A 57,671-nucleotide genomic window follows, 5' to 3' on the forward strand; every position below is an offset into this window, starting at 1 on the left:
GATCGGTATCCTCGATGCGCAGGATGAACTGGCCACCGTGCTGGCGGGCAAAACACAGGTTGAACAGCGCGATATAGGCAGTGCCTACATGGGGGTCACCGGTAGGTGACGGGGCAATACGCGTACGAACGGTAGTCATCGGGAATCTCGAAACGAAGGGAGCCGGCAAGGGGGCGAATGGTAGCAGGCCGCCTACTCAGGGCTCCAGCAGATCACGGCCGGTGGAAGGCAAACGCTGGATGACGAAATCCAGAAAGGCCCGGACTTTCATGGCCTGAAAGCGTCGCGACGGATATACCGCGTAGATTTCTCCGGCAGGCAAAACTGCTTCGGGCAACAACTCCACCAGCTGTCCACTCTCCACCGACTCACGGCAGATCATGCTCGGCAATCCGGCAATACCCGCTCCGGCAATCGCCGCTTCACGGGCAAAGGTGATGTTGTTGCACGACAGGCAGCGATTGCACAGGCGCTGCTCGCCGACCACCGGCCAGTACCGCGGATTATCCTGGGGTAGCAGAATAGCCCTGTGCCCGACCAGATCGGCGGTAGTCGCGGGTTGTCCATGGCGGTCCAGATAGTCCGGACTGGCATAAAAGCGCCGCGGACTTTCGAACAGCTTGCGTGCAATCAGCGTGGAGTCCTGGGGCTGGCCGACCGTGATGGCGATGTCCACGCCCTCCTCGACCGGGTCGACGCTGCGCGAAGTGATTTCCACCTCGGCGCTGATCTGCGGAAACTCGCGCAGGAACGCACCGACGGCCTGACCGAGAAACAACTGCCCGAATTCGATCGGCGCGGTAATCCGCAGCAAACCGGAAGGCGCCTGCTGCAATTGCATCACCGCCTGCTCGGCTTCGGCAAAGTCGAGCATGATCTGCCGGCAGCGCTCGTAATAGGCCTGACCAACCTCGGTCAGGCGCAATTTGCGCGTGGTGCGATTGAGCAGACGGACGCCCAGCCGCTCCTCCAGCAAGGCAATTCGCCGACTGACCGTGGACTTCTGCATGCCCAGACTATTGGCCGCCTGGGTAAAACTGTGCAGCTCGACCACACGGGTAAAGACCTGTGCATCATCCAGACTCATGATTGTTCCTCATAGGCAACAAAGCATGTGAATTCTAGCCTCTATATCCTTCAGGGGAACACTGTTAAATTGCCCGATTACATTGTCATGACTCCGAGCACCCCATGCCTGCCCAACTGAAAAATCGCATGCTCAAATTTGTGTTACTGCTTGGTCTGGTTGCTGCGGGTTTCTTCATCCACTGGCTTTTGATCGGTCGCTTCCATGAATCCACCGACAATGCCTACGTGCAGGCTGAAATCACGCGGATCTCCAGCCAGCTTGGCGCACGGGTCGCCGAAGTTCTGGTGGAAGACAATCAGCAGGTAGCACAAGGCGACCCGCTGGTTCGCCTGGAAAATGATGATTTTAAACTGGCGCTGGACCGCGCCAAAGCGGCACTGGCCACCCGCGAGGCGGAACTCAGTCAGGCCCGCAGCAAACTCAAGCAGCAGTCCAGCCTGATCGCCGCAAGCAAGGCCGATGTCAGCGCCACCCAGGCCACCCTGGGCCGCACGCAGATGGATCTGAACCGGGCACAAGCCTTGCGCAAGCCCGGGTATGTCTCCGAGGAACGGGTAACCACCCTCGCCGCCGACAGCCGTGTGGCCAGCTCGCGGGTCTCCAAGGCCGAAGCCGACCTGCAGGCGCAACGTCTGCAGGTGGATACCCTGCAGGCTGAAATCAAGCGCCTCGAGGCCCAGGTCGATACGGCCAAAACCGATATCGCCCAGGCTGAACTCAATCTGAGCCGTACGGAAATCCGCGCACCGGTCAGCGGCATGGTTGGCCAGCGGACTGTCCGTGCCGGGCAGATCGTGCAGCCCGGCGCCTTCCTGCTGGCAGTGGTGCCGGAAGACAGCATCTGGGTGCAGGCCAATTTCAAGGAAACCCAGATCGGCCGCATGCAACCCGGGCTGAAGGCCGAACTGAAGTTCGACAGCTTTCCCGACACACCGGTTGAAGGCACAGTGCAAAGCCTGTTTGCGGCTTCCGGGGCGCAATTCAGTCTGTTGCCACCAGACAATGCCACCGGCAACTTCACCAAGGTGGTGCAACGTATTCCCGTCAAGCTGACCCTGGCTGCCGACAACCCGCTGCAGGGCAAAATCCGCCCCGGCATGTCGGTCGAGGTCTCGGTAGACCTCAGGACAGAGTGACATGTCCGAAAAGGGGATGTTCCAGGCCACCGAGGATCCGACCCCGCGTGACTGGATAGCGCTTTACTGCGCCATGCTCGGCGCCTTCATGGCAATGCTGGACATCCAGATCACCAATGCCTCACTGAAGGAAATCCAGGGTGCCCTGTCCGCCACCCTTGAAGAAGGCTCGTGGATTTCCACCTCCTATCTGGTGGCCGAAATCATCATGATTCCGCTCACCGGCTGGCTGATCAATCTGCTCGGTCTGCGCCGTCTGGCACTGTGGGTCACCAGCGGCTTCCTGATTTCCTCGCTGCTCTGCTCCATGGCCTGGAGCCTGAACAGCATGATCGTGTTTCGCGCCATGCAGGGTTTCACCGGCGGCGCACTGATCCCCATGGCCTTCACCCTGTCGATCCTCAAAGTGCCGGCGCACATGCGTTCGAAAACCATGGCCATGTTCGCCCTGACCGCCACCTTCGCGCCCGCCATCGGCCCGACCCTGGGCGGCTGGCTGACGGAAAACTGGGGCTGGGAATACATCTTCTATATCAATATTCCGCCGGGCCTGATCATGCTCGCCGGCCTGATGTACAGCATCGACAAGGTGCCGCCGACCTGGAGTCTGCTCAAGCAGACCGACTATGCCGGGATTGTCTGTCTGGCCATCGGCCTGGGTTGCCTGCAGGTGTTTCTGGAAGAGGGTTATCGCAAGGACTGGCTGGAATCGGACTTCATCATCATCCTGGGCGTGATCTCCTTCATCAGCCTGGGCACCTTTGTGATTCGGCAGTTTTCGCTGGAGCATCCGCTGATCAACCTGCGCATCCTCGGCGATCGCAACTTCGGCCTGGGCAGCATCATCAGCTTCATGACCGGCATCGCCATCTATGGCACGGTGTTCCTGGTGCCGATCTACCTGTCGCAGATACACAACTACAACCCGATCGAGATCGGCAGCGTGATGATGTGGACCGGCCTGCCCCAGTTGCTGGTTATTCCGCTGATCCCGACCATAGTGAAATACGTGGCACCGCGGGTGATGTGCGCCTTTGGCCTGGGTCTAATTGCCCTTTCCTGTGTGGCCAATTCCTTCCTCAGTCCGGACTTTGCCGGCGAACAGCTAACCCATACGCTGGTCATCCGCTCCATCGGCCAGCCCTTCGTGATGGTTACCAGCTCGCTGATTGCCATGTGCTATCTGTTGCCCAGGGACGCCTCGTCGGCCTCCGGGCTGTACAACCTGCTGCGTAATCTGGGTGGCGCGATCGGCATCGCCCTGCTCACCACCCTGCTGGATAATCGCAGCAAGACCTATTTCGACTATCTGCGCGAAGCGATAGTACCGAGCAACCCCCAGGTCGCCGAGCGGCTGGCCCTGCTCACCGACAAGCTCGGCAACCAGAACGCGGCGCTCGGCAAGCTCAGTGAAACTGTCCACCAGCAGGCACAGATCATGGCCTACAACGATGCCTTCATGGCGGTAGGCATTGCCCTGTTCATTGCGCTGCTGGCGGCGCTACTGACCAAGCCGCTTCCGGCTGGCGCCACTGCCGCACCTGGACACTGAAGCCGGCCATACCGAGCCTGTGCGCAGGCTCTGGCTGGACGATACGGCAATGATGCAAACTGGACTCCGGTGACCGCTGGCTCGCGATTACTTCGTGCTGCTAGCGGACTGAACCGGGGAGGTTTGCCATGAGTGTTTTGCTGATCTACGGTGCCAACGGCTACACCGGTCGACAGATAGCTGCCGCTGCCCTTGCACGCGGGCTGCAGCCCATCGTTGCCGGGCGGAATCCTGCCCAGATTGCGGCCATAGGCCGGCAACTGGATCTGCCGCAGCGCAGCTTCGATCTGCATGATCCGCAGGCAGTCAGGCAAGGCCTGGCGGGTGTGAGCGTGGTGCTGCATTGCGCCGGACCCTTCTCGGCCACCGCGCAGCCGATGCTCGATGGCTGTATTGCCGCAGGCGCACACTACCTGGACATCACCGGCGAGTATCAGGTGATGGACGCTATCGCCGCACGCAATGCCGAACTGCAACAAGCCGGCATCATGGCCATGTCGGGTACCGGGATGGATGTGGTGCCCAGCGATTGCCTCGCCGCACACATGCAGCGACGGCTGCCCGATGCCACCAGTCTGGAGCTTTATATCCGCGCACTGGAACGACTCTCCCCCGGTACCGCCAGCACCTTTGTCGAGAACATGGGCCTGCCCAATCTGGTACGCGAGAACGGCGTACTGGTCGAACGACCCGCCGGCGCCGACCGTCGGCTGGTGGACTTCCAGGGCAAGCGCGTCAAGCTCGTCGGTCTGCCCTGGGGCGACATTTCCTCGGCCTGGCACACCACCGGCATTCCCGACATTGCGGTATACATGAGCCTGATGCCCGGTGCGGCACCGATGATGCGGCTGGGTGGTTTTTTCCCGGGCATGTTGCAACGCCCCGGGGTGCAGAGGTTCTTCATGGCGCAGGCGCGGCGCTGGATCAGCGGGCCCAGTGCGGCCTATCAGAGCGGCCAGACCGCCGAGTTCATTGCCGTTGCCAGCAATGCCCGGGGCCAGCAATGCCGCACTTACCTGCAGGTCAAGGAAGGCTATGCCTTCACCGTCGACTCGGCTGTTGAAATTGCCATGCGTGTGCTGGCTGGCAAACTGCAGCCAGGCTTCCGGACACCGGGGGGTCTTTTTGGCCCGGACTTCGTGCTGGAGCTTCAGGGATCGCGGCGCATTGATCTGGATTGAACGCCTGCAGCAGTGAGAAATCCGGCCAGCGAGCCAGCAACTGCGCAGGGTCGGCCGTTCCCATCGAGTAGCGATCCATAACAAAAATTCGCGCCCTTGCTGAAATACGCCGGGGCGGATTTTGCCGACAATGATCTTTGCTACGCTTACTAAGCCTTCGGGAAGAGCTCATTCGCATGAGCAAAATCATGCTTGCGCCGGGCCCATTACCGGCTAACACCAGGGTCTGCATCGCCAGCGCTGCCGAGGGCTGCACAGGCGACCAGGAGTAGCCGGCATTTAAACCAATATCTTATGCAAGGGGCGCCATGCCACCCCCTTTTACCCACTCGAACCGTTGTGGAGAAATGATGAAAACACTGACCAATCCCATTGGCCGCTGGCTGTTGTCCGGCTTGTTCATGGCCGCATCGCTGGCTGTTCAGGCGCAGACCGAAAGCGCTCCCGGCCCCGAAGCTGCGCGCATTCAGGCCACTGCCGAAGATGCCTACATCTACGGGCTGCCGCTGGTATCAACCTACGCGGTGCTGTATGCCTTCAGCGTCGACTCGGCATCGCCGCAGTTCAAGGCGCCCATCAATCAGCTGGGCTGCATGGCCAAGCCGGCGACTCCGGCAGACAAGGCCATACCCTTCGTCAACAATGACACCCTGTACTGCAACGCCTGGCTGGATCTGCGTGCCGAACCCATGGTGATCTCGGTGCCCGCGGTCGAGAAATCCCGTTATCACTCGGTGATGCTGACCGATCTGAGCTCGGTGAATTTCGGCCTGATCGGTACCAATACCACCGGCAATGCAGCAGGCGACTTTCTGGTGGTCGGGCCGGATTGGCAGGGCGAGACGCCTGCGGGCATAAAAGGCGTGTATCGCGCTACCAGCCTGTTCAGCAACGCCCTGTTCCGTACCCAGCTGAAAAATCTGCAGGACATTGATGGCGTGCGGGCCGTGCAAGCCGGCTACCACGTGCGCAGCCTGTCGAATTATCTGGGCACGGCAACCCCGCCTGCCGCAGCGCAAATCAACTTCCCCAAGATCGATCGCGAACTGGCCAAGAGCAACTTTTTTGGCTACCTGAATTTTGTCCTGGGCCTGGTTCCGGTGCGTCCGGAAGACCGCGAACTGCGTGAACGCATCGCCAGCATCGGTCTGGGCTCGGGCAACTTCGACACGTTCAAGACCCTCGCGGCCAAATACCGTCCGCAGCTGATGGCCGGCGTGCAGGCCGGTGATGCGAAAATCAATGCGCTGATTGCCAACGCCGGCCCCCGCGTCAATGGCTGGAACTGGAACTTCTCGCTCGACAGCGACCGTAACAACTACACCGGCGACTACCTCAAGCGCGCCGCACTGGCACGCGCTGCGCCTTTCGGCCTGAACGCCGATGAAGCGCGTTATCCGATCAGCAGCACGCTGGCCAATGGCGAGCCCCTGGATGCCAGCAAGCACAATTACAGCCTGACCTTCAAAGCCGGCGAGCTGCCACCGGTTGAGCAATTCTGGTCACTGACCATGTATGACGCCGCCAGCCGCAGCTTCGTCGAGAACCCGCTGCAGCGCTACAACATCAACTCCGGCAGCTTGCCGCAGATGCAGAAGAATGCCGACGGCTCGCTGACCATCTATCTGCAAAAGGATGCTCCCGCTGCCGACAAGCAGGCCAACTGGCTACCGGCGCCCGATGCTCCGTTCAGCGTGATACTGCGCCTGTACGGCATCGGCGAAACACTGAAAAACAATGCCTGGGTGATCCCGCCGGTGATGCTCGCCGACTAGTTCACCTGACCGGGCCAGGCATGCACTGCCTGGCCGGACGACTGGATTTCCAGCAGCCAACCCAACCTGAACAGCCACACCATTCAGAGGTTAACCACGGAGAAACACCAATGAGATCGACAACAATGAAAAAAACCCTGATGTATTTTTCAGCCAGTCTGGTTTGCACAGCCCTTGCTGCGCCCCTGGCCTACGCACAGACAGCACCGGCTTATGCCAACTCGCCGGGCTGCGCGATGGGCCAGCAGGACAAGAACTCGATGGTCATGATGAATCACACCAACCTGCGCAACGTGAGCTGGGGAGAGGTGATTCTGTGGTGCGGCAATGGCGATACCTACAACACCATGGGCCTCAATGAGCCGAAGGATTCGATGCCTCTGGCGCTCTATCAGGGTCTGGACAAAGCCAAACTGGCCAAACAGCTGGATGTTCCGTCTGTCAGCCTGAATCCGGATAGCGGCCGGCGCTTCTGGACCTGCGACGAATTTGAAATCGAGACATCACCCACCGTCCGCGAATTCAATGGCCTGAAGACCCGCTACGTGGGCTTCCTGCCAGCCAAGGCAGACGGCAGCCCACAGGATCTGTCACCTGCGGCCATCCCCAAGTACATGTACAAGCCGCTGGAATTCAAGCGCTCGTCTGTCCTGGTGTTCAAGAAAGACCGTCCGGTGTTTCTGCTGACCGACCCGCAGGGTATCTCCTGGGTCATCAAGACCTACCAGACCGGCGTGGATCCGACCCTGAACTTTGAAGCCTTGTCGACCATCGACAAGCGCTACAAGCATTTGCCCGAGGGCTGGAAGTTCCGCACCCTAACTCTCGACAAGGATCTGGTGCTCACCGCCAAGGGCTCCCAGCGCATCATGTGGGACGAGTTCGGCGGATCCTGGGATGCACTTGATCCGGGTACAGTCAATTACGTGCCCTGATCAGCAGCACCGGCAGCCGTTGCGCATGGCAGCAAGCGCGCGGCCTGCCCTGCTCTGATCCCTGCCAATCCGCCCAAATAAATATCGCGCCAATGGCGCGATATTTATTTGGGGGCCGTAGCGGAGCTGACTGGCCAGCGGCCCGGACCGCATATTTTCGCAATCCGCAAGCCGCTTGCTCGGCAAAGAAGACTTACTTGCTGAGGATGTGGATAGCCAGCGCGGCCTCCTCCACGCCCTGCATGCCGCCGCCATTTTCCTGAATGGCGTGACGGGCGCCCTCCACCTGACGGCGACCGGCCTCACCGCGCAACTGGGTGACCAGCTCATACAGCTGGCCAATACCTGTGGCGCCCAGCGGATGCCCCTTGGATTCCAGACCACCAGAAGGGTTGATCGGCAAACGACCGCCAATGGTGAACTCGCCACGCTCGGCCGCCGGGCCGCCTTCACCGAATTTCACAAAGCCGAGATTTTCAGCCTGGATGATTTCGCCCATGGCCGAGGCATCGTGCACCTCCGCCACATGCATATCCTCGGGACCCAGACCGGCAATCTCGTAAGCCTGCTTGGCCGCCAGATGACCAATGTGCAGTTCCGGCCGCTCCAGCGGACGGCTGGTGAAACTGCGCACCACGCTGGCCGAGACTTTGATACAGCGCTGCTTGTCAGCACCAATGCGCTTGAGCCCTGCCTCGGTGCACACAATCGCCGCCGCTGCGCCATCGGACAAGGGCGCGCACATCGGCAAAGTCAGCGGGTAGGTGATGGGCGGCGCAGCCAGCACTTCCTCAATGGTGAACGGCTGACGGAATTGCGAGTACGGGTTGTGTACCGAGTGAGTGTGGTTCTTCGCGCAGACCGCCGCGATTTGCCGCTGGGTGGTGCCGTAGGTCTTCATGTGATAGCGGCACATGGCGGCATAGATCGACATGAACTTGCTGTAAGGGCGCGAGGACTCAGAGCCCGGCGGCGGCACGACGCCATCGCCCATTTTGATCAGCACCTCATAGTTTTCCTCAGCACGCGAGACGTCCCAGCCGGCATCGAAGACCGCAAAGGCCTTGGCCTTGTCGGGGATATTCATCTTCTCGGCACCGATGGCCAGCGCCACATCGGTGGCACCGGCCCTGAGGCTTTGCAGTGCCAGATGAAAGGCACTGCTGCCCGAGGCGCAGGCATTCTCGACATTGAATACCGGGATGCCTTCAATGCCGATCTTGCTGAACACCACCTGGCCGGGAATACCCAGCTGGCCCTGCAGTGCGCCATTGGTCATGCTGCCGTAGTAGGCCGCGCCGATATCACTGATCTTGCAGCCGGCATCCTTGATGGCCCCCTGCAGGGCTTCGCCTGCAAGGTCGTGAAGACTGCGTTCGAGATGGCGACCGAATACGGTCATGGCGATGCCGGCGATATACAGAGTGCTCATGGCGATTCCTCAGTAGGGAGTGGCGGCAGGACAGCAGGCTTCAACGGGAAGCCGGGACAAGTCCCGCAGCAGCATTTTCATCATCATTGTTCGGATTTCAGCCTTCCGGCAGTTGCACGCAGGCGAACCTGGAAGTGCCCTTGTGCCCGGCCGGCAACGGCTAGTTGTCAAACGGCCCGAGATTGTTGCGGTAGAGCCAACCAACGGTCTTGTAGAAAGTATTCGGGGCAATGCGCTTGAAGGCCCAGGCGGCGCGATACAGCGGCATCGGCAACGAATACAGGGTGCCGCGCTCCATGTCCCTGATCGCATAGGCCGCGACAGATTCCGAAGTATGCTTGCCCTCGTCCATGTCCTTCTGGATGGTGCGCGCGACGCTGCTGCGGGCGGTCACGTCCTGACCATCCCTGGCGGCATTGACGAACAGGCTGGAGCGGAAGCCGGCCGGACACAATACGGTGACCCCGATATTGGCCCCGGACAATTCGGCACTCATGGTTTCCGACAGCGAAACCACGCCCGCCTTGCTGACGCTGTAGTTGGCCATTTCAGGCATCGACAGCAGACCGGCAACCGACGAGACATTGAGGATGTAGCCGGATTTTGCGGCGATGAAGTCGGGCACGTAGGTGCGGCAACCATTGATCACCCCGTCGAGATTTATCGACAGCAGCTTTTCCCAGTCGGCATCGGTCATGTCGACCAACTTGTTCGAGTCGGCAACGCCGGCGTTGTTGCACAGGATGTCGATACCGCCCCAGGCCTTCTGCAGTTTTTCCCGGGCCGCATCCCACTGCAGCTTGTCGCGCACTTCCAGCGCCAGACCCAGGCCCTTGCCGCCGCGTTGATTGACGTTTTTAACCGTGCGCTTGACCGCCGCCGGATCGCGCCCGGAAATAGCCACGTTCCAGCCGCGCTCAGCCAGTGCATAAGCCAGCGCCTCACCGAAGCCGCTGGTGGCACCGGTGATCAGGATGCGCTTTTTCGGAAAGCGTTTTTCGAGTCTGTTCATGTTGGCATTCTCTGAATAACGTTACACGGCTCCGGCACATCAGCCCGAGGGTCGGCACGCATCGACGTGCAGAACCCCGGGTGCGGCACCAGGGCAACCGCGCTGACTAGAGCCTCACCCGGATCATCAGATCTTGCGGTCGGCCGCCTGCCAGTACCTGGCGCGCAGATCCTTCTTGAGCACCTTGCCCACCGGACTGCGCGGCAGTGCATCGATAAAGTCGATGGTCTTGGGCGCCTTGACCGAGCCGAGCTTTTCCTTGCACAGGGCAATCAGTTCTTCCGCGCTGACACTCTGCCCCTGGTTCAGCTCAACCACGGCCTTGACTGCCTCGCCCCACTTGTCATCGGGCACGCCGATCACCGCGCAGTCCTGCACCGCCGGATGGCTCCAGAGCACCTGCTCGACTTCACTGGGGTACACATTGAAACCGCCGGAAATGATCATGTCTTTCTTGCGGTCGGTGATGTGCAGGTAGCCTTCATCGTCGATGTGACCCACATCACCGGTATGCAGCCAGCCATCGATGATGGTTTCGGCGGTCTTTTCCGGGGCATTGTAGTAGCCCTTCATGACCAGATCGCCCTTGACGCAGATCTCACCGGTCTCGCCCCGGGGCAGGATTTCATTGGCGTCGTTCATCATCTCGACGCGGATCAGCGCATTGGGCTGCCCGACCGAGGACAGTCGTGAATCAGGCGCCAGCTGGCCATCGATAAAATGCTCGCCCGGTGGCAGGAAGGCAATCGCTGCCGGGCATTCGGTCTGGCCGTAACCACCCATCATCACCGGACCGAGTACTTCCAGCGCCAGCTTGAGCTTCTCCACCGACATCGGTGCAGCACCGTAGAACAGATATTTCAGCGAACTGAAATCGACCTTCTTGTTCAGATCCGGGATATCCAGCAGGCGGTAGATTACCGTCGGCGGCAGGAAGAACTCGGTAACCTTGTGCTGCATGATCGAACCGAGCATCAACTGCGGATCGGGTTTGCTCAGCACCACCACGGTACCGCCACGCGCCGTGCAGGGCAGCGAGAGCACACCGGCGGTATGCGTCATCGGCGCCGCGGCCATGTTCACCGGTTTCTGGTTGTTGAGATAGGGCGTGCCAATCATGAAATGGGCGACGAAGGTCTGCACGCTGCGGTGGGTGTTCATCACCCCCTTGGGCTTGCCGGTGGTGCCGCCGGTAGAACCAAGCCAGATCACATCGTCGGGATCGACGTTGACCCGCGGATCCGTGCTGGGCTGAACGCCTGCCCACGAAGCCAGCGAGGGCGCATCCGGCAGATCGTCGTCAATGCAGATCCAGCGCTTGATCTTCGGCAGTTGCGGACGCAAGGCGGCAATCGCGTCGGCGTAGTACTTCTGGAAGAACATGATCTCGCAGTCGCACATATCGAGAATGTACAGATTCTCTTCCGGCGCATTGCGCGCGCCGACCGGAATCCAGGTCATGTTGGCGCGCCACAGGCCGAGCGTGCACAGCCAGGCGGTGATGTCGTTGTTGGACCAGACGGCACCCTTGGTGCCGGCCGGATAACCGGCGGCGAGGATGGCGTTGGCTATGCGGCAGGACATTTCGCCAGCTTCCTGAAACGTGACCCGGGTGTCGTCCTGAATGTAGGCGACGCCCTGGGGATTGATGCGCCAGCCGCGGTCGAAATAATCAATGATCGCCATTTAAGTCTCCTTGAAATTTCTGATCAAAGTTGTGTGACTGTGGCCCGTGCCAGACCGCGCTGCTCGAGGAAGCCGAGCAGATAACGATGATCGAAGGCTTTGCAGGCCGAAGTGAAGCCCACCGTCTTGTGCTCACCGTCGAGCAACTTCATCACCGCAGCAACCTGCAGCGCGCCGGTGGCGATGTATGGCGTAAGACCATGCACGGTGGCGCGTACGGCATTCAGCTGGCCGCGGGCAATGGCGAAATCGACAGTGCGGGTAGTTGTGGTGCGCTCACGGGGCGGCATGCTCGGGGTGGTGGAATCGACCACGCCCTTGAGAATGGCATCCTGTTGCTCGCCGGGAAGATCCTTGTATTCGGCATCCCATTTCTGGAAGAAACCATGGGCCAGTCTCATCACTTCGTTGTCATAGAAGCCAACGCTGGAGATGCAGCTGCGTACCCGTGAGTCGTTCTGGTAGAACACCGGAATCGAGGTACCGCTCCAGGGCAGGGAGAACACCGGCTGCATGAAGCTGGGGTCGGTCACGTTGAAACAGGCGGTAACCGGGTGCTCTACCAGCTGGTTTTCCCACAGGTATTTCTGCTTCACCCGTGCCATGCCGAAAATCGAGGCTGTGGAGCCCACGGTGACACCGGCCGCGCCGCCGCGGGTACCGCGGCAGATGGCAGCGGTTTCCAGACAGTCCAGCCCGGGGGTTTCCAGAGCCAGTTCGGCAGCGATCTCGGTGAAGGAATACATATAGGAAGTGGATGGGGCGAGCACCAGCCCGGACTGGCGGTACAGTTCGCCAAAGCGCTCGCGCATGTCCAGCACATAGGCCTGCTCGCCAGTGGTGTCGAGGTGGTGGCAGCCGGCCTTGAGTGCGGCTTCGACGGCGATGGCGCCAAAACTGCTGAACGGGCCGACGGTGTTGCACACCACCTTGGCGCCCTTGAACACTTTGACCAGCGCCTCGACGTTGTGCTCGGCCTCGACAATTTCGTAAGTGGCGGACTCCAGACGCACGACGCGCTGGGCCATCATTTCCTGGGTACGCTTGGCGCTGCGCGCGATGGCAGTGAACGGGATCTGCTGGTCGATCAACCAATCCATGATGAGCATGCCGGTGTAGCCGGAAGCGCCATAAACCACTACTGGGTACTGTGCCATTTCTGTCTCCTTGGGGTTGGGGATAGCAAACAGGTATTTTGAAGTAAGTAGAGTGAAGCGTATTTCAGCAAAAGCGTGTACTTTTGTTATGGATCGCTACTTTTGTGAGTGCATGAATGTGAAAGTGAAAATGCCCCACGACCAGCTGCTCAGCGTCAGAAAGGAGCTGGGCAAGGAGCCCATACTCGAGGCTGAAATCGGCGGGGCCATCCCCCTGTTCGTCGAGCGTTACATGTACCAGAGCAGGGACCTGACCGCGCCGGGCAGGCCCTGTGTCGGGCTGGTCACCTTTTTCGGCGGCAGCATGGCCATAGAGGGAGAATCGAAGCAGTTGCACTCCACCTTCCTGCCGACTCAGGCCATGCTCATTCCGCCCGGAACCGAAACGCACTGGCATTACACGGGAACGGTCGATTACGCGGTGTTCTATATGCTCGACACCAGCAAGCGTCTGGCCAATGCGGTGCAGTTGCTGGCCGAATCGCGCAATGAGCCAATGCTGTTTGCCGATCCGCTGGTGAGTTCAACCAGCCGTCAATTGCTCGATGAATTGCAGAAAGGTCCGGGGGCAGATACCCACTATATGCACCTGCTGGTACAGGTCATGTTCGAGCAGACTTTCCGCACCCTGACCACGCCCGCCGGTGGCTCGATCAATCCGCGCAATACGCACTTCTCCCGCCTGCAGGCGGTGCTCAATTTCATCCGCAACAATCTCGCCAGCGACGTCACGGTAGCCACTCTGGCCAGGATCGCCGGGATCAATGTTTCTTATTTCCGGCGCATCTTTCTCGAAGCGACCGGCATGGCACCCCATGCTTACGTATTCGCTGCGCGACTGGAGCAGGCGCGCAAACTGCTGATCCAGTCAGAGCTGCCGATCGCCCAGATTGCCACGGATTGCGGCTTTTCCAACCAGAGCCATCTGACCTCAAGGTTTCGCGCGGCCCATGCGGTTACCCCGGCGCAGTTTCGCAAGATGGCCGGCAAGCATCCGTAAAATCGGCACTGGCGGCGCGGCGCCGGCCGGCTCACACCGCACCTATTCCTAGCCCTCTCCCAAAGTGGCGAGGGGCAAGACTGCTACAACAGTGGACGCAACGGCTACACCTGCAGCAGACGCTCGCGCAGCTGATGGATTTCATCGCGTAGCTGCGCTGCCGCCTCGAACTCCAGATCACGCGCCAGCTTGTACATCTTCTCTTCCAGTACGCGGATACGCTTGCTGATTTCACTCGGCGAGCGCAGCTGCTCTTCATACAGCCCGCTCTCCTCGGCCACCTTGGCAATACTGCGGCGCTTGCCTTTGGAGCCGGGCACCACGGCGCCTTCCATGATGTCCTTGATGTCGGTCTTGATCCCGCGCGGCTCGATGCCATGTTCGAGGTTGAAGGCAATCTGCTTGTTGCGCCGCCGTTCGGTTTCGCCCATGGCCCGCTCCATCGAGCCGGTGATGCGGTCGGCATAGAGAATCGCCTTGCCGTTGAGGTTGCGCGCGGCACGCCCGATGGTCTGGATCAGCGAGCGCTCGCTGCGCAGGAAGCCTTCCTTGTCGGCATCCAGAATCGCCACCAGCGACACTTCCGGCATGTCCAGCCCTTCACGCAACAGGTTGATGCCGACCAGCACATCGAACACCCCGGCACGCAGGTCGCGGATGATTTCCACCCGCTCCACGGTATCGATATCCGAATGCAGGTAACGTACGCGTACCCCGTGATCGGCCAGATAATCGGTGAGGTCTTCAGCCATGCGCTTGGTCAGCGTGGTTACCAGTACCCGCTCGCCCACGGCCACCCGCAGACCGATTTCCGACAGCAGGTCATCGACCTGGGTGCGTGCCGGGCGCACCTCGATCATCGGATCGACCAGCCCGGTCGGCCGTACCACCTGCTCGATGATCCGCCCGGCATGCTCGGCCTCGTAGGTACTGGGCGTGGCCGAAACGAAAATCGTCTGCGGGCTGATGGCTTCCCACTCCTCGAAGCGCAGCGGCCGGTTATCCAGCGCCGAAGGCAGGCGAAAGCCGTATTCGACCAGGGTTTCCTTGCGCGAACGGTCGCCCTTGTACATCGCGCCGACCTGCGGCACCGAGACATGGGACTCGTCGATCACCAGCAGCGCATTGTCCGGCAGATAGTCATACAGCGTCGGCGGCGCTTCGCCGGTATCGCGCCCGGACAGATAGCGTGAGTAGTTCTCGATACCGCTGCAGTAGCCCAGCTCGAGGATCATCTCCAGATCGAAACGGGTGCGCTGTTCCAGACGCTCGGCGGCCACCAGCTTGTTCACGCTGCGCAGGTACTCGACACGCTCCTTGAGCTCGACCTTGATCTTCTCCACCGCCTCCAGCAGCACCTCGCGCGGGGTGACGTAGTGGCTCTTGGGGTAGAAGGTAAAGCGCGGCAGTTTCTTGATCACTTCACCGGTCAACGGATCGAAAGCCGCCAGGCTTTCCACCTCGTCGTCGAACAGCTCGATACGAATCGCTTCCAGTTCGGATTCCGCCGGAAAGATATCGATCACATCGCCACGCACGCGGAAGGTGGCGCGGGAAAAGTCCACGTCATTGCGCGTGTATTGCAGGCCGGTCAGCCGGCGCAGCAATTCGCGCTGGTCGAGTTTGTCGCCGCGATCGACGTGCAGCACCATTTTCAGATACGAGGTCGGATCACCCAGGCCGTAGATCGACGACACGGTACAGACGATGATGGTGTCGCTGCGTTCGAGCAAGGCCTTGGTCGCCGACAGGCGCATCTGCTCGATATGGTCATTGATCGAGGAATCCTTGTCGATGAAGGTATCCGACGATGGCACGTAGGCTTCGGGCTGGTAGTAGTCGTAGTAGGAAACGAAGTACTCCACCGCATTGTGCGGAAAGAAGCTCTTGAACTCGCCATACAGCTGCGCCGCCAGCGTCTTGTTCGGCGCCAGCACCAGGGTCGGGCGCTGCACTTGGGCGATCACGTTGGCAATGCTGAAGGTCTTGCCCGAGCCGGTAACGCCGAGCAGAGTCTGGTGCGACAGGCCCGCCTGCAGGCCCTCGACCATCTGACGGATCGCCTCCGGCTGGTCGCCGGCAGGCTGAAAACGGGTAACAAGCTGGAACTCGGACATCTGTAATTCGAACCGGCTGACAATGGACGCTGTTTATACCATGCCGTAGTACTGGCTCATGTTACTTGCAGTTCTCCGCCAGGACTTATTAACTCACGGCATGCAGTAATCGCCTTCCAGCCCTGACGCGTCCCGGCAAGCAACCAACCGGCTGAATCACCTTGAAAAAATCCACCCTGTAGTGGAACACAACAAAGAGGTAATGCCTGTGCAACTGCCCCAGCAAGCCGCGAACGCCTGGCGCGTTCTGTTTCTGCTGTTTCTGGCCAATCTGTTCAATTTTTTCGACCGTGCCATCCCCTCGATCATCATCGAACCCATACGCATGGAGTGGAGCCTGAGCGACCTTCAGGTCGGTCTGATTGCCACCGTGTTCACCATTGTCTATGCAATAGCAGGGATACCCCTAGGGCGCATGGCCGATACCGGCTCACGGCGCAAGATCATGGGCTGGGGCCTGATTGTCTGGAGCGGCCTGACCGGCCTGAGCGGGATTGCCTGGAACTACCTGAGTTTTCTGCTGATCCGCATGGGTGTCGGAGTCGGCGAAGCCAGCTATGCGCCAGCCGCCAACTCGCTGCTGGGCGACCTGTTTCCGGCGCACAAACGCGCACGGGCCATGGGTATTTTCATGCTTGGCCTGCCGCTGGGCCTGTTACTCGCCTATTTCACCGTAGGTGCCATGGTCAACGCCTTCGGCAGCTGGCGCGCGCCCTTCTTCATTGCCGCCGTGCCCGGCATCGTGCTGGCGCTGCTGATCTTCATGATCAGGGAACCACAGCGCGGTGCTGCCGAGGCGGTGAAAACATCCGCTGCAGCGGTGCAGCAACCGGTACGCAAGATCCTGGCGATCCGTACCTTTTTCTGGCTGGTACTGGCAGGGCTGGCGTTCAACTTCGCTTCCTATGCCTGCAATACCTTCATGGTGCCGCTGCTGCAACGCTACTTTCTGTTGTCGCTGGAGCAGGCGGCCGTCGCCACCGGGGTGATTGTCGGCGCCACCGGCTTGCTGGGGCTGACCCTGGGTGGCTGGATCGCGGACCGGGTGCACCAGAAGTGGCCCACCGGCCGACTGCTGTTCGCGGCCCTGAGCATGCTGATCTCGGCGGTCACCACGGCCTATGCGCTGCTCGCCGGGCATATCGAAATCAGCCTGTTTGTTGCCGTGTTCAGCGTCGGCTGGCTGTTTTCCTACAACTACTACACCTGCGTTTATACGGCGATTCAGGATGTCATCGAGCCACGCCTGCGCGCCACCGCCATGGCGTTGTTTTTCGCCGGGCTGTATTTGCTGGGTGGCGGTATCGGGCCTATCGCTGTCGGTGTGGTGTCGGATCACTACGCCCAGGCCGCCATGCTCGCGGCCGGTGCCAGTGAAATGAGTGAAGCCTTCAAAGCCGAAGGCCTGCATGCAGCCATGCTGATGATCCCGGTGGCTTTTCTGCTGACCATGCTGGCGTTGCTGCAGGCTTCGCGCTGTTTCCTCAGTGATGCGGCACGCATGAAAAGCCAGATGCTCGATGATGTGCCGGCCTGAGCCGGCACGCTCAAGATGTAGCGGCCATTCCAACAACACAGCTCGCATGGCAAGCCAGCAGGTAAACTGCCGACTCATACTCGACCAAGGGCAACCCTTTTGTGACCAAAGTTCTGCCTCTCCTCTTGCTGCTCAGCCTGACACTGCTCAGTGCCTGCGCCACTACACCGCCCAGACAGCCGGAAGATATCTGCGAAATATTTCGCGAGAAGTCGGATTGGTATGACGATGCCGAAGACGCTACCGAGCGCTGGGGAACCCCCATGCACGTCAGCATGGCGATGATGTATCAGGAATCGAGCTTCCGCGAGGACGCGCGTCCGCCCATGCAGTACTTCCTCTGGATCATCCCGATTGGCCGCGCCAGTACGGCCTATGGCTACGCCCAGGTCAAGGATGAAACCTGGGAGGACTACCAGAACGAAACAGACAACGGCTGGGCCGATCGCGATGACTTTGCCGACGCCATCGATTTCATGGGCTGGTACACCAACAAGAGCCAGCAGCTCAATGGCGTGTCGAAATGGGATGCCTACAACCAGTACCTGAATTACCACGAAGGCTGGGGCGGTTTCCGTCGTGGCACCTATCTGCAGAAGAGCTGGTTGCCGCCGGTGGCACGCAAGGTCGAGGCGCGCTCCAAACGCTATGCCATGCAATTGCATGGCTGCAAGGATGAGCTGTCTTCCAGCTGGTTCTAGGTCGGTCTAGTGACCGCTGGATCTGCTCGCCAGGCGCCAGAGCCGCGCCAGATCGCAACTGCGCGCTTCCAGCTCGGCAGCCGCACTGGCCATCGCCTGCTGCAGGCTGAGCGGGCCCGGCACCAGGCTGAAGGCGGCATCGATACCGACCCCGTACAACGCCTGATAGCCATCGCCCAGGCTGCCGGCGATGGCCAGCACCGGCACCCCGGCCTGCTGCGCTATTTCGGCCACGCCTGCCGGCGTCTTGCCATGCAGGGTTTGCGAGTCCAGCCGGCCTTCGCCGGTAATCACCAGATCGGCGCCAATCACCGCTTCAGCAAGGCCGGCAATCTGCGCCACCAGCTGGATACCGGGACAGAAGCTGGCGCCCAGATAGGCTTTTAAGGCGAAGCCCAGACCTCCGGCCGCACCGACGCCGGGCTCCTGCTGCCAGTCCTGGCCCAGCGCCTGCGCGGTGCACCGGGCGAAGTGCCCCAGCGCCGCGTCGAGCAGGTCCACATCGTCGGGACTGGCGCCCTTCTGCGGACCGAATACCGCCGAAGCCCCACGCGGCCCGCACAAGGGGTTATCGACATCGGCGGCCACCAGTATTTCCACCTGTTGCAGCCGCGGGTCGAGCGCGCTGATATCAACCCGGGCCAGCTGCTGCAGCGCTGCCCCGCCAGGCGCAAGTTGTTGCCCCCGGGCATCCAGCAAGCGCACACCCAGCGCCTGCAACAGGCCAGCGCCGCCATCATTGGTCGCGCTGCCACCCAGGCCGAGCACGATGCGTTTGGCGCCGCTATCCAGGGCGGCCAGCACCAGCTCGCCGGAACCGCGGCTACTGGCCCGGCACACATCCCGTTGCGCGGGCTGCAGCAGATGCAGGCCACTGGCGGCGGCCACCTCGATGGCCGCACTGCCATCGGCCAGCAAACCCCAGTGCGCCGTCACCGGCACACCCAGCGGGCCGGGTGCTTGCTGTTCCATGCGCTGACCGCCGAGCGAGGCCAGCAGAGCATCCACCGTGCCCTCGCCACCGTCAGCCATCGGCAACAGCAGCAATTCGGCATCGGGGAAAACCTTGCTCCAGCCGCGCGCAATCGCCGCAGCCACCTCAGCGGCAGAAAGACTTTCCTTGAACGAATCGGGGGCGATGACGACTTTCATAAAACTCCTGGACGAAAAGTTGCAGCAGCCGGTGCCAAAAGGCAGGTCAGAGCAGGATCAGGCTCAGCAACCAGACGCTGATCATGCCGGTGATGCCTTGCACCAGCGTGGCCATGGTCTGCGCACGATAGGCGGTGGTTACTTTCATGCGACTGAACTGCGCCACCACCCAGAAGAAGCTGTCGTTGGCATGCGACACGGTCATGGCGCCGGCACCGATGGCCATTACCGTGAGCACCCGGCCCATTTCGCTGTCCAGCCCCAGCGGTGCCAGCAGCGGCGCCACCAGCGCCGAGGTGGTGACCAGCGCCACGGTGGAGGAGCCCTGGGCGGTCTTCAGCGCGGCCGAGACCAGGAACGGCATGAACAGCCCGATGCCCAGGCTGGACAGGCTCTGCCCCAGATAGTCGCCCAGCGGAGTGGCCTTGAGTACCGCACCAAAGGCGCCGCCGGCGCCGGTAATCAGCAGGATCGGTGCCGCCGAAGCAATGCCGCTGACCACCTGGTCGTGAAAATGCTGACGCTTGTCGGCGCCCTTGAGCAGGGTGCAGGCAATCGCCAGCCCGACCAGCAGGGCCGCTACCGGCTGGCCAAGGAAGTTCAACGTCAGATAGAGCAGCCCATCGCCCAACGGCTTGCCCGGGAAGGCCGCGACCGAACCCATGCAGATCAGCAGGATCGGTACAAAAATCGGCGCAAAGGCCTGGGTAGCGCTGGGCAGCTGGCCGTAACGGGCCTTGAGTTCGGCAAAATCCACCCCGTCGGCGAGCAATTCACTGGGCGCTTCCTCCAGCAGCTGATGGTCGTCCTGTTTCAGGAAGCGGTTGGCCCACAGCCAGCCAGCCAAAGCCGTGATGCTGCCGACCAGCATGCCCACGGCGATCACCAGCCCGAGCTGGCTTTCCAGCCCCAGATTACCGGCAGCGGCAATCGGCCCGGGCGTCGGTGGCACGAAGGTGTGGGTGGCATACAGACCGGTAGCCAGGGCCACGCTCATGGCCACCACCGAGACCTGCATGCGCGCGGCCAGGGCATTCTTCAGCGAATTGAGGATGACGAAACCGGAATCGCAGAACACCGGGATCGACACCAGGTAGCCGATGATCGACATGGTCAGCGTGGGGAAGCGCTCCCCAAGCACACGGATCACCGTTTCGGCCATGGTGATGGCGGCACCACTACGCTCGAGAATCACTCCGATGATGGTGCCGAGCACAATGACGATACCGATGTAGCCGAGGATGCCGCCAAAACCGCTGTTGATGGTTTTGACGATTTCCAGCAGCGGCATCTGGTAGGCAAAGCCACCCAGCAGTGCCGCACCGAGCAGGGCCAGAAACGGATGCAGCTTGAGTTTGGTCGTGGAGAAAACTATGCAGGCAACCAGCAACAGCAGTATCAGGACAAGCGCCATGTTCAGCCCCTTGCGGACGGCTCCCCCGGAGCCCTTCAGGAAGCAAGGGTAGTCCAAACCAGCGACGGTGCAGGCGGACGGGCTACCGGTTGCTGCAGACAAACGTGCCTTGCGAGGGTGTAGCGACGAACCGGCCCGGCGAAAAAATCCGCGCCGGGACCGCTTCGCTATTACTCATTGCCATCTCCGGTTGCTTTAAAGCGACATCATTGCACCCAGAGTAACGCAAACAACTGCTGCCGGATGCCAAGCTGAATCGCCACTTCATCGCCCGCTGATTTGCCGCGCAGGGCTTGGCCCAGCGGGGTCAGTGGGCTGATCACCTGCACCAGCTGACCTTCGCCGGACAATTGCATGCTGGCCCCTTCCGGGCCGATGAAGAACAGCAGCTGGCGCTGGGCAGCATCCTCCAGACAAACCAGTGCGCCGAGTTGGACACCCTCGAGCGGATCGAATGGCCTGGGCCGCAACTGGCGCCAGATGGCCAGGGTCTGGCGAATCGCCTCGACCCGCCGCGCCTGGCCGGTGGCCAGATAGGCCGCCTCCAGACCGAGGGTGTCGTACTTGTTCTCGGCGATATTTTCTTCGTGGGTCGCCGTTTCATGGGCAACCCGTGCCGCCTGTTCGGCCTGCAGCAGATCCGCCTGCAGGCGCTCAAGCACCTGCTGTTGCAGCAAGCTTTTATCCATGACGAATTTCCCGCCGGGCTTGGGGAGAGTGCCGGAACGCTTCAGAGCGTGGCCGGCACCACGAGAATGCCGGCACGCAGGCCGTTCTTTACCTTGGGATTGGGAAAGATGATGCGGGCGCCCTGTTCTTCGACGATCCAGCGCGTACCGGCAACGTCCTCGGCCAGCAGATAGCCTTCTGCCAGCTCGCTGAAGTTTTCCACGCTATCGGGCAGATGCAGCTTGAACTCGGCGCTGTGCTTGATGATTTCCCGCGCCACGCTGAACAGCTGCATGCCGTCCAGCACAGGTTCGTCAGCAACCTTCGAGAGGCCCTCGACCAGGTCACGCAGGCAGGCTTCAAGGCGGTCGAGATTGACCTCCTGGTTTTCACCAAATGGCCGCGCCTTGCCCAGTTCGAGGGTGAAGGCCTCGGCCCCCAGATGGGCGTAGGTGAAGGAGCTGAAGGTGATACCCGGCTTGTTCTGCAGCAGCACCGCCTCGATACCGGCAGCCTGCAGCCTGACCAGTTCCTGCAGCGAGTGCTCGCGCCCCGGGCTGAACGGATACAGCGCGAACTGTTCGATCTTCGAGCCGCGAATCGCCGTATGCAGGTCATAGTGCAGACGCTGCCGGTCGGGCTTGCTGAAAAAGCTGCTGGCGAGAATTTCCAGCTCGTTGGCACGCAGGGCTTCGCTGCCACTGCTCTGCTCGTGACGGCCGCTGAACAGCCGGTTGATGTCCTGGTCTACATAGCGCACACCGCGGCGCATGGCCGCCGGATTACCGAGCAGAAACAGGATGCGTGCGCGCGGCAACAGCGCGCCGCTGGCGATCGCTTGCAACAGGCGGTCGAGCAACTCGATCGGCGCCGTCTCGTTGCCATGGATGCCGGCTGACAGCAGCAGGTCGAGCTTGCAGTCTTCGGCTGCCGCCGGCATGACTTCCAGCGCACCCTCGGCCAGCCAGTGCAGGCGGGTGCCTGCCGTGGTCAACTGGATTTTCTCGGTCGGTTCACGACCGGCAAGCGTCAGTTCCAGCAGTTTTCCCAGAGCCAGCATGGGTTGTCCTCAGTGGTTGCAATCAGGACCGTGGACGTGGCCGTCGTCCGGCGCATCGACGGGTTCCATTTCCAGTTGCAGACTGACCAGGTTGGTCGCCATGGGCCGCAACAGCAGGTTGGCGTACTCGGTATCGCCTTCCTCTACGTCCACACCGATCAGCAACTGGCCATTGCCGGCCTGCTGGATCCACAGCTCTTTACCCTGCCAGACCACGGCGAAACGGCTACAGGAAGTTTCCAGCTGGGTGCCGTCGTTGTCTTCAAGAATCAGTTGCAGGGCGTCGCTCATCGGTAAACTCCAGGCTTTCGATGCAGGCCTTGAGTAGGGACAAGGCTGCATCAGTTCAGTTGAAAAGGATAGACCGCGCCCAGTTTAAGGATTCGGGTCAATTCATCCAATGCCGTTCTGCACTCGATGAGCAATTGCGGATCAGCCAGGTCTTCATCACGCAGACGGTCACGGTAATGCCTGCCGACCCAGTCGGTCAGGGTTTCGTAGAGCGCGGGGGTCATGATCACCCCCGGATTGACTGCTGCCAGCTCGCTTTCATTCAGCGCCACGCGCAGGCGCAGACAAGCCGGGCCACCACCATTCTGCATGCTCTGCTTGAGGTCGAAGACCCGTACCTCGCGAATCGGCCCACCGTCGCTGGTCAGCTGCTGCAGATAGTTCCAGACCCGCGCATTGTTGCGACACTCTTCCGGCACGATGAGCAACATCTTGCCATCGGCACCGGTCAACAGCTGGCTGTTGAACAGGTACGAGGTAACGGCATCCTCAACTGTTACGGCCTCACGAGGCACACAGACCGCCCGCAAGTTGCCGCCCCGCCGCGCAAGTTTTCCCTGCAGCTCGGCGAGCACCTTGTCGCTGTCGAGGAAGGCATCCTGATGATGGAACAGCACCTCGCCATTGCCCACCGCGATCACGTCGTTGTGGAACACACCCTGATCGATGACTGCGGGAGTCTGCTGGGCATAGACCACGCCGGCATCGCTTAGCCCGTGCAAGCGGGCGATGGCCTGGCTGGCCTCCAGTGTCTGCCGCGCCGGGTAGCGCTGCGGTGCCGGCAGACGGCTGTCGAAGGCACTGCGGCCGAACACAAAGAACTCCACACCCGGCTCGCCGTAGCTTTTGCAGAAGCGCGTATGGTTGGCTGCGCCCTCGTCACCAAACTGGCTGACTGCCGGCAACGCCGGGTGATGGGCAAAGTGCTGCGTGTCGGCGAACATGGCGCCGAGCACACGACTGGTGGTCGGATGTTCGATGCTACGGTGAAACTTGCAGTTGAGATTGGCTGCGGTGAAGTGCACACGGCCGTCGGCGGTATCCGCACTCGGGCTGACCGTGCAGGAGTTCGCCGTCCACATGCTGGAGGCCGACATGCAGGCAGCCAGCAACGGCATGGCCTCTTTGGCGGCGCGGCTGATCACCTCGGCGTCACTGCCGGCAAAGCCGATGCTGCGCAACGCCGCCACATCCGGGCGTTCCTGAGGGGCCAGCACGCCCTGCCGGAAACCCATCTCCATCAGCGCTTTCATCTTGGCCAGCCCCTGCAGAGCTGCCTCGCGCGGATTCGAGCAGGCCTGGCTGTTGCTCTGCGAGGCCACGTTGCCGTAGGACAGGCCGCCGTAGTTGTGGGTCGGTCCGACCAGACCGTCAAAATTCACTTCAAAAGCATTCACAGGCTGACTCCCGGGGTCAGGGTTGCCGGCAGGCTGAGTTTTTCCGTTTCCAGCGAAGCCACCGGATACGCGCAGTAATCTGCAGCGTAGTAGGCGCTGGCGCGGTGATTGCCGGAAGCACCGATACCGCCGAAGGGTGCGCTGCTGGCGGCACCGGTAAGCTGCTTGTTCCAGTTGACGATGCCGGCGCGGCTTTCCAGCAGGAACTGCTGGTAGCGCTCGGGCGAATCCGAGAGCAGGCCGGCAGCCAGACCGAAACGAGTGTTGTTGGCCTCGGCCATGCCAGCGGCGAAGTCGGCATAGCGAATCACCTGCAGCAAGGGGCCGAAAAATTCTTCGTCATTGCGCCCGGCAACAGCCGTTACATCGATGATGCCGGGCGTGAGCAAGGCAGCGCTGGCAAGTGGCTGGGTCATTTCCAGCAGCACGCTGGCGCCGCTGGCCTGCAACTGTTGCTGGGCCTTGAGCAGCTGCCGGACAGCCGGCAGCGAGATCAGCGTACCCATGAACGGTGCCGGCTGTGCATCGTAGGCACCAACCTTGATCGCAGAGGCCACGGCAACCAGCCGCACCAGCAAGGCATCGCCCCAGGCGCCTTGCGGCACCAGCAAACGGCGGGCGCAGGTACAGCGCTGCCCGGCAGAAATAAACGCCGACTGGATGATGGTGTAGACCGCCGCCTCGACGTCCTCGACCTGCTCGACCAGCAGCGGGTTGTTGCCACCCATTTCCAGCGCAAGAATCTTCTCCGGACGACCGCCGAACTGCTGGTGCAACTGATTGCCGGTGCCACTGGAGCCGGTAAAGAACAGGCCATCAATCCCCGCATTGGCGGCCAGCGCCACGCCGGTTTCGCGGGCACCCTGCAACAGGTTGAGCACGCCGGCCGGCAGCCCCGCCTCGATCCAGCACTTCACGGTGAACTCGGCCACTTTCGGCGTCAGCTCGCTGGGCTTGAACAACACGCAGTTGCCCGCCAGCAGCGCCGGCACGATATGCCCGTTGGGCAGGTGACCGGGGAAATTGTAGGGCCCGAACACCGCCACCACGCCATGCGGCTTGTGCCGCAGCACAGCGGTGGCATCTGCCAGCGGCGCGGACTTCACGCCAGTGCGTTCGTGATAACTCTGGACCGCTATGGCCACCTTGTTGACCATGCTGGTGACTTCGGTAGCCGACTCCCACAGCGGCTTGCCGGTCTCTTCGCCGATCAGCCCGGCCAGTTCATCGGCACGACTCTTGAGGGTTGCGGCAAAACGCTCGAGGATGCTGATGCGCTGCTCCAGCGATTGCCTGGCCCAGTCCGGGAAGGCCTTGCGTGCAGCCTGCACCGCACTGTCGACCTGCGCAGCAGTCGCCGCGCAACCGCTCCAGATCACCTCTTGCGAAAAAGGGTTGAGCGACTGCAACGGTTCGCCCTGACCGGCCAGCCACTGGCCGGCAATGTAATGGGTAGTCATCAGTGGGTATTCCTCGCAGAGAGCGGCACCGCCCGGACCTGGGCTCCCGCAGTCATTTGCAGGCGTCTGGCAGTCGGTGCATCGACCACCAGTGTGCCGCTGGCAATGCGCGCCGCAGCAGCGGTGATGCGGCAGTCTTCGCGCTTGCGGTTGTGGATCAGATAGGGCGAGGCATGCTCGCCGGGTGTGCCAATCGCCAGCACCAGGATTTCGCTATTCTGGATAGCCCGTATGCGGTCGGTTTCGGCTTCGATCGCCGGCCCGGCATCGAAAATATCCACGTAGCCCTGATAGCTGAAACCCTCGCCCTTGAGCATGGCCAGCGCCGGTTCGGTATTGGGGTGCACACGGCCGATGGTGGCGCGCGCCTGCTCGGTAAGAAAACAGGTATAGAGCGGGAACTTCGGCATCAGCTCGGCAATGAAGGCCTTGTTGCCGACCCCGGTAAGGTAATCCGCCTGACTGAACTCCATCCGGAAGAAGTGCCGCCCGAGACTTTCCCAGAACGGTGAATGGCCCTGCTCGTCCGACATGCCGCGCATCTCGGCAATCACCTTGTCGCCGAACAGGCTGCGGAACTCGGCCATGAACAGGAAACGCGCCTTGGACAACAGGCGGCCGTTCATGCCGCTGCGGCTGTCCGCCTGCAGGAACAACGAACAGAGTTCGGAGTGCCCGGTGAGATCATTGGCGAGGAACAGCGTGGGAATTTCGCGATGAATTTTCAGCTCCTGCGAGGCACTCACGGTCAGCCCGACACGGAAGTTGTACCAGGGCTCGCGCTTGCCCACCGCAGCAGCGATGGCGGAGATACCGACGACCCTGCCGTCATCATCTTCCAGTACGAACAGGTAGTCCGCATCGGCGCGATCAGCCTCGCCACGGAAGGTTTTTTCCGCCCAGCTGACCCGGTGCGCCAGCCGCTCATGGTTGGCGGGCAAGGTGGTCAGGCCGGCGCCGGTGCTGCTGGCCAGGTCGAACAGGGCCTGCTGGTCACTGCTGCGTACGGGACGAACAATCATGGGGTTTCCCTTTGAATGAACTGTTGACAGGCCGTGGCAATGACCTGCGTTGCCGATACGGCGCTAAACCGCAACCAGACGCACACTGGCGCCCTCACCCACACCCAGTGCTTCGGCCACTTCGGCGGTGATGCCCACCGGCTTGCCGGGTACCCAGTCCAGCTCGGCCAGCACCGCACGAAAATCCTGCAGCTGGCCATTGCTCAGCAGATAAGGGCGGCCACCTCTGGCGGGTTCGGTAATCCGCACCGGCGCCAGACGGCTCTGGGCAATCGAGCGAATACCGGAAGTGCGCGCGTACAGACTGGGACCTCCATCGAAAATATCGATGTAGTTATCGGTCTCGAAGCCTTCACGCATGAGGATATCGAAGGTCACCTGCACACTGGGGTGTACCTGACCCATTGCCTCCTGCGCCGAATCCGGTAGCAGCGGCACATAGATCGGATAGTGCGGCATCAGCTCGGCCAGAAAGGTGCGACTCTTCAGCCCGGAAATACGCTCCGCCTCGACATAGCTCATATCAAAAAAATTGCGCCCCACGGCATCCCAGAAAGGCGATTCGGAGTGCTCGTCGCTGTAGCCGACAATCTCGACCACCACCGCATCGGCAAAGCGCTCCGGATGGCTGGCCATGAACAGCAAACGCGAGCGCGAATTCAGCTCGGCACAATCACTGTCCTGCAACTCGTGGTCGATGTAGAAGCTGGTCAGCAGACTCTTGCCGGTCAGGTCGTGACACAGCGACAGCACATGGATCTTGTTGTGAATGCCCAGGGCGCGCGAGGCATGCACGAAGGTTTCATTGCGAAAACTGTAAAAGGGCTCGGAGTAACCGGCCGAAGCGGCGATACCCGAGCAGCCGAGCAGCTTGCCCGTAGTGCTGTCCTCCAGCACGAAGAAGTAGCTTTCTTCACCGTTGAAGCTGACTTCTGCGGAAAACGAGGATTCCGAAGCGCTTATCTTGTCGCGCAGGCTTTCGATATCATCCGGCAGCGAAGTCACACCAACCGGACTGTTCATCGCCAGCCGTTGCACTTCAGGCAGATCGGATAGTTGCGCAGGGCGCATCACCAGCATGCTGTCACTCCTTCTGAATAAAGGCTCCGGCAGCCCTTTGGCATACCGGAGAAAACCGGATCTTCCGGCTCACGCATGAACCCTGGAGGCACACCGCAGGACGGCATGCCGTCAGGCCTGGGCCAGACGCGCCACAGCGCGCTCGAAGCGGTCCAGACCTTCATTGATATCCAGCTCTTCGACCACCAGGCTGGGCGCGAAACGCACCACGTCCGGACTGGCCTGCAGCACCATGACACCCTCCTCTGCAGCGGCATCCAGCACGGCCTTGGCCTTGCCTTTCCAGGCATCAGCCAGCACGGCACCGATCAGCAGACCGAGCCCGCGCACTTCACTGAACAAGCCATACTGCTGACCGATCGCCTGCAGCCGGGTTTTGAACCGGGCATGCTTGTCCTGCACTCCGGCACGCACCTCGGGGGTATTGATGGTATCCAGCACGGCTTCGCCTACCGCACAGGCCAGCGGGTTGCCGCCGTAAGTAGTGCCGTGGGTTCCGACCGCCAGATGCTTGGCCAGGTCGCTGGTGGTGAGCATGGCGCCAATCGGAAAACCGCCGCCGAGGCTCTTGGCGCTGGAGAGGATGTCCGGCGTCACCCCGTAATGCATGTAGGCAAACAGTTCGCCGCTGCGGCCCATGCCGCATTGCACTTCGTCAAACACCAGCAAGGCATTGTGCGCATCGCACAACTTGCGGGCGCCTTCCAGATACGCCTGGTCGGCCGGCACGACACCACTTTCGCCCTGCACCGGCTCAAGCACCACGGCACAGGTCTTGTCGGAAATAGCTGCCTGCAGCGCGGCCAGATCGTTGTAGGGCACATGGCTGATGCCTTGAATCTTCGGCCCGAAACCATCGGAGTACTTGGCCTGACCACCGACGCTCACAGTAAACAGGGTGCGTCCGTGAAAGCTGTTTACCGCCGCGATGATTTCGCACTTCTCCGGGCCGAAACGGTCATGGGCGACACGCCGCGCCAGCTTGAAGGCTGCCTCGTTGGCCTCGGCACCGGAGTTGCAGAAAAATACCCGCTCGGCAAAGGTCGCATCGACCAGCTTCTTCGCCAGGCGCAGTGCCGGTTCATTGGTGAACACGTTGGAGATATGCCACAGGGTATTGGCCTGTTCGGTCAGTGCGGCCACCAGTGCCGGATGACAATGACCCAGCACATTCACCGCGATGCCACCGGCAAAGTCGATCAACTCCCTGCCGCTTTGATCCCACACCCGTGAGCCTTTGCCGCGCACCGGGACAAAACCTGCGGGGGCATAATTGGGCACCATGTACTGATCGAAATCGGCGCGTTGAACCGGATCGTGCTGAACGGACATCGAATTACTCCTGCCTTGTAGGGCTAGTGATGGATTGATTGTAGGGATTGCCGGGGAGTTGGCATTGTCACTATGCGACAACTTCTTATAGCGCCAACCCATGCATACCCCGGGCTTATACGGATGCGACAGAAACGAACACGGATACCCGGCAGTATTGAAACCGGGCCCTGGCTGATCTTCAGCAAGCAGGTCAGGCGTGATTAATTGTCAGGCAGGTTGGCGGATGCCTGTTCCAGTTTTTGCTGCGAACGTTTGAGCTGGGATGTCGTGCGTGCCACCTTCAGGTGCAGGCGCATGCGCAAGACCTGACCGGCGAGCAGACCCAGCAGTCCACCGGCAATGAAAGCCAGAGTCAGGTAAGCCGCAACGGGCCATTGCGGTGAAAGGCTGCCGGCAAAACCGAGCTGCACCGGTGTCTGGTTTTCCAGCACGAAGACGACACTGACGACTGCCACCACCAGCAGAATGAGCAAGAGCAACAGGCGCTTGAGCCAAAGCATCATCAGTTCCTTTTCAGCATTATCCAGGGCAGGGTCGCTTAGTCGTCGTTGACGCGGTCGCGCAACTCTTTGCCCGGTTTGAAATGCGGTACGTACTTGCCTTCGAGACGGACAGACTCGCCGGTCTTGGGGTTGCGACCTACGCGTGGCGCACGAAAATGCAGGGAAAAGCTGCCAAAGCCGCGTATCTCGATGCGATCGCCGGTTGATAAGGCTTGAGACATCTGTTCGAGCATGGTTTTGATGGCGAGCTCCACATCCTTGGATGAAAGCTGTACCTGACTCTCGACAATGCGCTCGATCAGTTCCGACTTGGTCATGGTTTTCCCTTTTTATTCAAGCGGCTAGATCTTTTCTTTATGTTTTTAGCACGGCAAAAACACTTTGAACAGTCCAACCACAATAAAATCAAGGAGATAAGAACCAAAGTCGTAGAGCGAAAGCCTGACGCAACTTTCACTGGCGGATTAATTCCGGGCAAAAAAAAGAGGCGACCGAAGTCGCCCCTTTCCAGTACGGCTACAGAACTCAGTTGTTCTGGTTGCCCATCTGGGCACGGATCAGATCACCAATGGTGGTCGGACCGGCGCTTTCGGTTTCCTGCTTGCGCAGTTCCTTCATCGCATCTTTCTCGTCGTCCACGTCTTTCGACTTGACCGAGAGGCTGATAACGCGGCTCTTGCGATCGACGCTGATGATCTTGGCTTCGATCTCTTCGCCTTCTTTCAGCACGTTGCGCGCGTCTTCGACACGGTCACGGCTGATTTCGGAAGCCTTGAGTACAGCCTCGATGCCTTCGGCCAGGGTAATTACCGCACCCTTGGCGTCAACTTCCTTGACGATACCGCGGATGATGGTGCCCTTGTCGTTGACAGCTACGTAGTTGGAGAACGGATCGTCTTCCATCTGCTTGATGCCGAGGGAGATGCGCTCACGCTCCGGATCTACGGAGAGAATGACGGTTTCCAGCTCGTCGCCTTTCTTGAAGCGGCGCACGGCCTCTTCACCGACTTCGTGCCAGGAGATGTCGGACAGGTGAACCAGTCCGTCGATGCCGCCTTCCAGACCAATGAAGATACCGAAATCGGTGATCGACTTGATGGTGCCGGAGATCTTGTCGCCCTTGTTGAAGCTGCCGGAGAAGTCTTCCCACGGGTTGGACTTGCACTGCTTGATACCCAGGGAGATGCGGCGGCGCTCTTCGTCGATGTCGAGAACCTGAACGTCCACTTCGTCGCCAACCTGAACCACTTTCGACGGGTGAATGTTCTTGTTGGTCCAGTCCATTTCGGAAACGTGTACCAGACCTTCAACACCCTCTTCCAGCTCGGCAAAGCAGCCGTAGTCGGTGAGGTTGGTGACTTTGGCGGTAACACGGGTGCCTTCTGGGTAACGCGCCTTGATAGCAACCCATGGATCTTCGCCCAGCTGCTTGAGGCCGAGGGAAACGCGGTTGCGCTCGCGATCGTACTTCAGAACCTTGACGTCGATCTCGTCGCCAACATTGACGATCTCGGACGGATGCTTGATGCGCTTCCAGGCCATATCGGTGATGTGCAGCAGACCATCAACGCCGCCCAGGTCAACAAACGCACCGTAGTCGGTGAGGTTCTTGACGATACCTTTGATTTGCTGGCCTTCCTGCAGATTTTCCAGCAGAGCATCGCGCTCGGCGCTGTTTTCCGCTTCCAGGACACTGCGACGGGAAACCACAACGTTGTTGCGCTTCTGGTCGAGCTTGATGACCTTGAATTCGAGTTCTTTACCTTCCAGGTGAGTGGTATCACGCACCGGACGGACATCGACCAGAGAACCTGGCAGGAACGCACGGATGCCGTTAACGTCGACTGTAAAGCCGCCCTTAACCTTACCGTTGATAACGCCCGTAACCACTTCCTCTGCGGCGAAAGCTGCTTCCAGAACAATCCAGCACTCGGCACGCTTGGCCTTCTCGCGGGACAGTTTGGTTTCACCAAAGCCATCATCTACCGCATCCATCGCAACGTGGACTTCGTCACCGACCTTGATGGTCAGTTCGCCAGCGTCGTTATAGAACTGCTCGAGCGGGATAACGCCTTCGGATTTCAGTCCGGCATGCACGGTGACCCAGTCACCGTCGATGTCGACGATGATGCCGGTGATGATTGCACCGGGCTGCATGTCAAGGGACTTCAGGCTTTCTTCAAATAGTTCGGCAAAGCTTTCGCTCATGTTGATTCCTGTTGATCAAGGGCAGTCAATCTGCCCAAACCACATTCCAGACAACGTGGGTTCGTTTATATAAAAAGAGGCTTGCGGGACTATGACTGGTGTCCCCGCATGCCTCCTTGTGTCATCCGGTGATATCGCGTCGGGCGACTTCACTCAGGATGCGTTCCAGCACCTGCTCGATGGAAAGCTCGGTGGAGTCCAGCACTATCGCATCAGCCGCCGGTTTCAGCGGTGAAACTGCGCGCTGGGTATCGCGCTCATCGCGCGTCCGAATCTCATCAAGCAGACTCGCAAGGGTAACATCCTCACCCTTGTCTTTCAACTGCTGGAAGCGCCGGCGCGCGCGCTCTTCAGCACCTGCGGTAAGGAAAACCTTGAGCGGGGCCCGGGGAAACACCACGGTGCCCATGTCCCGGCCATCCGCCACCAATCCCTGCTCATCGAGAAAGTCCCGCTGGCGCTGCAACAGCGCCTCTCGCACGCAAGGCAAGGCGGCTACCTGGGATGCGCCATCGCCAACCTGCTCGGTGCGAATCAGGTCGGTAACCTCCTCGCCCTCGAGCACAATGCGCTGACCGCCGTCTTCGGCAAAGAACTGCACGTCCAGGTGTGCGGCCAGAGTCTTGAGCGCTTCTTCGTTGTTCAAACTAATGCCGTGATTGCGCGCAGCAAACGCCAGCAAGCGATACAAAGCCCCCGAGTCGAGCAACTTCCAGCCCAGCTGGCGGGCCAGCAGGCCGGCAATCGTGCCCTTGCCGGAACCGCTCGGGCCGTCAATCGCTATCACTTTCGGGCTCATGCCCGGGCCTCTTCGTCTACGCGAATACCGACCTGCCCGGCCAGACCGAGGAAGTTCGGGAAGGAGGTCGCGACGTTGGCGCAATCATGGATACGGATTGGCGCCGAAGCACGCAGGGAAGCGACACTGAAAGCCATGGCTATGCGGTGATCGCCATGACTGTTCACTTCACCACCACCATAAGCGCCACCGTCGATGATGATGCCGTCAGGCGTCGGCTCAACCTTGACGCCAAGGGCGAGCAAACCATCGGCCATGACCTGGATACGATCGGATTCCTTGACCCGCAGCTCTTCGGCACCGCGCAGTACGGTGCGCCCTTCGGCACAGGCCGCAGCAATGAACAGCACCGGAAACTCGTCGATAGCCAGCGGCACCAGATCTTCCGGTATGTCGATACCCTTGAGCTGCGCGGCACGCACACGAATATCCGCTACCGGCTCACCACCGACTTCGCGCTGGTTTTCCAGCGTCAGGTCAGCGCCCATCAGGCGCAGAATGTCGATCACCCCGGTACGCGTCGGATTGATGCCGACGTGTTCCAGCACCAGATCAGAGCCCGGCGCAATACTGGCCGCGACCAGGAAGAATGCCGCCGAAGAAATGTCTGCCGGCACTTCGATGCGGGTTGCCGTGAGTTTATGTCCGGACTCGACGGTAGCGCTCTTGCCTTCGCTCGTCACCGGATAACCGAAACCGCGCAGCATGCGCTCGGTATGGTCACGGGTCGGCGCCGGCTCGATAACCGTGGTGCTTCCGGCCGCATACAGACCCGCCAGCAGCAGGCAGGATTTGACCTGGGCACTGGCCACCGGCATCTCGTAGGTCATCCCGCCCAGGCGACGACCGCCATGGATCAGCAACGGCGGCCGACCATCCGCAGCGGTTTCGATCAGTGCCCCCATCTGCCGCAACGGCTTGGCCACACGATTCATCGGGCGCTTGCTCAGGGAAGCATCGCCGGTCAGCGTGGTATCGAAGGCCTGACCCGCGAGCAGGCCGGACAACAGGCGCATGGAGGTGCCTGAATTGCCCAGATAAAGCGGCCCAGGTGGCGGCTTGAGGCCATGCAGGCCGACGCCGTGAATGGTCACCCGGCCATGCTGCGGGCCTTCGATGACCACGCCCATGTCGCGAAACGCCTGCAGGGTTGCCAGCGCATCTTCACCTTCGAGAAAACCTTCCACTTCGGTCACGCCCTCGGCCAGCGAGCCGAGCATGATCGAACGATGGGAAATGGATTTGTCACCCGGCACGCGGATACGTCCGGACAGGCTGCCGCCCGGGTTGGCGAGATAAATCAGGTCAGTCGAATGCATGGTACCTACATAGGCCCGCTGGGCCAGAATGGTGCTGAAATGTTCACGGGCCACCCGGGCGCGGGTAAATACGCCCAGCAGGTGCAGCCCGTCCTGTGCATCAACCGCGTTGCGCAAGGCATCGAGATCGCTGCGAAAGTCGTCCAGGACACGCAATACCGCCTGGCGATTGGCCAGGAAGATGTCGTGCCACATCAACGGATCGCTGCCGGCAATCCGGGTAAAATCGCGGAAGCCGCCGGCCGCGTAACGGAAAATCTCCAGATTTTCACTGCGCTTGGCCAGCGAATCGACCAGACCAAATGCCAGCAAGTGCGGCAGATGGCTGGTGGCTGCCAGCACTTCATCATGGTGCTCGATGTCCATCTGCTCGACATTCGCGCCGAGCGTGCGCCAGGCCTGTCCGACCAGTGCCAGCGCGGCAGCATCGGTTGCCGCACCGGGGGTAAGGATGACCCGGTGGTGGCGAAACAGGTTGCCATCGCAGGCCTCCACACCGCTCTGCTCGGAGCCGGCGATCGGATGCCCGGGGACAAATTGCCCCAGATACTGTGGCAGACAGCGCTCGGCCGCGCGCAGGATACTGCCTTTGGCGCTGCCCACATCGGTCAGCACTGCCTGCCCCAGATCCAGCTTGCCCAGCTGCTGCAGCAGCTTTTCCATGGCCAGGATCGGCACTGCCAGAACGATCAGCGTGGCACCGGCACAAGCTGCCGCCAGATCCTCTTCACAGCGATCGACCACCCCCAGCTCAACGGCCCGGCGACAGGATTCCGCATCCAGATCGACACCAATCACTTCGCCACACTGGCCACGATCACGCAGTCCCTTGGCAAAGGAACCACCGATCAGGCCAAGCCCGACCACCACCAGACGCGCCAGACGCAACTCGCCCACCACCGCCGGCACACCGACCTCAGCCATGTTTCAGCACCTCGGCCAGCGCACTGAGGAAACGGCTGTTTTCAGCCCCGGTGCCGATGGAAACCCGCAAAAAGCTTGGCATGCCGTAGCCGGCAACCGGTCGCACAATGACGCCGGCGCGCAGCAAGGCCTGATTGATCGGCGCTGCATCCCTGGCGAAATCCACTGCAATGAAGTTGCCCTTGCTCGGAATCCAGCGCAGCCCCAGTGCCCGCAAGCCCGTCTCCAGCTGCAGCATGCCGGCATCGTTGAGCTGACGGCTGGCAGCCAGATAATCATCATCCTGCAGCGCTGCGATGGCCGCAGTCAGGGCCAGGCTGTTGACGTTGAACGGCTGGCGCACGCGGTTGAGCACATCGGCAATCTGCGGCGAAGACAGTGCATAGCCAACCCGCAGCGCCGCCAGGCCATAAGCCTTGGAAAAGGTTCGCGAGACGATCAGATTCGGGAAACGCGGCAGGAAGTCCAGGCCGTCCGGCAGATCGCCGCCTTGAGCATATTCGATGTAGGCCTCGTCCAGCACCACCAGCACCCGCTCGGGCACGGCGGCGAGAAAACGCTGCAGCGCGGCGGCATCGAACCAGGTGCCGGTCGGATTGTTCGGATTGGCCAGAAACACCACGCGGGTGTTCTCGTCGATCGCCGCCAGCATGGCGTCCAGATCGTGGCCGTGTTCACGCGCCGGCACGGCACGCCCTTCGGCACCTACGGCCTGGGTGGCGATCGGGTACACGGCAAAGGCGAACTGGCTGAACACCGCATTCAGGCCCGGCGCCAGCCAGGCGCGCGCCACCAGATCGAGGATATCGTTGGAGCCATTGCCCAGCGTAACCTGCGCCGCACTGACCTGATAGCGACTGGCCAGCGCCTGCTTGAGGGCGAAGCCGTTGCCATCGGGGTAGCGTGTCAGTTCGGGCAGCGCCGCCTGAATCGCCGCCAGCACTTTGCTGCCAGGGCCCAGCGGGTTTTCATTGCTGGCCAGCTTGACGATGCCGGCAGGGTCGAGATTCAGCTCGCGCGCCAGCTCTTCCACCGGCTTACCCGGCACATAGGGCGAGAGTTTTTGCACGCCGGGCAGCGCCAGGGCGAGAAAGTCACAACTCATGAAAGTTCCTGTTGCGTTGAGCGACCGCTGAAGGTCGGCAATGTTAAGGCAGGAATGCGCTGTCAGCGACCCCATTGGTTATTTTTCCGGCGATTTCAGCTGATCGCGGTGTAGCGACCGGCCTTGTGGTTGAACGCCAGCACCAGATTGAGCACCACGGCGCCCAATACCGAAAGCACAATGGCCGGCACATCGACCACAGCCAGCGCCGCCAGCAGAATCAGGCAATCGATCAGCATCTGCACCTTGCCGGCACGCCAGCCGAAGCGGTCCTGCAGGTACAGCACCAGCAGATTCACCCCGCCGAGGCTGGCCCGATGGCGAAACAGCATCAGCATGCCCACGCCCATCAGGATGCCGCCCAGCACCGCCGCATAGACCGGCTGCAGCAGGGAAAACTGCAGCCAGTGGCCGGTCAATTCGACCAGCAGCGCAACCAGACTCACCGCGCACAGGGTGCGCAGGGTAAATGCCCAGCCCATGCGCCGGAACGCCAGTACATAGAACGGCAGATTGATCAGAAAATAACCGACCCCGAAGGATATGGGCGTGGCGTAGGACATCAGAAAGCCCAATCCAGCCGTACCACCCGTCAACAGACCGGCCGTTTTGTACAGATTGATCGCCAGGGCGATCATCAGCGTTGCGCTGAACAGCGCCTGCAGATCCTCCAGCAGGCTGTGCTGTTGCGCCGGCGCTAGCGTATCGAGGCTCATCAGCGCTTCACCGCCATGTGACGCAGACTCAAAGCACGGCTTTCGGGTAGGAACCCAGCACTTTCAGGGCCACGGCCTCCTGCTGGATCCTGTCCAGCACATCCCTGATCAGCGGATCGCGGTGGTGGCCAACGAAGTCGATGAAGAACACATAGGTCCACTTGCCGCTGCGCGAAGGGCGCGTCTCGATGCGTGTCAGGTCGATACCGTTGCTGTGGAACGGCACCAGCAATTCGTGCAGTGCACCGGGCTTGTTGCGCATCGAGGCGATGATCGAGGTCTTGTCGTCACCGGTCGGCGGCACTTCCTGGCTGCCGATGATCAGGAAGCGCGTGGAGTTGTCCGGGCGGTCCTCGATCTTCTCCGCCAGCTTGCTCAGGCCATACAGCTCGGCAGCCATGTCGCCGGCAATCGCCGCCGAATTCCACTCGCTTTTCACCCGCCTGGCCGCGTCGGCATTGCTGGAAACCGCCACCCGCTCGACATTCGGATAATTCGCATCGAGCCACTTGCGGCACTGCGCCAGCGACTGGGCGTGGGAATAGATACGGCTGATCTTGTCGGTCTTGGTGGTATCGCCGACCAGCAGATGATGGTGAATGCGCAGCTCGACCTCGCCACAGATGACCATGTCATGTTCGAGGAAGCTGTCGAGGGTGTGATTGACCGCGCCCTCGGTGGAGTTTTCCACCGGCACCACGCCGAAGTTGACCGCACCGGCGGCCACTTCACGGAATACTTCATCGATCGCCGCCATCGGCCGGCTGATCACCGCGTGACCGAAGTGCTTGAGCGCCGCCGCCTGGGTAAAGGTCCCTTCCGGGCCGAGGTAGGCAATCTTCAGCGGTTGCTCCAGGGCCAGACAGGAAGACATGATTTCGCGGAACAGCCGCGCCATTTCCTCGTTGTCCAGCGGACCCTGATTCAGCTCCATGATGTGCTTGAGCACCCAGGCTTCGCGCTCGGGACGATAGAACACCGGCGTTTCACCGGCCGCCAGGGAGCGCATCTTGACCCGTGCCACTTCCTGGGCACAGCTGGCGCGCTCGCTGATCAGCTCGAGGATCTTCTCATCGAGACTGTCAATCCGTACGCGTAACGCCTTGAGCTGATCAGCTTCGGACATCAGCCGTGCTCCTTCTCGAACTCCGCCATGTAGGCCACCAGTGCTTCAACCGCATCCATGCCGACGGCGTTGTAGATCGACGCACGCATGCCACCGACCGAGCGATGGCCCTTGAGATTGAGCAGACCGCGGGCATCGGCACCGGCCAGGAAGGCCTTGTCGAGTTTTTCATCGGCCAGACGGAACGGCACGTTCATCCACGAGCGCGCGTTGTGCGCAATCGGGTTGCTGTAGAACGCACTGTCATCAATGGTTTTGTACAGCAGATCCTTCTTGGCACGGTTGACCCGTTCCATCGCCTCGACACCGCCCTGCTCCTTGAGCCACTCGAACACCAGCCCGGAGAGGTACCAGGAGAAGGTTGCCGGGGTGTTGTACATCGAGCCGTTGTCGGCGGCGATCTGGTAATTGAGCATGGTCGGGCAGATCGAGCGGGCACGCCCGAGCAGGTCTTCGCGGACGATCACCAGCACCAGACCACTGGGGCCGATGTTTTTCTGCGCGCCGGCATAGATCAGGCCGAATTTCGACACATCCAGCGTACGCGAGAGGATGTCCGAGGACATATCCACCACCAGCGGCACGTCGCCGACTTCGGGAATCCAGTCGAACTCGACGCCGCCGATGGTCTCGTTGCTGGCGTAATGCAGGTAAGCCGCGTTCTCCGACAACTGCCACTCGTTCTGCCCGGGGATGGCGAAGTAGTCATAGGCCTTGGCGCTGGCGGCGACATTGACGTGGCCAAAGCGCTGGGCCTCGTCGATGGCCTTCCGCGACCAGATACCGGTATCTATATAGTCGGCAACACCGTCTTCGGGCAGCATGTTCAGCGGAATTTCGGCAAACTGCTGGCTGGCGCCACCCTGCAGGAACAGCACCTTGTAGTCATTCGGCACGCTGAGCAGATCACGCAGATCCTGCTCGGCTTTCTCCGCGATGGCCACGTACTCGTCACTGCGGTGACTCATCTCCATCACCGACAGACCACGGCCCTGCCAGTCGAGGAGTTCGGCCTGGGCACGCAACAGGACAGTTTCGGGAAGGGCCGCCGGACCGGCGCAGAAGTTATGGGCTCGTTTGCTCACGTCAATCTCTCTCAGTTCAGCAACACCGCCGCGCGAACGATGCTGCGTTTCGTCTGGGGCCTACCCGGCGCAGACAGTACGCCGAATAGCCCTTCACCGCCTGCGGCGTACTGCCAAGCAAGTACGCCCTGCAGAATCACTCTTCGCTGCCTGGCGCCTCGTCAGCGTTGCCCTCGGCGGTGTCCGCAGCCAGCACTTCAGCCGCTGCAGCATCGCCTTCCAGCAGCACTTCATCGTCCAGCCCGGAAGGCTCCTGTACGCGCTCCAGACCAACCAGGGTTTCATCCTTGGCCAGCTTGATCAGGGTTACCCCCTGGGTGTTGCGTGACAACGAGGAGACTTCATCGACACGGGTGCGCACCAGCGTGCCCAGATCGGAAATCAGCATGATCTCTTCACCATCCAGCACCTGTACCGCACCGACCAGCTTGCCATTGCGCTCGTTGCTGACCATGGCGATCACGCCCTGGCCGCCGCGACCACGCTGCGGGTACTCGTCGATCGGCGTGCGCTTGCCATAACCGCGCTCGGAAGCACTGAGAATCTGCGCACCCTCTTCGGGTATCAGCATGGAAATGATGTGCTGTCCCTCCGGCAGGCGCATGCCGCGTACACCACGGGCAGTACGGCCCATGGCGCGCACCTTGCTCTCGCGGAAGCGGATCACCTTGCCACCGTCGGAGAACATCATCACCTCGCGCGCACCGTCGGTAACGGCGGCCGCAATCAGGGTGTCACCTTCTTCCAGACGCAGGGCAATCAGACCGGCCGTACGCGGACGGCTGAACTGGATCAGCGGGGTTTTCTTCACCGTACCGTTGGCGGTAGCCATGAAGATGTAATCGCCGGTCGGCTCGTCCTGCTCATCGCCAGCCTCATCATCAGCGGCGTCTTCAGCGTCTTCCGGCTCGACCACTTCGCCTTCCAGCACGTCGTCGTTTTCGTCCAGCTGTTCGTCTTCGGCCGACTGCTCGCGGAACTTCTTCAGGTCGATCGGCAGCATGGCGGTGATCAGCTCACCCTCGTCCAGCGGCAGCAGATTGACCAGCGGCCGGCCGCGGGAGGCACGCGAGGCCTCCGGAATCTCGAAGGTGCGCAACCAGTAGACCTTGCCCTTGCTGGAGAACAGCAACAGGGTGTCGTGACTGCTGGCAACCAGCAGGTGCTCGATGTAGTCCTCATCTTTCATGCCGGTGGCCGACTTGCCCTTGCCACCACGGCGTTGCGCCTGATATTCGGCCAGCGACTGGGTCTTGGCATAGCCACCGTGGGAGATGGTTACCACACGGCTCTCACGGGTGATCATGTCCTCGTGCTTGAGGTCGATCTGCGAAGCGATGATTTCGGTGCGACGGGCATCGCCGAAATCGTCACGCACCTTCTGCAGCTCCTCGCAAATCACTTCCATCAGGCGCGTGGCGCTGGTGAGGATACGAATCAGCTCGCCGATCTGGAGAAGAATTTCCTGATACTCGGCGAGCAGCTTCTCGTGCTCCAGACCGGTCAGGCGGTGCAGACGCAACTCGAGGATGGCCTGGGCCTGTTCCGGCGACAGGTAGTACTTGCCGTCGCGCAGACCGTATTGCGGGTCCAGCTCGTCAGGACGGCAGACATCGGCACCGGCGCGCTCGACCATGGTTTCCACCGCACTGGATTCCCAGGCCGTGGCAATCAGGCGCTCCTTGGCATCGGCCGGGGTTGGCGAGGCCTTGATCAGCGCAATAACCGGGTCGATGTTGGACAGTGCAACCGCCTGGCCTTCCAGAATGTGCCCGCGCTCGCGCGCCTTGCGCAGCTCGAACACGGTACGCCGGGTGACCACTTCGCGACGATGGCGGATGAATACCTCAAGCATGTCCTTGAGGTTGAGGATGCGTGGCTGGCCATCGACCAGCGCCACCACGTTGATGCCGAACACGCCCTGCATCTGGGTTTGCGCATAGAGGTTGTTCAGCACCACTTCGCCGGATTCGCCACGGCGCAGCTCGATGACCACGCGCATGCCGTCCTTGTCGGACTCGTCGCGCAGCTCGCTGATGCCCTCGATTTTCTTTTCCTTGACCAGCTCGGCGATCTTCTCGATCAGGCGTGCCTTGTTCAGCTGATACGGCAGCTCGGTAACGATGATCTGCTGGCGGCTGCCGGACTTGTCCATGTCCTCGACGGTGGCGCGGGCACGCATGTAGATGCGTCCGCGACCGGTGCGGTAGGCCTCGATGATCCCGGCGCGGCCGTTGATGATGCCGGCAGTGGGAAAGTCCGGGCCGGGGATGTACTGCATCAGCTCATCGACTGTCAGCTCGGGATTCTCGATCAGCGCCAGGCAGCCGTTGATCACTTCGGTCAGGTTGTGTGGCGGGATGTTGGTGGCCATGCCCACGGCGATACCGCTGGAACCATTGACCAGCAGATTGGGGATCTTGGTCGGCATCACCGCCGGAATCATCTCGGTGCCGTCGTAGTTGGGCACCCAGTCCACGGTCTCCTTGTCCAGATCGGCCAGCAGCTCATGGGCCAGCTTGGCCATGCGCACTTCGGTGTAACGCATGGCGGCGGCGTTATCGCCATCCACCGAACCGAAGTTGCCCTGCCCGTCGACCAGCATGTAGCGCAGCGAGAACGGCTGGGCCATACGCACGATGGTGTCGTACACCGCCGTATCACCATGCGGGTGATACTTACCGATGACGTCACCGACGACCCGCGCCGATTTCTTGTAGGCCTTGTTCCAGTCGTTGCCCAGCTCGCTCATGGCGAACAGCACGCGGCGGTGAACCGGCTTGAGGCCGTCACGCGCATCCGGCAGTGCACGCCCGACGATCACGCTCATCGCGTAATCGAGGTAGGACTGCTTCATCTCGTCTTCGATATTGACCGGGATGATTTCTTTGGCCAGTTCACCCATGAGAAACCTGTTTCCTTATTCTGGTTGGACGTCGCCGGACATGCCGCAACGGAGCCGTCTGCCATTCCCCACAAGGAAAATGACTCATTAAAAATCAAAGAGTTACGCGGGGTTAAACCACTGCAAAACAGGTGTTTACGGGCACCCCGGAAAACCGTCGGAGCTTACCACAAGCGGCGCCGTGAACCTACCCCGCCGACCCGCGCGCAGGAGAAAACGCCGGCGACCCTCCGGCAAGGCTTCAGTGCAGGTGCCGCCGACTCATCAATTGCGCCATTTTTTCGCCATCCGGCCGCTCGATCACCCCTGTTTCGGTGACAATCGCGTCCACCAGGTCCGCCGGGGTGACATCGAATACCGGATTGAACACCTCCACCCGGGCGCCCACCCGCTGTCCGGCAAAATCCAGCAATTCAGTGGCATCACGCTCCTCGAGCACCACGTCCTCGCCGACTTCACACGTCATGTCGATGGTCGAACTGGGCGCCACGACCATGAATCGCACGCCGTGATGCATGGCATTGATCGCCAGCTGATAGGTGCCGATCTTGTTGATTACATCGCCATTGGCGGTAATCCGGTCCGCACCGACTATCACCCAGCTGATGCCGTGTCCGCGCATCAGGTGTGCCGCCGTTGAGTCGGCGATCAGCGTGGTCGGCACGCCATCCTCGGCCAGCTCCCAGGCCGTCAGCCGCGAGCCCTGCAGCCAGGGACGGGTTTCACCGGCGTACACCCGCTCCACCAGACCCTGCAGATGGGCGGCGCGGATTACCCCAAGCGCCGTGCCGAAGCCGCCGGTAGCCAGCGCACCGGCATTGCAGTGGGTCAGAAAGCTCTGCGCACTGTCCTGATGCTTTCGAATCAGCTCGAGGCCGGACTGGGCCATGGTCAGATTGGCTTCACGATCACTCAGGTGAATGGCAATCGCTTCTGCCTCCAGCAGTGCCACTACATCCTCGTCCGGATTGCGGCGCTGCAGCCGATCGAGCATACGGTTCAGCGCCCATAGCAGATTGGCGGCTGTCGGCCGTGCCGCCGCCAGTTGCTGGTAATCGGCCTGCAAACCGGCCTGCCAGTCGCCACCGGCCTGCAGGCGCGCACGCGCCGACAGCACCAGGCCATAGGCAGCCGCCACACCGATGGCCGGCGCACCACGCACCAGCATCTGGCTGATGGCCGCGGCCACCGCACCAGACGATTCACAGCGCACCCACAGCTGTTCCAGCGGCAACAGGCGCTGGTCGAGCAGATACAGCGCACCGTCACGCCAGGCTATCGCAGTGATTCTTTCTGCTGCCAGCAACTGCTCACGCATGACCTGCACGCCCCACCGAAATAGACAAAAGGTCGCGGATTATAGCGAGCCCGGCAAACAATCGCTCGGGTATACTTCGGCCACTTCTGATTGCCCCGGACAGCCCCATGCCCGACCACCAAGCCCCGCTCGACCTGCTCCTGCTGCCCACCTGGCTGGTACCGGTCGAACCGGCCGGTGTCGTGCTGAAAGAACACGCCCTGGGCATTCGCGATGGCCGCATCGCCCTGATTGCACCGCGCGAGCAAGCACTGCGCCTGGCGGCGCAGGAAATCCGCGAACTGCCTGGCTGCCTGCTCACGCCGGGGCTGGTGAATGCCCACGGCCACGCGGCGATGAGCCTGTTTCGCGGTCTGGCTGACGACCTGCCGCTGAACAGCTGGCTGCACGAACACATCTGGCCGGCCGAAGCGCGCTGGGTCGATGAAGCCTTTGTCCGCGACGGCACTGAACTGGCGATTGCCGAACAGATACTCGGCGGCATCACCTGCGTGGCCGACATGTACTTCTACCCCGAGGTCGCCAGTCAGGTGGTGCACCGCAGCGGTATTCGTGCGCAACTGTCGATTCCGGTACTGGACTTCCCGATTCCCGGCGCCCGCGATGCCGCTGAAGCCCTGCGCAAGGGCCTGCACCTGTTCGACGACTTGCGCCAGCACCCGCGTATCAGCGTGGCGTTCGGCCCCCATGCACCCTACAGCGTGAGTGACGACAAGCTGGAAAACCTGCGCATGCTGGCCGAAGAAGTCGACGCCGGCATCCACATGCACGTGCATGAAACCGCCGGCGAGATCCAGCAGTCGCTGCAGCAGTATGGCGAGCGCCCACTGGCCCGCCTGCAGCGTCTGGGCCTGCTCGGCCCGCGCTTCCAGGCGGTGCACATGACCCAGGTCAGTGATGCCGACATCAGCCTGCTGATGGAGAACAACTGCAGCGTCATCCACTGCCCGGAATCCAACCTCAAACTGGCCAGCGGCTTCTGCCCGGTGGAACGCCTGTGGCAGGCCGGGGTGAATGTCGCCATCGGTACCGACGGTGCCGCCAGCAACAACAACCTCGACCTGCTCGGCGAACTGCACACCGCGACCCTGCTGGCCAAGGCGGTGGCCGGCAACGCCAGCGCTCTGGACGCCCACCGTGCCCTGCGCATGGCCACCCTGAATGGCGCCCGCGCGCTCGGCCTGGATGGCGAGATCGGCTCACTGGAACCCGGCAAGCTGGCCGATCTGGTAGCCTTCGACCTCTCCGGCCTGTGCCAGCAACCGCTCTACGATCCGGTTTCGCAACTGATCTACACCAGCAACCGCAGCTGTGTGCGGCACGTATGGGTCGGCGGCAAGGCGTTGCTGGATGAACGTCAGCTGACCCGTCAGGATGCACAACAGCTGGCGGCCACGGCGCGCCAGTGGGGTGAAAAAATAGCCCAGCGTCACCACGCTTGATCAAGACACTCAATCAGGAACCTTCATGAGCAACGTCGACCACGCCGAAATCGCCAAATTCGAAGCCCTCGCCCACCGCTGGTGGGATCGCCAAAGCGAATTCAAGCCGCTGCATGACATCAACCCGTTGCGCGTCAACTGGATCGATGAACGCATCAGCCTGGCCGGCAAGCAGGTGCTCGACATCGGTTGTGGTGGCGGCATCCTCAGCGAAGCCATGGCCCAGCGCGGCGCCACGGTAACCGGCATCGACATGGGTGAAGCCCCGCTGGCGGTGGCCCGCCTGCACCAGCTGGAGTCCGGCGTAGAGGTCGATTACCGGCAGATTACGGCCGAAGCGCTGGCCGCAGAGATGCCCGATCAGTTCGACGTGGTCACCTGCCTGGAAATGCTCGAACACGTACCGGACCCGGCCTCGGTCATCCGCGCTTGCCAGCAGCTGGTCAAGCCCGGCGGCCAGGTATTTTTCTCCACCATCAACCGCAACCCCAAGTCCTACCTGTTCGCCATCGTCGGTGCCGAGTACGTGCTGCGCCTGATGCCGCGCGGCACCCACGACTTCAAGAAGTTCATCCGCCCGTCCGAGCTCGGCGCCTGGAGCCGCGAAGCCGGCCTGCAGGTACAGGACATCATCGGCCTGACCTACAACCCGCTGAGCCGCCAGTACAAGCTGGAAGCGGATGTGGACGTCAATTACATGATCCAGACGCTGAAGGAAATCTGATGATGCGTCTGCGCGCAGTTCTCTTCGACATGGACGGTACGCTGCTCGACAGCGCACCCGATTTCATCGCCATCAGCCAGGCCATGCGCCAGGCTCATGGCTTGCCCGCGATGGACCCGCAACGGATTGCCGACGTGGTTTCCGGCGGCGCGCGCGCCATGGTCGCCGCAGCCTTCGACTGCCCGGTCGAATCGAGCGAATTCGAGGCCCTACGCCTGGAGTTTCTCGAACGCTACCAGCAGCACTGTGCGGTACTTACCCGCCCCTACGACGGCATCGCCGAACTGCTGACGGACATCGAAAAATCGAAACTGATCTGGGGCGTGGTGACCAACAAACCGCTGCGCTTTGCCGAGCCGATCATGCAGCAGCTGGGGCTGGCCGGGCGCTCGGCATTACTCATCTGCCCGGATCACGTCACCCACACCAAACCGGACCCGGAGCCGATGCTGCTGGCCTGCAGCAAACTGGGCCTGCAACCGGCAGAAATCCTGTTTGTCGGTGACGATCTGCGCGACATCGAATCCGGCCGCGCCGCCGGCACGCGCACGGCAGCGGTCAGCTGGGGCTATATTCACCCTGAGGACAATCCCGCGCACTGGGGCGCCGATGTCGTAGTTGATCACCCGGACGAGCTGCGCAGGATCCTCGATAACGCCCTGTGCGGCTGCTGACAGCAACGTCCTGACCGGCACCCGCGCTCCGGTTCGCTCCATTGGTTCATGTTTTCCGCAAATTAGTGGCATTATTAGTGCCATATTAATCCGGAGGCTTTCCGCCATGGCCAGATTGCAGTCATCCCTCACCATTCTTGCGCTTGGCGCCTTGCTCGCGGCCTGCGGCAACGATGAACAAACGGCTGTGCGGGCTGGCACTGCAGCCAGCAGCAGTACCGCCGTCGCCAATGCCGAAGTCGGCAAGTCCCTGCCGCTGGCCGACATGCAGGACTTCGAGGATGCCCAAAAAAGGGGACAGATTTATTTTTACAGCAAACTGAATGAAATTGTCCAAGGACGGAGGATACGTTATGCCAAGGATTGGCCGTGTTGTATTACCAAACTATCCGCACCATGTGGTGCAAAGAGGCCACAACCGCCAGGTTGTGTTCGCTGCTGATGAGGATTACCGCCGCTATCTGGCTGACCTTCGCGAGCTCAAGGATGCATTTGGCGTGAAGGTCTACGCCTACTGCCTGATGACCAATCACGTTCATCTGTTACTGGCACCGGGTGACTCCGTCGCCGGGCTCGGTCAGCTGATGAAAGCCTTGGCAGCGCGTGCCACGCGTTATCGCAACAGACTGGAAGGCCGCTCGGGTACGTTGTGGGAAAGCCGCTACAAATCCAGTGTCGTGCAAACGGACACCTATCTGCTCGCCTGCTCGCGTTACATCGAACTGAATCCCGTTCGTGCTCGTATGACCAGCGAAGCTGGGGACTACCCTTGGTCAAGTTACCGTGAGCGCATCAATACCGCGGGCAGCAACTGGCTTGATGTCGACCCCGGCTTTTTGGCGCTAGGTCAAGATCCAATCGAGCGGAGTGCGCGATACGAGGCTTTCATGAAGCAGGCTACGACTGCTGACGAGTTACGTCTGATTCGGGAAGCACTGCAGCGCGGACAATTGACCGGCAATAGCCGCTTCGTGGATGAAATCGCACACATCACCGGCATCCGGATTGAACAGCGAGGCCAGGGCAGACCACGAACCTGTAGGGAAAAATAAATCTGACCCCTTTTTGTACACTCAGGGTTGCAGCACCAGTTCATGTTTGCTGCAATTAGTGACACTATAAATGCCATATTAATCCGGAGGCTTTCCGCCATGGCCAGATTGCAGTCATCCCTCACCATTCTTGCGCTTGGCGCCTTGCTCGCGGCCTGCGGCAACGATGAACAAACGGCTGCGCGGGCTGGCACTGCAGCCAGCAGCAGTACCGCCGTCGCCAATGCCGAAGTCGGCAAGTCCCTGCCGCTGGCCGACATGCAGGACTTCGAGGATGCCGCGCGCGGCCTGATTGCCAGCCAGCAACCTCTGCAGGTCACCGGCAACGACGGCAAGATCCTGTGGAACATGCAGGATTACGCCTTCATCAAGGACGAGGCGCCGGCCAGCGTCAACCCCAGCCTGTGGCGCCAGGCCAAGCTGAACAACATCAACGGCCTGTTCGAAGTCACACCGGGTATCTATCAACTGCGCGGTTTCGACCTGGCCAACATCAGCCTGATCCAGGGCAAGACCGGCTGGATCCTGGTCGACCCGCTGACCACTGCACCCACCGCCCGCAATGCACTGGCCTTTGCCCGCGAGAAACTGGGCCAGCAGAAGATTTCCGCCATCATTTTTACCCACAGCCACATCGATCACTTTGGCGGGATTGATGGCGTACTTGACGAAGCCGAACGTCAGTCCGTGCAAGTTATTGCCCCGCAAGGCTTCCTGGAAGAAGCCTCCAGCGAAAACATCCTCGCCGGCCCGGCCATGCAGCGCCGCGCCCAGTACATGTATGGCAGCCGGCTACCGCGCTCGACCACCGGCCATGTGGATACCGGCCTGGGCAAGCAACCGCCGCTCGGCGGTGAAATCGGCATTCGCCGGCCGACGGAAATCATCAACCAGACCGGACAAACACTGGATATCGACGGCGTAGAGATGATCTTCCAGTACACCCCGGTCTCCGAAGCGCCGGCCGAGATGACCTTCTACATCCCGCAATACAAGGCCTTCTGCGGTGCTGAAGTGGTCTCCCATACCATGCACAACCTCTACACCCTGCGCGGCGCCAAGGTGCGCGATGCGCTGAAGTGGAGCGATTACATCGACGAGGCCATCGGCCTGTTTGGCCAGGACGCCGAGGTCTATTTCGGCAGTCACCACTGGCCGGTCTGGGGCAAGCAGCGCATCAACAGCTTCCTCAAGAGCCAGCGTGACACCTACAAGTTCATCCATGACCAGACCCTGCGCATGGCCAACAGCGGCGCCACACCAAAGGAAATCGCTGCAGAATTGAAGCTGCCCTCGACGCTGGAGAAGAACTTCTCCAATCGCGGTTACTACGGCACCCTCAGTCACAATGCCAAGGCGGTATATCAGCTCTATTTCGGCTGGTATGACGGCAACCCGGCCAATCTCGACCCGCTGCCACCGGCCGAAGCCGGCGCGGCCTATGTCGAAGCGATTGGCGGCGCCGACCAGCTGCTGGAGATCGCCCAACAGGCCTTCGACAAGGGCAACTACCGCTGGAGTGCCGAACTGCTCAACCATCTGGTGTTCGCCGAGCCAAAAAACCAGGCCGCCCGCGAACTGCTGGCACAGACCTACGACCAGCTGGGCTACCAGGCCGAGTCCGGGCCCTGGCGCGATGAATACCTCACGGGCGCCTATGAACTGCGCAATGGCCCGCCAACTGAAAAGCTCAGCCTCAAGGAGGCGCAAAACTTGATTGCCGAGACTCCCTTGCCGCTGTTCTTTGCCTCCATGGCCGCCATGCTCAATGGCGAGCGTGCCGATGGCAAACACCTGGTGATCAACTTCAACTTCACCGATCTGCAGCAAAACTACGTGCTGGAAGTGGAAAACTCGGTGTTGCATCACCGCTTGCAAGCACCGGCGGCCGGGGCGGATGCCACCATCAACCTGACCCAACCGCTGTTCCTGCAACTGGTCATCGGCACTGCCGGGCTCAAGGACACCCTGTTCTCCGACGACCTGAGCATCGAAGGCAGCCGCCTGTCCCTGCTGGAGTTCTTCAAGTTGCTGGACAAGCCGCAGGGCGGCTTCAACATCATCGAGCCCTGAAACAGCCTGACAAGTGCCAAGCCCTGCCTGAAAAACAGGGCTTTTGCCAGAAAAACAGGGCTTTTTCCTTTATGCTTGCCGCCCTCGCTTGCCAGGCAAAAAGGAACATTCGCATGTTTGACTACACCGCCCGCCCCGACCTGCTCAAGGGTCGGGTGATTCTGGTCACCGGCGCCGGTCGCGGCATTGGTGCTGCTGCGGCCAGATGCTACGCCGCCCACGGCGCCACAGTGCTGCTGCTGGGCAAGACCGAGGAAAACCTCAATCAGGTCTACGACCAGATCGAAAGCGCCGGTCATCCGCAGCCAGCGGTCATCCCGTTCAATCTGGAAACCGCTCTGGCCCACCAGTACGACGAGCTCGCGGCAATGGTTGAAAGCGAGTTCGGCCGCCTCGACGGGCTGCTGCACAACGCCGCCATCCTCGGCCCGCGCACGCCCATCGAGCAGTTGTCGGGCGACAACTTCATGCGCGTGATGCAGGTCAATGTGAATGCCGAGTTCATGCTGACCCACGCCATGCTGCCACTGCTGAAACTCTCCGGGGATGCCTCGGTGCTGTTCACTTCCAGCAGTGTCGGGCGCAAGGGCAAGGCCTACTGGGGTGCCTATGCAGTGTCCAAGTTCGCCAACGAAGGGCTGATGCAGGTGCTCGCCGACGAACTGGAAGGCACCAGCCACGCCCGCGCCAACAGCATCAACCCCGGCGCCACCCGCACCAGCATGCGCGCCCAGGCCTACCCGGGTGAGAACCCTGCACGCAACCCGACTGCGGAAGAGATCATGCCGGTGTATCTGTATCTGATGGGCCCGGATAGCCAGGGTGTGAACGGGCAGGCGTTTGACGCGCAGTAAATGCTCTCGCCGCCCGGCAGTGGGTTGTTAACGGTACAAGCGGGAACATTAGCGGATTGGAAATCCGTTTACGTCAGTGGATATCGCGTTTATCCGAGCGCTCGGTTCCGCCCTGCTGGGCGTCTCACTTTTGCCAGTCGCCCTCCGTGTCAGGCTATCTGTCGCCCTTGTTGATTGACTCACTCAACCAAGGGGGCGAAGGTGCTTAGCAATGCCAAAACGTTACGACAACAACTTCAAAGACTGGGTCGTTCTGCAAATGATGCCGCCCATCAATCGTTCGGTAGCCGAACTCGCTGCTGCTCTCAATCTCACCCCACAGTCGCTGCGTGACTGGAGACAAATGGCTAGAGATAAGGGCTTGATCGTTCCAGGAAACGGGAAGACCAGTGACCAATGGTCTAGCGTCGATAAATTCAATGCAGTACTGGAAACCGCGCCGTTGAGCGAGGTTGAGCTTTCGCAGTACTGCCGAATCAAGGGTATTTATCCTGAGCAAATCCGGGAGTGGCGCAAGGCCTGTCAAAACGCTAATACCCTGGAACTAAAGCCGAGTGCGGAGAAGACCGCTGAGCAGCGGCGAATCAAAGACCTTGAACGCCAGTTGATCCGTTCCGATGCAGGTCGAGCAGAGGCGGTCGCTTTGCTAGAACTCAGAAAAAAAGCCAATGTGATCTGGGGCAAGGACAAGGAAGACTGATCAGCGCCTCAGATCGCATGCAAGCCATGAAGTTGGTTGCTGATGCAGTGCTCGGTGGGGCTCGTCGATTTCGCGCCTGTAATGAGCTTGGGCTAAGCCTGCGGACGGTGCAGCGTTGGCGGTTTAGTGGCAGTGATGGGCGCTTGCTGGCTCAGCGAGCCCCGCCGCCCAACAAGCTAAGCGAAGCAGAGCGCCAAGCGGTGCTCAATGCGGCTAATCAACCTGGCTTCGCCAGCCTCACGCCTCATCAGATCGTCCCAAAGCTGGCAGATAGCGGGGTTTATCTCGCGTCGGAATCAACATTTTATCGTGTACTGAAAGCCGCCAATCAACAGATTCGTCGCGGGCGCACCAAGGCACCGAAACGTCGCGTTTTGACGACGCATCGTGCTGATGGGCGCAATCAAGTGTGGTGCTGGGACATCACCTGGTTGCCTAGCACGGTTAAGGGCCGGTTTTTCTACTGGTACATGGTCAAGGACATCTACAGCCGCAAGCTGGTGGCCAACGAAGTGCATGAAGTAGAGAGCGCAGAGCATGCGTGCGAACTGCTTGAGAAGGGCTGTTTGCGCGAGCACACAGCAGGTCGTCCGCTGGTGTTGCACTCGGACAACGGCAACGTGATGAGGGGCTCGTTGCTGCGTGAAAGCATGATTTCGCTAGGCGTGGAGCCTTCCTTTAGCAGGCCGCGAGTAAGCAACGACAACGCTTATGCTGAAGCGCTTTTTCGCACAGCAAAGTACTGCCCGCTCTGGCCGGAGCAGCCGTTTGATAGCATCACTGAAGCCAGGCTTTGGGTGCAGAAATTCATCGAGTGGTACAACGAAGATCATCGTCATAGCGCCCTGAAATACGTTACACCAAACGAGCGTCACGAAGGTAAAGCGCCAGCACTACTGAGGGCCCGAGCAGTGCTTTATGAGGGCGCGAGGTTAAAAAATCCAAGTCGATGGACTACCAGAACCCGCAACTGGGACTTGGCCAGCACGGTGTATTTGAATCCTGAACGCTCAGGCGAACAGGACAAAATAGCTTCCCCGTAAAGGGCTCGGGGCGACAGGTACCTTGACACGCACCGGTCGCGGCAAAAGTAAGCAAAAACGCTTGCCCCTGCATCCGGCCTCCTGAAGGGGCGTTTGGGTACCCACCGCATCATTTGCGTTTTTGATCGTTCCCACGCTCCGGCGTGGGAATGTAGCCCTCGACGCTCCAGCGTCTGCAAATCCGGCTCCCACGCAGGAGCATGGGAGCCATCGGAATGCTGCCGGGTTGCATGGACTGACAGTCCCGTCAGGAGGGTGAGCGAAATCGGTGTGGAGGGGGTTGAGCGGCATGGATGCCGCGACGACTGCATGGATGCAGGAGGTAGAGCGACGCAGGGTGCCAAAGCCGAGAGCTGCGATGGGCCGTATGCCGGGTGCGCTTTCTCTTTGCTTACTTTCTCTTTGCGCAAACAAAGAGAAAGTAAGGCGCCGTGCAAGGCGCAACCTGTAGTTTCAATCCGGGGAAAGCGTGGCGCTCTGGCTCATAGCCAGCACCAAGTCAATAAAAAAGGGACTCCCACGAGTCCCTTTTTTGCTATCAAACCACTCGGATCAGGGCTTCTTGCGACCAAATCCGGGCCGCTGGCCATCACCGGCTGGTGGGCGTTTGCTACCGGCCGGCTTGCGCGCCGGACGCTCGCCCTGGGCAGGTGTCGAGCGCTCACCGGATGGCTTGCCCGGACGGCGCTTGCTCATATCGCCCGGACGCTCCGCCACCGGCGTGCCCTTGCCGGAATCCCGCGGATTGTCCCGACTGGCTGCCGGACGTGGCTTGCGCGGGATCGGCGCGCCGGACTCGTCGCGCAATACCCGTTGCGGACGTTCGCCATCAGCCCGGCGCGGGCTGCGCAAGGTGTTCGGCTTGGGCGATTTGCGCTGCAGGCGGTCCAGCTTGTCGCGCAACTTGCCCTTCATTTCCGGCAAGGCCACTGAAGCCAGGCCGACTTCGCTGCTGAGGATATCGATCTCGCCCTGCACCATCTCGCGCCAGCGACCGACACTCAGGTCCGAGGTGAGGAATACCGGGCCGAAACGCACGCGTTTCAGGCGGCTCACCACCACGCCCTGCGACTCCCAGAGCCGGCGCACTTCGCGGTTGCGTCCTTCCATCACCACGCAATGAAACCAGTGGTTGAAGCCTTCGCCACCGGGCGCTTTCTGGATGTCGGAAAACTTCGCCGGGCCGTCTTCCAGCATCACCCCGGTGAGCAGCCGCTCGATCATCTCGTCATCCACTTCGCCACGCACACGCACCGCATACTCGCGGTCCATCTGGTAGGAAGGGTGCATCAGGCGGTTGGCCAACTCGCCATCGGTGGTAAACATCAGCAGTCCGGTGGTGTTGATGTCGAGACGGCCGATATTGATCCAGCGGCCGCTCTGCAGCCGTGGCAGGTGCTCGAACACCGTGGGCCGGCCTTCCGGATCGTCACGGGTGCAGACCTGACCTTCCGGCTTGTTGTACATCAGCACGCGGCGGGTACTTTCTTCCAGCTCTTCACGGCGCAACAGGCGGCCGTCGAGGGTGATGGCATCATGGGTATCGACGCGCTGGCCGAGGGTGGCAACCAGGTTGTTCACCTTGACCCGGCCCAGACTGATCCAGGTCTCAATGTCGCGGCGCGAACCGAGGCCCATACGGGCCATGACTTTCTGCAGTTTCTCGCCTGCAGGACGGTATTCTTCAATGTCACTCATCGCGGCACCTCCCGGTGTGTCCATGACAGAAAAATTGGCGCAAGGCGCCAAAAGGGTCGCGCATCATACGCGGATCGCCCGCTGGACGCACGGCAAGACTATAGCTGGCTGCGCAGATACTGCTGCAGATTCGCCAGCAAGTCGGCGCCTGTAACAGTCAGTGGCGTGACGCGCCTTCATCCGGCCGTGGCAATTCTTCTTCAGCAGCATCCTCTGCTGCGGCCCCGGACGCCTCGGTCAGCGGCTCGGGCAGGTCGCTGAAATCGGTCTTCAGCCCTTGCTCCATGCCGTCCAGCTCCGCCAGCAGGCTGCTGAAATTGACTTCCTCGCGCGGTTCTTCGGCTGGCTCCAGCGCCACCTGCAAGGCATCGGCGCCCAGCGTCTGCTCATCGCTGAACGACAGCACCGGCTCCGGTTCGAGATCACGCAACGCTGCCAGCGTTGGCAGCTCCTCCAGGCCCTTGAGGTTGAAATAATCGAGAAAGGCCCGGGTGGTGGCGAACATTTCCGGCTTGCCCGGCACATCACGGTGGCCGACCACGCGTATCCACTCGCGTTCCAGCAGGGTCTTGACCGTCTGGCTGTTGACTGCCACGCCACGGATGTCCTCGATCTCGCCACGGGTAATCGGCTGCCGGTAGGCGATCAGCGCCAGGGTTTCCAGCATCGCCCGCGAGTAGCGCTGGGGGCGCTCGTCCCACAGCCGGCCGACCCAGGGCGCAAAACGTTCACAAACCTGCAGGCGATAGCCCGAAGCCACTTCCTTGAGCTCGAAAGCCCGGCCGCTACAGCTGTGCCGCAGGATTTCCAGGGCCTCGCGCAGCAACGCCGGTTCGGGGCGCTCGGCCTCTTCGAACAGTTCGGCCATGCGCTCCAGCGACAATGGCCGGCCAGCCGCCAGCAGAAAGGCTTCCAGCAGGCTGGCCAGATCCTGAGGGTCGGAAAGGTTCATCGGTTCACCTCGAAAATTACCTGTGTTTCGCTCATTCCGCCCTGGCGCGGACGTGTATGGCGGCAAAATCGGCGTTCTGCACCAGCTCCACCAGCTGTTCCTTGATCAGCTCGAGCACTGCCATGAAGGTCACCACCACGCCCAGGCGGCCTTCCTCGGCACGGAACAGCTCGACGAATGGCACAAAACCGCCAGCCTTGAGGCGCTCCAGCACGTCACTCATGCGCTCGCGGGTCGACAGGGTCTCGCGGGTGATCTGATGGCTCTCGAACATGTCGGCCCGGCGCAGCACCTCGGCCATCGACAGCAGCAATTCCTGCAGGCTGACATCCGGCAGCAGCTTGCGGGCGCGGGCCGCCGGCGCGGCCAGGGTCGGTACGTGGATATCGCGACCGACCCGCGGCAAGCCGTCCAGCCCTTCGGCAGCGGCCTTGTAGCGCTCGTACTCCTGCAGGCGGCGGATCAGTTCGGCGCGTGGATCGTCTTCTTCCTGCTCCACCTCGGCCGAGCGCGGCAGCAACATGCGCGACTTGATTTCCGCCAGCATGGCGGCCATCACCAGATACTCGGCAGCCAGCTCCAGGCGCACCGACTGCATCAGCTCGACATAACCCATGTACTGCTTGGTGATTTCCGCGACCTGGATATCGAGGATGTCGATGTTCTGTTTGCGGATCAGGTACAGCAGCAGATCCAGCGGGCCCTCGAAGGCTTCGAGGAACACCTCCAGAGCATCCGGCGGAATGTACAGATCCAGCGGCAATTCGGTGACTGCCTGGCCATAGACCAGCGCAAACGGCAGTTCCTGCTGTTCCGGGGCATGCTGCGGCTCTGTCATCAATCGGCACCCTGCTCGAAAGGCTGCGGATCACCGGCACCCACGCGCAACACCTGCGGATCACCATCGGTAAGGCTGACGACCGTCGAGGCTTCCAGCCCGCCGTGGCCACCGTCGATGATCAGGTCGACCTGATGCTCGATACGCTCGCGGATCTCGTAGGGATCCGACATCGGCAGGCTCTCGCCGGGCATGATCAGCGATGAACTCATCAACGGCTCGCCCAGCTCGGCCAGCAAGGCCAGGGCTATCGGATGCGCCGGCACGCGCAGGCCGATGGTGCGGCGCTTGGGATGCATGAGCATGCGCGGCACTTCGCGGGTGGCGCTGAGAATAAAGGTGTACGGCCCCGGCGTATGCGCCTTGAGCAGGCGAAAGGCGCTGGTATCAACCTTGGCAAACAGCCCGAGCTGGGACAGGTCGCTGCAGACCAGGGTGAAATTGTGCTTGTCATCCAGCCGGCGCAGGCTGCGGATGCGTTCCACCGCCGACTTGTCGCCAATATGGCAGCCCACCGCATAGGACGAGTCGGTCGGATAAACCACCACGCCACCTTTGCGGATGATCTCCACTGCCTGCTTGATCAGCCGTGCCTGCGGGTTTTCCGGATGCACCTGGAAGAATTGACTCATGGCGTTTCCCTGCTCAGTGAACGGCAACATCAGGCGCAGCAGTCGGGTCGGCCGGAGGCTGCAGTCCGCCGGACAATTTCAGGCGCGCCGCCAGCAAAGGCAAATCTTCCGGAATCGGGCGATACATGCCCAGCTCCGACCAGTCGCTGGGCGCATGAAAATCGCTGCCGGCACTCACCAGCAGGCCGAACTCACGGGCCAGAACACTCAGCGTGCCGGTCTGTTCAGCCGGTTGCAGGCCGTTGATCACCTCCAGCCCGTGCCCTCCGGCCTCGATAAAGGCTGCCACCAGCTTGCGTCGCTTGCTGCGGGTGAAATCGTACATCATCGGGTGCGCCAGACTGATCCAGGCACCTGAGGCCTTTAAAGTGGCAACCGCCTCCGCCAGCGTTGGCCAATGCTGTTTGACATCGCCCAGCTTGCCGGCACCCAGCCACTTGCGAAATGCCTCGCCACGATCGGCCACATGCCCGGCACGCACCAGAAAATCGGCAAAATGCGGCCGCGCCGGCGCATTGCCACTGTCACCCAGCGCCATCTGCGCCTCGCGGGCGCCGACAAAGGCACCTGGCATGCCCTTGTCCGCCAGACGCCGGCCTATTTCCTCGGCGCGCGACCAGCGGCCATGGTGCAGGTCCTCAACCGCCTTGAGCAGTGCCGGCGCGTCCGGCCTGAAGCCGTAACCGAGCACATGAATGGTGGCGCCGCCCCAGGTACAGGACAGCTCGATCCCGCTGATCAACTGCATGTCCGGCCATGCGGCGGCTGCCTGCATGGCTTCAGGCAGGCCTTCAATGGTGTCGTGATCGGTCAGCGCCAGCACCCGCACGCCGCGCCCATACGCCCGCGCGACAAGGTCGGCAGGGGCAAGCACACCATCGGATGCGGTGCTGTGGCAGTGCAGATCAATATGCATGGGTATGACTATCGCCGGAATGCTGGTTTGTTATTATGCCGTCTCATCCCGCCCGTGGCTTGCACCGTGAAACAATTCATCGATTTCATCCCGCTTATCCTGTTTTTCATTGTCTACAAACTCGACCCGCGCGCGGTCGAGTTTGCCAACCATAGCTTCATGCTTGGCGGTATTTTCAGTGCCACTGCGGTACTGATTGGCAGTTCGGTGCTGGTCTACGGGGCTTTTTTCGCCGTGCAGCGGCGTCTGGAAAAAGGCCAGTGGCTGACCCTCGCCGCCTGCCTGGTGTTTGGTGGCATGACCCTGGCGTTTCACAGCGAAACCTTCCTCAAGTGGAAGGCCCCGGTGGTCAACTGGATATTCGCCTGCGCATTCCTGGCCAGCCACTTCATCGGCGACAAGCCACTGATCCAGCGCATGATGGGCCACGCCATCAGCCTGCCACAGCCCGTCTGGGCAAGGCTGAATCAGGCCTGGATCATATTTTTCTTGATTGCCGGTAGCGCCAACCTGTTCGTTGCCTTTACCTTTCAGCAGTGGTGGGTGGACTTCAAGGTGTTCGGCAGCCTGGGCATGACCCTGCTGTTCCTCGTCGGCCAGGGCATCTACCTGTCACGCCACCTGCATGACCCCGCCGAACAGCCGCAAAAATAAGGATCCGCATGCTCTACGCCATCATCGCCATCGACCACCCCGACACCCTGAGCAAGCGCCTGGCCGCGCGCCAGGATCACCTCGCGCGGCTTGAGCAACTCAAAACTGAAGGTCGACTGATACTCGCCGGCCCGCACCCGGCCATTGACAGCAATGACCCGGGGCCGGCCGGTTTCACTGGCAGCCTGATCGTTGCCGAGTTCGACTCGCTACAGGGCGC

General features: G+C 61.2%; 51 protein-coding genes (2 of these 51 only partly in view). 17 read left to right on the plus strand and 34 right to left on the minus strand.

The annotated features are described in order from the left end of the window. Both gltX and BLT89_RS10400 read right to left on the minus strand, forming a co-directional pair. Positions 1–139, minus strand: the beginning of a protein-coding gene (gene gltX, locus BLT89_RS10395; RefSeq protein ID WP_090194764.1) for a glutamate--tRNA ligase. 1,343 nt of this gene lie to the left of the window's left edge; 139 of the gene's 1,482 nt are visible here — the first part of the coding sequence; it begins with the start codon at positions 137–139; the stop codon falls past the left edge of the window. Positions 140–196: 57 nt separating this feature from the next. After that, positions 197–1,087 carry a LysR family transcriptional regulator gene (locus BLT89_RS10400; protein ID WP_090194766.1) on the minus strand — a complete coding sequence of 297 codons (891 nt, stop codon included), beginning with the start codon at positions 1,085–1,087 and terminating at the stop codon, positions 197–199. 104 nt (positions 1,088–1,191) lie between these two features. On the opposite strand from BLT89_RS10400, the gene BLT89_RS10405 reads away from it, so the two are divergent. From BLT89_RS10405 to BLT89_RS10425, 5 genes are all read left to right on the plus strand, one after another. Beyond that, on the plus strand, positions 1,192–2,226 hold the full coding sequence (locus BLT89_RS10405; protein WP_090194767.1) for an HlyD family secretion protein: 1,035 nt from the start codon (positions 1,192–1,194) through the stop codon (positions 2,224–2,226). 1 nt (position 2,227) lies between these two features. Next, positions 2,228–3,778 (plus strand): DHA2 family efflux MFS transporter permease subunit, encoded by a 1,551-nt coding sequence (locus tag BLT89_RS10410; RefSeq protein ID WP_090194769.1) that lies wholly within the window; start codon positions 2,228–2,230, stop codon positions 3,776–3,778. Between the two features lie 128 nt (positions 3,779–3,906). Next, entirely contained in the window at positions 3,907–4,959 is a 1,053-nt protein-coding gene (locus tag BLT89_RS10415) for a saccharopine dehydrogenase family protein (RefSeq protein WP_090194771.1), read from the plus strand. 350 nt (positions 4,960–5,309) lie between these two features. Continuing rightward, the gene (locus tag BLT89_RS10420; RefSeq protein ID WP_172829128.1) at positions 5,310–6,734 is read left to right on the plus strand and encodes a DUF1254 domain-containing protein; all 1,425 of its coding nucleotides are present in this window, start codon (positions 5,310–5,312) and stop codon (positions 6,732–6,734) included. Between the two features lie 110 nt (positions 6,735–6,844). Continuing rightward, positions 6,845–7,669, plus strand: coding sequence for a hypothetical protein (locus tag BLT89_RS10425; protein WP_157718851.1), 825 nt, complete (start codon positions 6,845–6,847; stop codon positions 7,667–7,669). A 193-nt stretch (positions 7,670–7,862) separates the two neighbouring features. Here BLT89_RS10425 and BLT89_RS10430 read toward each other — a convergent pair whose 3' ends face one another. From BLT89_RS10430 to BLT89_RS10445, 4 genes are all read right to left on the minus strand, one after another. Beyond that, entirely contained in the window at positions 7,863–9,101 is a 1,239-nt protein-coding gene (locus BLT89_RS10430) for a thiolase family protein (RefSeq protein ID WP_090194777.1), read from the minus strand. 160 nt (positions 9,102–9,261) lie between these two features. Next, entirely contained in the window at positions 9,262–10,113 is an 852-nt protein-coding gene (locus BLT89_RS10435; protein ID WP_090194779.1) for an SDR family NAD(P)-dependent oxidoreductase, read from the minus strand. A gap of 126 nt (positions 10,114–10,239) precedes the next feature. Then, the gene (locus BLT89_RS10440) at positions 10,240–11,799 is read right to left on the minus strand and encodes an AMP-binding protein (protein ID WP_090194780.1); all 1,560 of its coding nucleotides are present in this window, start codon (positions 11,797–11,799) and stop codon (positions 10,240–10,242) included. A gap of 23 nt (positions 11,800–11,822) precedes the next feature. Then, positions 11,823–12,956: a saccharopine dehydrogenase family protein gene (locus BLT89_RS10445; protein ID WP_090194782.1), complete on the minus strand. Its 1,134-nt coding sequence runs from the start codon at positions 12,954–12,956 to the stop codon at positions 11,823–11,825. Positions 12,957–13,086: 130 nt separating this feature from the next. Between BLT89_RS10445 and BLT89_RS10450 the strand changes: the two genes are divergently transcribed. Then, positions 13,087–13,956 (plus strand): helix-turn-helix domain-containing protein, encoded by an 870-nt coding sequence (locus BLT89_RS10450; RefSeq protein ID WP_231975100.1) that lies wholly within the window; start codon positions 13,087–13,089, stop codon positions 13,954–13,956. Between the two features lie 104 nt (positions 13,957–14,060). Here BLT89_RS10450 and uvrB read toward each other — a convergent pair whose 3' ends face one another. Next, the gene (gene uvrB / locus BLT89_RS10455) at positions 14,061–16,073 is read right to left on the minus strand and encodes an excinuclease ABC subunit UvrB (RefSeq protein ID WP_090194785.1); all 2,013 of its coding nucleotides are present in this window, start codon (positions 16,071–16,073) and stop codon (positions 14,061–14,063) included. Positions 16,074–16,281: 208 nt separating this feature from the next. On the opposite strand from uvrB, the gene BLT89_RS10460 reads away from it, so the two are divergent. Together BLT89_RS10460 and BLT89_RS10465 are read left to right on the plus strand one after the other, a co-directional pair. Then, a complete protein-coding gene (locus tag BLT89_RS10460) occupies positions 16,282–17,610 on the plus strand; it encodes a spinster family MFS transporter (protein WP_090198931.1) in 1,329 nt (442 codons plus the stop codon). 101 nt (positions 17,611–17,711) lie between these two features. Further along, a complete protein-coding gene (locus tag BLT89_RS10465; RefSeq protein ID WP_090194787.1) occupies positions 17,712–18,311 on the plus strand; it encodes a transglycosylase SLT domain-containing protein in 600 nt (199 codons plus the stop codon). 6 nt (positions 18,312–18,317) lie between these two features. Here the strand turns inward: BLT89_RS10465 and BLT89_RS10470 are convergent, their stop codons facing one another. The 21 genes from BLT89_RS10470 to mtnA form a co-directional block, all read right to left on the minus strand. Beyond that, positions 18,318–19,463, minus strand: a complete 1,146-nt coding sequence (locus BLT89_RS10470; protein WP_090194788.1) for a glycerate kinase — start codon at positions 19,461–19,463, stop codon at positions 18,318–18,320. Between the two features lie 46 nt (positions 19,464–19,509). Beyond that, positions 19,510–20,877, minus strand: a complete 1,368-nt coding sequence (locus BLT89_RS10475) for a GntP family permease (RefSeq protein WP_090194790.1) — start codon at positions 20,875–20,877, stop codon at positions 19,510–19,512. Between the two features lie 206 nt (positions 20,878–21,083). Beyond that, positions 21,084–21,566 (minus strand): GreA/GreB family elongation factor, encoded by a 483-nt coding sequence (locus BLT89_RS10480; protein WP_090194792.1) that lies wholly within the window; start codon positions 21,564–21,566, stop codon positions 21,084–21,086. Positions 21,567–21,607: 41 nt separating this feature from the next. Continuing rightward, on the minus strand, positions 21,608–22,606 hold the full coding sequence (gene astE / locus BLT89_RS10485) for a succinylglutamate desuccinylase (protein WP_090194794.1): 999 nt from the start codon (positions 22,604–22,606) through the stop codon (positions 21,608–21,610). 9 nt (positions 22,607–22,615) lie between these two features. Beyond that, positions 22,616–22,897, minus strand: coding sequence for a topoisomerase II (locus BLT89_RS10490; RefSeq protein WP_090194796.1), 282 nt, complete (start codon positions 22,895–22,897; stop codon positions 22,616–22,618). Positions 22,898–22,947: 50 nt separating this feature from the next. Then, complete coding sequence (gene astB / locus BLT89_RS10495) at positions 22,948–24,294, minus strand: N-succinylarginine dihydrolase (RefSeq protein WP_090194799.1); 1,347 nt, start codon at positions 24,292–24,294, stop codon at positions 22,948–22,950. Beyond that, positions 24,291–25,757: a succinylglutamate-semialdehyde dehydrogenase gene (gene astD / locus BLT89_RS10500; RefSeq protein WP_172829164.1), complete on the minus strand. Its 1,467-nt coding sequence runs from the start codon at positions 25,755–25,757 to the stop codon at positions 24,291–24,293. Before astD ends, astB begins: the two co-directional genes overlap by 4 nt. Next, entirely contained in the window at positions 25,754–26,776 is a 1,023-nt protein-coding gene (gene astA, locus BLT89_RS10505; protein WP_090194804.1) for an arginine N-succinyltransferase, read from the minus strand. Before astA ends, astD begins: the two co-directional genes overlap by 4 nt. Positions 26,777–26,839: 63 nt before the next feature. Further along, entirely contained in the window at positions 26,840–27,856 is a 1,017-nt protein-coding gene (gene aruF / locus BLT89_RS10510) for an arginine/ornithine succinyltransferase subunit alpha (protein ID WP_090194807.1), read from the minus strand. A 111-nt stretch (positions 27,857–27,967) separates the two neighbouring features. Then, positions 27,968–29,188 carry an aspartate aminotransferase family protein gene (locus tag BLT89_RS10515; RefSeq protein ID WP_090194809.1) on the minus strand — a complete coding sequence of 407 codons (1,221 nt, stop codon included), beginning with the start codon at positions 29,186–29,188 and terminating at the stop codon, positions 27,968–27,970. A 203-nt stretch (positions 29,189–29,391) separates the two neighbouring features. Beyond that, on the minus strand, positions 29,392–29,691 hold the full coding sequence (locus tag BLT89_RS10520; protein WP_090194812.1) for a lipopolysaccharide assembly protein LapA domain-containing protein: 300 nt from the start codon (positions 29,689–29,691) through the stop codon (positions 29,392–29,394). A 38-nt stretch (positions 29,692–29,729) separates the two neighbouring features. Further along, positions 29,730–30,011: an integration host factor subunit beta gene (gene ihfB, locus BLT89_RS10525; protein WP_090194815.1), complete on the minus strand. Its 282-nt coding sequence runs from the start codon at positions 30,009–30,011 to the stop codon at positions 29,730–29,732. Positions 30,012–30,219: 208 nt separating this feature from the next. After that, positions 30,220–31,902, minus strand: a complete 1,683-nt coding sequence (rpsA, locus tag BLT89_RS10530) for a 30S ribosomal protein S1 (protein ID WP_090194817.1) — start codon at positions 31,900–31,902, stop codon at positions 30,220–30,222. Positions 31,903–32,023: 121 nt separating this feature from the next. Beyond that, complete coding sequence (gene cmk, locus BLT89_RS10535) at positions 32,024–32,701, minus strand: (d)CMP kinase (RefSeq protein WP_090194820.1); 678 nt, start codon at positions 32,699–32,701, stop codon at positions 32,024–32,026. Further along, positions 32,698–34,944, minus strand: coding sequence for a bifunctional prephenate dehydrogenase/3-phosphoshikimate 1-carboxyvinyltransferase (locus tag BLT89_RS10540; RefSeq protein ID WP_090194823.1), 2,247 nt, complete (start codon positions 34,942–34,944; stop codon positions 32,698–32,700). Before BLT89_RS10540 ends, cmk begins: the two co-directional genes overlap by 4 nt. After that, positions 34,937–36,049, minus strand: a complete 1,113-nt coding sequence (gene hisC / locus BLT89_RS10545) for a histidinol-phosphate transaminase (protein WP_090194825.1) — start codon at positions 36,047–36,049, stop codon at positions 34,937–34,939. Before hisC ends, BLT89_RS10540 begins: the two co-directional genes overlap by 8 nt. A 95-nt stretch (positions 36,050–36,144) precedes the next feature. Further along, entirely contained in the window at positions 36,145–36,765 is a 621-nt protein-coding gene (locus BLT89_RS10550) for a YitT family protein (RefSeq protein WP_090194829.1), read from the minus strand. A gap of 28 nt (positions 36,766–36,793) precedes the next feature. Beyond that, complete coding sequence (gene pheA, locus BLT89_RS10555) at positions 36,794–37,891, minus strand: prephenate dehydratase (RefSeq protein WP_090194831.1); 1,098 nt, start codon at positions 37,889–37,891, stop codon at positions 36,794–36,796. Continuing rightward, entirely contained in the window at positions 37,891–38,976 is a 1,086-nt protein-coding gene (serC, locus tag BLT89_RS10560) for a 3-phosphoserine/phosphohydroxythreonine transaminase (protein ID WP_090194833.1), read from the minus strand. The genes pheA and serC overlap by 1 nt, the downstream gene beginning before the upstream one ends. A 136-nt stretch (positions 38,977–39,112) precedes the next feature. Next, positions 39,113–41,881: a DNA gyrase subunit A gene (gene gyrA, locus BLT89_RS10565; RefSeq protein WP_090194835.1), complete on the minus strand. Its 2,769-nt coding sequence runs from the start codon at positions 41,879–41,881 to the stop codon at positions 39,113–39,115. A 241-nt stretch (positions 41,882–42,122) separates the two neighbouring features. Further along, positions 42,123–43,199, minus strand: a complete 1,077-nt coding sequence (gene mtnA, locus BLT89_RS10570) for an S-methyl-5-thioribose-1-phosphate isomerase (RefSeq protein ID WP_090194838.1) — start codon at positions 43,197–43,199, stop codon at positions 42,123–42,125. 107 nt (positions 43,200–43,306) lie between these two features. Between mtnA and BLT89_RS10575 the strand changes: the two genes are divergently transcribed. Genes BLT89_RS10575 through mupP form a run of 3 tightly spaced genes read left to right on the plus strand, consistent with a single transcriptional unit; the run spans position 43,307 to position 46,039 of the window. After that, positions 43,307–44,641 carry a TRZ/ATZ family hydrolase gene (locus BLT89_RS10575; RefSeq protein WP_090194841.1) on the plus strand — a complete coding sequence of 445 codons (1,335 nt, stop codon included), beginning with the start codon at positions 43,307–43,309 and terminating at the stop codon, positions 44,639–44,641. Positions 44,642–44,666: 25 nt separating this feature from the next. Next, positions 44,667–45,365 carry a bifunctional 2-polyprenyl-6-hydroxyphenol methylase/3-demethylubiquinol 3-O-methyltransferase UbiG gene (gene ubiG / locus BLT89_RS10580; RefSeq protein ID WP_090194843.1) on the plus strand — a complete coding sequence of 233 codons (699 nt, stop codon included), beginning with the start codon at positions 44,667–44,669 and terminating at the stop codon, positions 45,363–45,365. A gap of 2 nt (positions 45,366–45,367) precedes the next feature. Next, positions 45,368–46,039, plus strand: a complete 672-nt coding sequence (gene mupP, locus BLT89_RS10585; RefSeq protein ID WP_090198933.1) for an N-acetylmuramic acid 6-phosphate phosphatase MupP — start codon at positions 45,368–45,370, stop codon at positions 46,037–46,039. A gap of 121 nt (positions 46,040–46,160) precedes the next feature. Here mupP and BLT89_RS10590 read toward each other — a convergent pair whose 3' ends face one another. After that, complete coding sequence (locus BLT89_RS10590; RefSeq protein ID WP_090194846.1) at positions 46,161–46,376, minus strand: hypothetical protein; 216 nt, start codon at positions 46,374–46,376, stop codon at positions 46,161–46,163. Positions 46,377–46,392: 16 nt separating this feature from the next. On the opposite strand from BLT89_RS10590, the gene BLT89_RS10595 reads away from it, so the two are divergent. The 4 genes from BLT89_RS10595 to BLT89_RS10610 all read left to right on the plus strand — a co-directional run bounded on the left by BLT89_RS10595 (position 46,393) and on the right by BLT89_RS10610 (position 51,761). Then, the gene (locus BLT89_RS10595) at positions 46,393–47,091 is read left to right on the plus strand and encodes a transposase (protein ID WP_090194848.1); all 699 of its coding nucleotides are present in this window, start codon (positions 46,393–46,395) and stop codon (positions 47,089–47,091) included. A 99-nt stretch (positions 47,092–47,190) separates the two neighbouring features. Continuing rightward, positions 47,191–49,164 carry an alkyl/aryl-sulfatase gene (locus tag BLT89_RS10600; RefSeq protein ID WP_090194851.1) on the plus strand — a complete coding sequence of 658 codons (1,974 nt, stop codon included), beginning with the start codon at positions 47,191–47,193 and terminating at the stop codon, positions 49,162–49,164. Between the two features lie 113 nt (positions 49,165–49,277). Next, complete coding sequence (locus BLT89_RS10605) at positions 49,278–50,018, plus strand: YciK family oxidoreductase (RefSeq protein WP_090194852.1); 741 nt, start codon at positions 49,278–49,280, stop codon at positions 50,016–50,018. 211 nt (positions 50,019–50,229) lie between these two features. Beyond that, positions 50,230–51,761, plus strand: a protein-coding gene (locus tag BLT89_RS10610; protein ID WP_408003043.1) for an IS3 family transposase whose coding sequence is annotated in 2 segments (ribosomal slippage) — positions 50,230–50,692 and positions 50,692–51,761 — 1,533 coding nt in all. Because the reading frame shifts where the segments join, the coding sequence is not laid out codon by codon here. Between the two features lie 552 nt (positions 51,762–52,313). Here the strand turns inward: BLT89_RS10610 and rluB are convergent. From rluB to BLT89_RS10635, 5 genes are all read right to left on the minus strand, one after another. After that, positions 52,314–53,459 carry a 23S rRNA pseudouridine(2605) synthase RluB gene (rluB, locus tag BLT89_RS10615; RefSeq protein WP_090194855.1) on the minus strand — a complete coding sequence of 382 codons (1,146 nt, stop codon included), beginning with the start codon at positions 53,457–53,459 and terminating at the stop codon, positions 52,314–52,316. 157 nt (positions 53,460–53,616) lie between these two features. After that, entirely contained in the window at positions 53,617–54,411 is a 795-nt protein-coding gene (scpB, locus tag BLT89_RS10620) for an SMC-Scp complex subunit ScpB (protein WP_090194858.1), read from the minus strand. A gap of 31 nt (positions 54,412–54,442) precedes the next feature. Further along, the gene (locus tag BLT89_RS10625; RefSeq protein WP_172829165.1) at positions 54,443–55,141 is read right to left on the minus strand and encodes a segregation and condensation protein A; all 699 of its coding nucleotides are present in this window, start codon (positions 55,139–55,141) and stop codon (positions 54,443–54,445) included. A 107-nt stretch (positions 55,142–55,248) separates the two neighbouring features. After that, complete coding sequence (locus tag BLT89_RS10630; RefSeq protein WP_090194863.1) at positions 55,249–55,881, minus strand: L-threonylcarbamoyladenylate synthase; 633 nt, start codon at positions 55,879–55,881, stop codon at positions 55,249–55,251. A gap of 13 nt (positions 55,882–55,894) precedes the next feature. Further along, complete coding sequence (locus tag BLT89_RS10635) at positions 55,895–56,797, minus strand: PHP domain-containing protein (RefSeq protein ID WP_090194866.1); 903 nt, start codon at positions 56,795–56,797, stop codon at positions 55,895–55,897. A 66-nt stretch (positions 56,798–56,863) separates the two neighbouring features. Between BLT89_RS10635 and BLT89_RS10640 the strand changes: the two genes are divergently transcribed. Both BLT89_RS10640 and BLT89_RS10645 read left to right on the plus strand, forming a co-directional pair. Further along, positions 56,864–57,451, plus strand: coding sequence for a septation protein A (locus tag BLT89_RS10640; protein ID WP_090198936.1), 588 nt, complete (start codon positions 56,864–56,866; stop codon positions 57,449–57,451). 8 nt (positions 57,452–57,459) lie between these two features. Then, positions 57,460–57,671, plus strand: partial view of a YciI family protein gene (locus BLT89_RS10645; RefSeq protein WP_090194868.1) — the 5' portion only. Its footprint extends 88 nt past the window's final position; only the first 212 of its 300 coding nucleotides appear in the window; its start codon is at positions 57,460–57,462; its stop codon lies off the right edge, out of view.

Origin of the sequence: Pseudomonas pohangensis (genome assembly GCF_900105995.1) — a bacterium.
Taxonomy (GTDB): Bacteria; Pseudomonadota; Gammaproteobacteria; order Pseudomonadales; family Pseudomonadaceae; genus Aquipseudomonas; species Aquipseudomonas pohangensis.

Bases quoted from the DNA above. Each gene is read 5' to 3' on its own strand.
- BLT89_RS10400 (WP_090194766.1), bottom strand. From the start codon at position 1,087: ATGAGTCTGGATGATGCACAGGTCTTTACCCGTGTGGTCGAGCTGCAC.
- BLT89_RS10405 (WP_090194767.1), top strand. From the start codon at position 1,192: ATGCCTGCCCAACTGAAAAATCGCATGCTCAAATTTGTGTTACTGCTT.
- BLT89_RS10410 (WP_090194769.1), top strand. From the start codon at position 2,228: ATGTCCGAAAAGGGGATGTTCCAGGCCACCGAGGATCCGACCCCGCGT.
- BLT89_RS10415 (WP_090194771.1), top strand. From the start codon at position 3,907: ATGAGTGTTTTGCTGATCTACGGTGCCAACGGCTACACCGGTCGACAG.
- BLT89_RS10420 (WP_172829128.1), top strand. From the start codon at position 5,310: ATGAAAACACTGACCAATCCCATTGGCCGCTGGCTGTTGTCCGGCTTG.
- BLT89_RS10425 (WP_157718851.1), top strand. From the start codon at position 6,845: ATGAGATCGACAACAATGAAAAAAACCCTGATGTATTTTTCAGCCAGT.
- BLT89_RS10430 (WP_090194777.1), bottom strand. From the start codon at position 9,101: ATGAGCACTCTGTATATCGCCGGCATCGCCATGACCGTATTCGGTCGC.
- BLT89_RS10435 (WP_090194779.1), bottom strand. From the start codon at position 10,113: ATGAACAGACTCGAAAAACGCTTTCCGAAAAAGCGCATCCTGATCACC.
- BLT89_RS10440 (WP_090194780.1), bottom strand. From the start codon at position 11,799: ATGGCGATCATTGATTATTTCGACCGCGGCTGGCGCATCAATCCCCAG.
- BLT89_RS10445 (WP_090194782.1), bottom strand. From the start codon at position 12,956: ATGGCACAGTACCCAGTAGTGGTTTATGGCGCTTCCGGCTACACCGGC.
- BLT89_RS10450 (WP_231975100.1), top strand. From the start codon at position 13,087: ATGCCCCACGACCAGCTGCTCAGCGTCAGAAAGGAGCTGGGCAAGGAG.
- uvrB (WP_090194785.1), bottom strand. From the start codon at position 16,073: ATGTCCGAGTTCCAGCTTGTTACCCGTTTTCAGCCTGCCGGCGACCAG.
- BLT89_RS10470 (WP_090194788.1), bottom strand. From the start codon at position 19,463: ATGAAAGTCGTCATCGCCCCCGATTCGTTCAAGGAAAGTCTTTCTGCC.
- BLT89_RS10475 (WP_090194790.1), bottom strand. From the start codon at position 20,877: ATGGCGCTTGTCCTGATACTGCTGTTGCTGGTTGCCTGCATAGTTTTC.
- BLT89_RS10480 (WP_090194792.1), bottom strand. From the start codon at position 21,566: ATGGATAAAAGCTTGCTGCAACAGCAGGTGCTTGAGCGCCTGCAGGCG.
- astE (WP_090194794.1), bottom strand. From the start codon at position 22,606: ATGCTGGCTCTGGGAAAACTGCTGGAACTGACGCTTGCCGGTCGTGAA.
- BLT89_RS10490 (WP_090194796.1), bottom strand. From the start codon at position 22,897: ATGAGCGACGCCCTGCAACTGATTCTTGAAGACAACGACGGCACCCAG.
- astA (WP_090194804.1), bottom strand. From the start codon at position 26,776: ATGATTGTTCGTCCCGTACGCAGCAGTGACCAGCAGGCCCTGTTCGAC.
- aruF (WP_090194807.1), bottom strand. From the start codon at position 27,856: ATGCTGGTGATGCGCCCTGCGCAACTATCCGATCTGCCTGAAGTGCAA.
- BLT89_RS10515 (WP_090194809.1), bottom strand. From the start codon at position 29,188: ATGTCCGTTCAGCACGATCCGGTTCAACGCGCCGATTTCGATCAGTAC.
- BLT89_RS10520 (WP_090194812.1), bottom strand. From the start codon at position 29,691: ATGCTTTGGCTCAAGCGCCTGTTGCTCTTGCTCATTCTGCTGGTGGTG.
- ihfB (WP_090194815.1), bottom strand. From the start codon at position 30,011: ATGACCAAGTCGGAACTGATCGAGCGCATTGTCGAGAGTCAGGTACAG.
- rpsA (WP_090194817.1), bottom strand. From the start codon at position 31,902: ATGAGCGAAAGCTTTGCCGAACTATTTGAAGAAAGCCTGAAGTCCCTT.
- cmk (WP_090194820.1), bottom strand. From the start codon at position 32,701: ATGAGCCCGAAAGTGATAGCGATTGACGGCCCGAGCGGTTCCGGCAAG.
- BLT89_RS10540 (WP_090194823.1), bottom strand. From the start codon at position 34,944: ATGGCTGAGGTCGGTGTGCCGGCGGTGGTGGGCGAGTTGCGTCTGGCG.
- hisC (WP_090194825.1), bottom strand. From the start codon at position 36,049: ATGAGTTGTGACTTTCTCGCCCTGGCGCTGCCCGGCGTGCAAAAACTC.
- BLT89_RS10550 (WP_090194829.1), bottom strand. From the start codon at position 36,765: ATGAGCCTCGATACGCTAGCGCCGGCGCAACAGCACAGCCTGCTGGAG.
- pheA (WP_090194831.1), bottom strand. From the start codon at position 37,891: ATGTCCGAAGCTGATCAGCTCAAGGCGTTACGCGTACGGATTGACAGT.
- gyrA (WP_090194835.1), bottom strand. From the start codon at position 41,881: ATGGGTGAACTGGCCAAAGAAATCATCCCGGTCAATATCGAAGACGAG.
- mtnA (WP_090194838.1), bottom strand. From the start codon at position 43,199: ATGCGTGAGCAGTTGCTGGCAGCAGAAAGAATCACTGCGATAGCCTGG.
- BLT89_RS10575 (WP_090194841.1), top strand. From the start codon at position 43,307: ATGCCCGACCACCAAGCCCCGCTCGACCTGCTCCTGCTGCCCACCTGG.
- ubiG (WP_090194843.1), top strand. From the start codon at position 44,667: ATGAGCAACGTCGACCACGCCGAAATCGCCAAATTCGAAGCCCTCGCC.
- mupP (WP_090198933.1), top strand. From the start codon at position 45,368: ATGCGTCTGCGCGCAGTTCTCTTCGACATGGACGGTACGCTGCTCGAC.
- BLT89_RS10595 (WP_090194848.1), top strand. From the start codon at position 46,393: ATGCCAAGGATTGGCCGTGTTGTATTACCAAACTATCCGCACCATGTG.
- BLT89_RS10600 (WP_090194851.1), top strand. From the start codon at position 47,191: ATGGCCAGATTGCAGTCATCCCTCACCATTCTTGCGCTTGGCGCCTTG.
- BLT89_RS10605 (WP_090194852.1), top strand. From the start codon at position 49,278: ATGTTTGACTACACCGCCCGCCCCGACCTGCTCAAGGGTCGGGTGATT.
- rluB (WP_090194855.1), bottom strand. From the start codon at position 53,459: ATGAGTGACATTGAAGAATACCGTCCTGCAGGCGAGAAACTGCAGAAA.
- scpB (WP_090194858.1), bottom strand. From the start codon at position 54,411: ATGAACCTTTCCGACCCTCAGGATCTGGCCAGCCTGCTGGAAGCCTTT.
- BLT89_RS10630 (WP_090194863.1), bottom strand. From the start codon at position 55,881: ATGAGTCAATTCTTCCAGGTGCATCCGGAAAACCCGCAGGCACGGCTG.
- BLT89_RS10635 (WP_090194866.1), bottom strand. From the start codon at position 56,797: ATGCATATTGATCTGCACTGCCACAGCACCGCATCCGATGGTGTGCTT.